Origin of the sequence: Pseudomonas sp. SWRI81, assembly GCF_014268545.1 — a bacterium.
Taxonomy (GTDB): domain Bacteria; phylum Pseudomonadota; class Gammaproteobacteria; order Pseudomonadales; family Pseudomonadaceae; genus Aquipseudomonas; species Aquipseudomonas hamedanensis.
The window spans coordinates 173,015-228,770 of record NZ_JABWQS010000001.1; the positions used below are offsets into that span (position 1 = coordinate 173,015).

General features: G+C 60.8%; 55 protein-coding genes (1 of these 55 only partly in view). 32 read left to right on the forward strand and 23 right to left on the reverse strand.

What is annotated here, in order from left to right; genetic code table 11:
- Nucleotides 1–12 precede the first annotated feature (12 nt).
- From HU765_RS00720 to HU765_RS00735, 4 genes are all read left to right on the forward strand, one after another.
- Nucleotides 13–1,458, forward strand: a complete 1,446-nt coding sequence (locus tag HU765_RS00720) for an aldehyde dehydrogenase family protein (RefSeq protein ID WP_186618670.1) — start codon at nt 13–15, stop codon at nt 1,456–1,458.
- A gap of 147 nt (nt 1,459–1,605) precedes the next feature.
- Complete coding sequence (locus HU765_RS00725; RefSeq protein WP_186618671.1) at nt 1,606–2,967, forward strand: MFS transporter; 1,362 nt, start codon at nt 1,606–1,608, stop codon at nt 2,965–2,967.
- 11 nt (nt 2,968–2,978) lie between these two features.
- Nucleotides 2,979–4,532: a galactarate dehydratase gene (gene garD / locus HU765_RS00730; RefSeq protein ID WP_186618672.1), complete on the forward strand. Its 1,554-nt coding sequence runs from the start codon at nt 2,979–2,981 to the stop codon at nt 4,530–4,532.
- A gap of 185 nt (nt 4,533–4,717) precedes the next feature.
- Nucleotides 4,718–5,659 (forward strand): AEC family transporter, encoded by a 942-nt coding sequence (locus HU765_RS00735; protein ID WP_186547280.1) that lies wholly within the window; start codon nt 4,718–4,720, stop codon nt 5,657–5,659.
- Nucleotides 5,660–5,777: 118 nt separating this feature from the next.
- On the opposite strand, the gene HU765_RS00740 is transcribed toward HU765_RS00735, so the two are convergent.
- The 6 genes from HU765_RS00740 to gatC all read right to left on the reverse strand — a co-directional run bounded on the left by HU765_RS00740 (nt 5,778) and on the right by gatC (nt 11,066).
- The gene (locus tag HU765_RS00740; RefSeq protein ID WP_186547279.1) at nt 5,778–6,158 is read right to left on the reverse strand and encodes a carboxymuconolactone decarboxylase family protein; all 381 of its coding nucleotides are present in this window, start codon (nt 6,156–6,158) and stop codon (nt 5,778–5,780) included.
- A complete protein-coding gene (locus HU765_RS00745; RefSeq protein WP_186618780.1) occupies nt 6,155–7,222 on the reverse strand; it encodes a calcium/sodium antiporter in 1,068 nt (355 codons plus the stop codon). Before HU765_RS00745 ends, HU765_RS00740 begins: the two co-directional genes overlap by 4 nt.
- Nucleotides 7,223–7,262: 40 nt before the next feature.
- Complete coding sequence (locus tag HU765_RS00750; protein WP_186547278.1) at nt 7,263–7,634, reverse strand: septal ring lytic transglycosylase RlpA family protein; 372 nt, start codon at nt 7,632–7,634, stop codon at nt 7,263–7,265.
- Between the two features lie 220 nt (nt 7,635–7,854).
- On the reverse strand, nt 7,855–9,300 hold the full coding sequence (gene gatB, locus HU765_RS00755) for an Asp-tRNA(Asn)/Glu-tRNA(Gln) amidotransferase subunit GatB (protein ID WP_186618673.1): 1,446 nt from the start codon (nt 9,298–9,300) through the stop codon (nt 7,855–7,857).
- Between the two features lie 10 nt (nt 9,301–9,310).
- Entirely contained in the window at nt 9,311–10,762 is a 1,452-nt protein-coding gene (gene gatA / locus HU765_RS00760) for an Asp-tRNA(Asn)/Glu-tRNA(Gln) amidotransferase subunit GatA (RefSeq protein WP_186547276.1), read from the reverse strand.
- A 16-nt stretch (nt 10,763–10,778) separates the two neighbouring features.
- The gene (gene gatC, locus HU765_RS00765) at nt 10,779–11,066 is read right to left on the reverse strand and encodes an Asp-tRNA(Asn)/Glu-tRNA(Gln) amidotransferase subunit GatC (protein WP_007976465.1); all 288 of its coding nucleotides are present in this window, start codon (nt 11,064–11,066) and stop codon (nt 10,779–10,781) included.
- 211 nt (nt 11,067–11,277) lie between these two features.
- On the opposite strand from gatC, the gene mreB reads away from it, so the two are divergent.
- The 8 genes from mreB to tldD all read left to right on the forward strand — a co-directional run bounded on the left by mreB (nt 11,278) and on the right by tldD (nt 22,568).
- The gene (gene mreB, locus HU765_RS00770) at nt 11,278–12,315 is read left to right on the forward strand and encodes a rod shape-determining protein MreB (RefSeq protein WP_002555108.1); all 1,038 of its coding nucleotides are present in this window, start codon (nt 11,278–11,280) and stop codon (nt 12,313–12,315) included.
- Nucleotides 12,316–12,620: 305 nt separating this feature from the next.
- Nucleotides 12,621–13,682, forward strand: coding sequence for a rod shape-determining protein MreC (mreC, locus tag HU765_RS00775; RefSeq protein ID WP_186618781.1), 1,062 nt, complete (start codon nt 12,621–12,623; stop codon nt 13,680–13,682).
- Nucleotides 13,682–14,173 (forward strand): rod shape-determining protein MreD, encoded by a 492-nt coding sequence (gene mreD, locus HU765_RS00780; RefSeq protein ID WP_024011608.1) that lies wholly within the window; start codon nt 13,682–13,684, stop codon nt 14,171–14,173. Before mreC ends, mreD begins: the two co-directional genes overlap by 1 nt.
- 37 nt (nt 14,174–14,210) lie before the next feature.
- Nucleotides 14,211–14,807 (forward strand): Maf family protein, encoded by a 597-nt coding sequence (locus HU765_RS00785; protein ID WP_186618674.1) that lies wholly within the window; start codon nt 14,211–14,213, stop codon nt 14,805–14,807.
- 58 nt (nt 14,808–14,865) lie between these two features.
- Nucleotides 14,866–16,323 (forward strand): ribonuclease G, encoded by a 1,458-nt coding sequence (gene rng / locus HU765_RS00790; RefSeq protein ID WP_186618675.1) that lies wholly within the window; start codon nt 14,866–14,868, stop codon nt 16,321–16,323.
- A gap of 75 nt (nt 16,324–16,398) precedes the next feature.
- A complete protein-coding gene (locus tag HU765_RS00795; RefSeq protein WP_186618676.1) occupies nt 16,399–20,202 on the forward strand; it encodes a YhdP family protein in 3,804 nt (1,267 codons plus the stop codon).
- 58 nt (nt 20,203–20,260) lie between these two features.
- Nucleotides 20,261–21,121 (forward strand): carbon-nitrogen hydrolase family protein, encoded by an 861-nt coding sequence (locus tag HU765_RS00800; protein ID WP_186618677.1) that lies wholly within the window; start codon nt 20,261–20,263, stop codon nt 21,119–21,121.
- Between the two features lie 4 nt (nt 21,122–21,125).
- Nucleotides 21,126–22,568, forward strand: a complete 1,443-nt coding sequence (gene tldD / locus HU765_RS00805; protein WP_007961588.1) for a metalloprotease TldD — start codon at nt 21,126–21,128, stop codon at nt 22,566–22,568.
- A 51-nt stretch (nt 22,569–22,619) separates the two neighbouring features.
- Here tldD and yjgA read toward each other — a convergent pair whose 3' ends face one another.
- A complete protein-coding gene (gene yjgA / locus HU765_RS00810; RefSeq protein WP_186618678.1) occupies nt 22,620–23,144 on the reverse strand; it encodes a ribosome biogenesis factor YjgA in 525 nt (174 codons plus the stop codon).
- A 102-nt stretch (nt 23,145–23,246) separates the two neighbouring features.
- On the opposite strand from yjgA, the gene pmbA reads away from it, so the two are divergent.
- The 6 genes from pmbA (at nt 23,247) to HU765_RS00840 (ending at nt 28,610) form a co-directional block, all read left to right on the forward strand.
- Nucleotides 23,247–24,599: a metalloprotease PmbA gene (pmbA, locus tag HU765_RS00815; protein ID WP_186618679.1), complete on the forward strand. Its 1,353-nt coding sequence runs from the start codon at nt 23,247–23,249 to the stop codon at nt 24,597–24,599.
- Between the two features lie 241 nt (nt 24,600–24,840).
- Entirely contained in the window at nt 24,841–25,248 is a 408-nt protein-coding gene (locus tag HU765_RS00820; protein WP_186618680.1) for a FagA protein, read from the forward strand.
- Nucleotides 25,229–26,605 (forward strand): class II fumarate hydratase, encoded by a 1,377-nt coding sequence (locus tag HU765_RS00825; protein WP_186618681.1) that lies wholly within the window; start codon nt 25,229–25,231, stop codon nt 26,603–26,605. The genes HU765_RS00820 and HU765_RS00825 overlap by 20 nt, the downstream gene beginning before the upstream one ends.
- A 27-nt stretch (nt 26,606–26,632) precedes the next feature.
- On the forward strand, nt 26,633–27,073 hold the full coding sequence (locus HU765_RS00830; RefSeq protein WP_186618682.1) for a hypothetical protein: 441 nt from the start codon (nt 26,633–26,635) through the stop codon (nt 27,071–27,073).
- Between the two features lies 1 nt (nt 27,074).
- A complete protein-coding gene (locus HU765_RS00835; protein ID WP_186618683.1) occupies nt 27,075–27,686 on the forward strand; it encodes a superoxide dismutase in 612 nt (203 codons plus the stop codon).
- 30 nt (nt 27,687–27,716) lie between these two features.
- The gene (locus HU765_RS00840; RefSeq protein ID WP_186618684.1) at nt 27,717–28,610 is read left to right on the forward strand and encodes a ZIP family metal transporter; all 894 of its coding nucleotides are present in this window, start codon (nt 27,717–27,719) and stop codon (nt 28,608–28,610) included.
- Nucleotides 28,611–28,730: 120 nt separating this feature from the next.
- Here HU765_RS00840 and HU765_RS00845 read toward each other — a convergent pair whose 3' ends face one another.
- The 10 genes from HU765_RS00845 to HU765_RS00890 all read right to left on the reverse strand — a co-directional run bounded on the left by HU765_RS00845 (nt 28,731) and on the right by HU765_RS00890 (nt 35,754).
- Nucleotides 28,731–29,006, reverse strand: coding sequence for an HPr family phosphocarrier protein (locus HU765_RS00845; protein ID WP_186618685.1), 276 nt, complete (start codon nt 29,004–29,006; stop codon nt 28,731–28,733).
- A gap of 15 nt (nt 29,007–29,021) precedes the next feature.
- A complete protein-coding gene (gene rapZ, locus HU765_RS00850) occupies nt 29,022–29,879 on the reverse strand; it encodes an RNase adapter RapZ (protein ID WP_186547265.1) in 858 nt (285 codons plus the stop codon).
- Nucleotides 29,880–29,881: 2 nt separating this feature from the next.
- Nucleotides 29,882–30,346 (reverse strand): PTS IIA-like nitrogen regulatory protein PtsN, encoded by a 465-nt coding sequence (gene ptsN / locus HU765_RS00855; protein ID WP_186618686.1) that lies wholly within the window; start codon nt 30,344–30,346, stop codon nt 29,882–29,884.
- Between the two features lie 12 nt (nt 30,347–30,358).
- Nucleotides 30,359–30,667 (reverse strand): ribosome-associated translation inhibitor RaiA, encoded by a 309-nt coding sequence (gene raiA, locus HU765_RS00860; RefSeq protein ID WP_186618687.1) that lies wholly within the window; start codon nt 30,665–30,667, stop codon nt 30,359–30,361.
- A gap of 73 nt (nt 30,668–30,740) precedes the next feature.
- On the reverse strand, nt 30,741–32,231 hold the full coding sequence (locus HU765_RS00865; RefSeq protein ID WP_186547263.1) for an RNA polymerase factor sigma-54: 1,491 nt from the start codon (nt 32,229–32,231) through the stop codon (nt 30,741–30,743).
- Between the two features lie 186 nt (nt 32,232–32,417).
- Nucleotides 32,418–33,143 carry an LPS export ABC transporter ATP-binding protein gene (gene lptB, locus HU765_RS00870; RefSeq protein ID WP_186618688.1) on the reverse strand — a complete coding sequence of 242 codons (726 nt, stop codon included), beginning with the start codon at nt 33,141–33,143 and terminating at the stop codon, nt 32,418–32,420.
- Complete coding sequence (gene lptA / locus HU765_RS00875; RefSeq protein ID WP_186618689.1) at nt 33,143–33,688, reverse strand: lipopolysaccharide transport periplasmic protein LptA; 546 nt, start codon at nt 33,686–33,688, stop codon at nt 33,143–33,145. Before lptA ends, lptB begins: the two co-directional genes overlap by 1 nt.
- Nucleotides 33,675–34,247 (reverse strand): LPS export ABC transporter periplasmic protein LptC, encoded by a 573-nt coding sequence (lptC, locus tag HU765_RS00880; protein ID WP_186618690.1) that lies wholly within the window; start codon nt 34,245–34,247, stop codon nt 33,675–33,677. Before lptC ends, lptA begins: the two co-directional genes overlap by 14 nt.
- Before the next feature lie 8 nt (nt 34,248–34,255).
- Complete coding sequence (locus HU765_RS00885) at nt 34,256–34,780, reverse strand: HAD family hydrolase (protein ID WP_186618691.1); 525 nt, start codon at nt 34,778–34,780, stop codon at nt 34,256–34,258.
- Nucleotides 34,780–35,754: a KpsF/GutQ family sugar-phosphate isomerase gene (locus tag HU765_RS00890; protein WP_186618692.1), complete on the reverse strand. Its 975-nt coding sequence runs from the start codon at nt 35,752–35,754 to the stop codon at nt 34,780–34,782. The genes HU765_RS00885 and HU765_RS00890 overlap by 1 nt, the downstream gene beginning before the upstream one ends.
- Nucleotides 35,755–36,028: 274 nt before the next feature.
- On the opposite strand from HU765_RS00890, the gene HU765_RS00895 reads away from it, so the two are divergent.
- The 10 genes from HU765_RS00895 to hisC all read left to right on the forward strand — a co-directional run bounded on the left by HU765_RS00895 (nt 36,029) and on the right by hisC (nt 44,001).
- A complete protein-coding gene (locus tag HU765_RS00895) occupies nt 36,029–36,838 on the forward strand; it encodes an ATP-binding cassette domain-containing protein (protein ID WP_186547257.1) in 810 nt (269 codons plus the stop codon).
- Entirely contained in the window at nt 36,838–37,635 is a 798-nt protein-coding gene (gene mlaE, locus HU765_RS00900; protein WP_186547256.1) for a lipid asymmetry maintenance ABC transporter permease subunit MlaE, read from the forward strand. The genes HU765_RS00895 and mlaE overlap by 1 nt, the downstream gene beginning before the upstream one ends.
- Nucleotides 37,635–38,102, forward strand: coding sequence for an outer membrane lipid asymmetry maintenance protein MlaD (gene mlaD / locus HU765_RS00905; protein ID WP_186547255.1), 468 nt, complete (start codon nt 37,635–37,637; stop codon nt 38,100–38,102). Before mlaE ends, mlaD begins: the two co-directional genes overlap by 1 nt.
- An 11-nt stretch (nt 38,103–38,113) precedes the next feature.
- Nucleotides 38,114–38,767 (forward strand): ABC transporter substrate-binding protein, encoded by a 654-nt coding sequence (locus HU765_RS00910; protein ID WP_186547254.1) that lies wholly within the window; start codon nt 38,114–38,116, stop codon nt 38,765–38,767.
- Entirely contained in the window at nt 38,764–39,069 is a 306-nt protein-coding gene (locus HU765_RS00915) for an STAS domain-containing protein (protein ID WP_186618693.1), read from the forward strand. The genes HU765_RS00910 and HU765_RS00915 overlap by 4 nt, the downstream gene beginning before the upstream one ends.
- A gap of 114 nt (nt 39,070–39,183) precedes the next feature.
- Nucleotides 39,184–39,435: a BolA family protein gene (locus tag HU765_RS00920; protein ID WP_186618694.1), complete on the forward strand. Its 252-nt coding sequence runs from the start codon at nt 39,184–39,186 to the stop codon at nt 39,433–39,435.
- A 22-nt stretch (nt 39,436–39,457) separates the two neighbouring features.
- A complete protein-coding gene (gene murA / locus HU765_RS00925; protein ID WP_186618695.1) occupies nt 39,458–40,723 on the forward strand; it encodes a UDP-N-acetylglucosamine 1-carboxyvinyltransferase in 1,266 nt (421 codons plus the stop codon).
- Between the two features lie 124 nt (nt 40,724–40,847).
- Complete coding sequence (hisG, locus tag HU765_RS00930; protein WP_095180378.1) at nt 40,848–41,483, forward strand: ATP phosphoribosyltransferase; 636 nt, start codon at nt 40,848–40,850, stop codon at nt 41,481–41,483.
- A gap of 125 nt (nt 41,484–41,608) precedes the next feature.
- Nucleotides 41,609–42,946: a histidinol dehydrogenase gene (gene hisD / locus HU765_RS00935; RefSeq protein ID WP_186618696.1), complete on the forward strand. Its 1,338-nt coding sequence runs from the start codon at nt 41,609–41,611 to the stop codon at nt 42,944–42,946.
- 2 nt (nt 42,947–42,948) lie between these two features.
- Nucleotides 42,949–44,001 (forward strand): histidinol-phosphate transaminase, encoded by a 1,053-nt coding sequence (hisC, locus tag HU765_RS00940; RefSeq protein ID WP_186618697.1) that lies wholly within the window; start codon nt 42,949–42,951, stop codon nt 43,999–44,001.
- Nucleotides 44,002–44,120: 119 nt separating this feature from the next.
- Here the strand turns inward: hisC and HU765_RS00945 are convergent, their stop codons facing one another.
- From HU765_RS00945 to algW, 3 genes are all read right to left on the reverse strand, one after another.
- Nucleotides 44,121–44,840: a DUF4198 domain-containing protein gene (locus HU765_RS00945; protein WP_186618698.1), complete on the reverse strand. Its 720-nt coding sequence runs from the start codon at nt 44,838–44,840 to the stop codon at nt 44,121–44,123.
- A gap of 12 nt (nt 44,841–44,852) precedes the next feature.
- Nucleotides 44,853–46,958: a TonB-dependent siderophore receptor gene (locus HU765_RS00950; protein WP_186618699.1), complete on the reverse strand. Its 2,106-nt coding sequence runs from the start codon at nt 46,956–46,958 to the stop codon at nt 44,853–44,855.
- Between the two features lie 88 nt (nt 46,959–47,046).
- Nucleotides 47,047–48,204, reverse strand: coding sequence for a Do family serine endopeptidase AlgW (gene algW, locus HU765_RS00955; RefSeq protein WP_186547247.1), 1,158 nt, complete (start codon nt 48,202–48,204; stop codon nt 47,047–47,049).
- Between the two features lie 103 nt (nt 48,205–48,307).
- Between algW and HU765_RS00960 the strand changes: the two genes are divergently transcribed.
- The 3 genes from HU765_RS00960 to cysN all read left to right on the forward strand — a co-directional run bounded on the left by HU765_RS00960 (nt 48,308) and on the right by cysN (nt 52,122).
- On the forward strand, nt 48,308–49,066 hold the full coding sequence (locus tag HU765_RS00960; RefSeq protein ID WP_186618700.1) for a Nif3-like dinuclear metal center hexameric protein: 759 nt from the start codon (nt 48,308–48,310) through the stop codon (nt 49,064–49,066).
- A 230-nt stretch (nt 49,067–49,296) separates the two neighbouring features.
- Nucleotides 49,297–50,214 carry a sulfate adenylyltransferase subunit CysD gene (gene cysD / locus HU765_RS00965; RefSeq protein WP_007912374.1) on the forward strand — a complete coding sequence of 306 codons (918 nt, stop codon included), beginning with the start codon at nt 49,297–49,299 and terminating at the stop codon, nt 50,212–50,214.
- Between the two features lie 9 nt (nt 50,215–50,223).
- Nucleotides 50,224–52,122, forward strand: coding sequence for a sulfate adenylyltransferase subunit CysN (gene cysN, locus HU765_RS00970; RefSeq protein WP_186618701.1), 1,899 nt, complete (start codon nt 50,224–50,226; stop codon nt 52,120–52,122).
- Between the two features lie 195 nt (nt 52,123–52,317).
- On the opposite strand, the gene HU765_RS00975 is transcribed toward cysN, so the two are convergent.
- From HU765_RS00975 to HU765_RS00985, 3 genes are read right to left on the reverse strand one after another with little or no spacing between them, the layout of a single operon-like run.
- Complete coding sequence (locus HU765_RS00975) at nt 52,318–53,223, reverse strand: acyltransferase (RefSeq protein WP_186618702.1); 906 nt, start codon at nt 53,221–53,223, stop codon at nt 52,318–52,320.
- Nucleotides 53,224–55,323, reverse strand: coding sequence for a phosphate acetyltransferase (gene pta, locus HU765_RS00980; protein ID WP_186547243.1), 2,100 nt, complete (start codon nt 55,321–55,323; stop codon nt 53,224–53,226). It abuts the gene before it with no gap.
- A 51-nt stretch (nt 55,324–55,374) separates the two neighbouring features.
- Nucleotides 55,375–55,701, reverse strand: coding sequence for a DUF3565 domain-containing protein (locus HU765_RS00985; protein ID WP_186547242.1), 327 nt, complete (start codon nt 55,699–55,701; stop codon nt 55,375–55,377).
- Between HU765_RS00985 and HU765_RS00990 the strand changes: the two genes are divergently transcribed.
- On the forward strand, nt 55,670–55,756 hold the 5' end (the start) of the coding sequence (locus HU765_RS00990; protein ID WP_186547241.1) for a peptidylprolyl isomerase. Its footprint extends 399 nt past the window's final position; the window shows 87 of its 486 coding nt (coding positions 1–87); it begins with the start codon at nt 55,670–55,672; its stop codon lies beyond the right edge, outside the window. The two genes, HU765_RS00985 and HU765_RS00990, sit on opposite strands and share 32 nt — an antisense overlap.

Here is a 55,756-nt window from a genome sequence, read left to right on the forward strand (position 1 = left end):
GAGGGCTGCCCTGTGACAACTGCAAAACGCTACGACAACTTCATTAATGGCGAATGGGTCGCTGGTGCCGATTATTCGGCCAACATCAACCCTTCCGAACTGAGCGACAACATCGGCGACTACGCCAAGGCTGACCTGACTCAGGTCAACGCCGCCATCGACGCCGCCCGCGCGGCGTTCCCGGCCTGGTCGACCTCGGGTATTCAGGCCCGTCACGATTCGCTGGACAAAGTCGGCACCGAGATCCTCGCCCGTCGCGAAGAGCTCGGCACGCTGCTGGCCCGCGAAGAAGGCAAGACCCTGCCGGAAGCGATCGGCGAAGTGACCCGCGCCGGCAATATTTTCAAGTTCTTCGCCGGTGAATGCCTGCGTCTGTCCGGTGATTACGTGCCGTCGGTGCGCCCGGGCGTCAACGTTGAAGTCACCCGCGAAGCACTGGGCGTGGTCGGTCTGATCACCCCGTGGAACTTCCCGATTGCCATCCCGGCGTGGAAGATCGCCCCGGCCCTGGCTTACGGCAACTGCGTCGTGCTGAAACCTGCCGACCTGGTCCCGGGCTGCGCCTGGGCACTGGCTGAAATCATCTCCCGCGCAGGCTTCCCGGCCGGTGTGTTCAACCTGGTGATGGGCAGCGGTCGTGTGGTTGGCGATGCCTTGGTGCAGAGCCCGAAAGTCGACGGCGTCAGCTTCACCGGTTCCGTCGGCGTTGGTCGGCAGATCGCGGTCAACTGCGTTTCGCGCCAGGCCAAAGTACAGCTGGAAATGGGCGGCAAGAACCCGCAGATCATTCTCGACGACGCCGACCTCAAGCAAGCGGTCGAGCTGTCGGTGCAGAGCGCGTTCTACTCCACCGGCCAGCGTTGCACGGCGTCGAGCCGACTGATCGTCACTGCTGGCATTCACGACAAGTTCGTCGAAGCCATGGCCGAGCGCATGAAGTCGATCAAAGTCGGCCACGCGCTGAAAGCCGGCACCGACATCGGTCCGGTGGTGTCTCAGGCGCAGCTTGAGCAGGACATGAAGTACATCGATATCGGCCAGTCCGAAGGTGCGCGTCTGGTTAGCGGCGGCGGTGTGGTGACGTGCGATACCGAAGGCTACTTCCTCGCGCCAACCCTGTTCGCCGACAGTGAAGCGTCGATGCGCATCAGCCGCGAAGAGATTTTCGGCCCGGTGGCCAACGTTGTTCGCGTGGCCGATTACGAAGCCGCATTGGCGATGGCCAACGACACCGAATTCGGCCTGTCGGCCGGCATCGCGACCACCTCGCTGAAGTACGCCAACCACTTCAAGCGCCACTCCCAGGCCGGGATGGTGATGGTCAACCTGCCGACCGCCGGTGTGGATTACCACGTACCGTTCGGTGGCCGTAAGGGCTCATCCTATGGCTCCCGCGAGCAGGGCCGCTATGCGCAAGAGTTCTACACGGTCGTGAAGACCAGTTACATCGGTTCCTGATCTGTGGGAGCTTGCCTGCAAGCGATGGCATCACTGCGGTGTGACTGACAAACCGAAGTGATGCCATCGCCGGCAGGCCAGCTCCCACAAAAGCAAGACCAAAGAAGCTTCACCCCGCATAAAAATAATCAGTGGGAGTACATCTGCATGCAATCCTCCAAGCCGACTCACGTCCGCTATTTGATCCTGCTCATGCTGTTTCTGGTGACCACGATCAACTACGCCGACCGTGCCACGATCGCCATTGCCGGCTCCAGCCTGCAAAAAGATCTGGGCATTGACGCCGTCACCCTCGGCTACATCTTTTCCGCATTCGGTTGGGCCTACGTCGCCGGGCAAATTCCCGGTGGCTGGCTGCTCGATCGTTTCGGCTCGAAAAAAGTCTATGCCCTGAGCATTTTCACCTGGTCGCTGTTCACCGTGCTGCAAGGCTTCGTCGGTGAATTCGGCATGTCCACAGCGGTGGTTGCGCTGTTCATGCTGCGCTTCCTCGTGGGCCTGGCCGAAGCGCCATCGTTTCCCGGCAACGCGCGCATTGTTGCCGCGTGGTTCCCGACCGCAGAACGCGGCACCGCTTCGGCGATATTCAACTCGGCGCAATACTTTGCCACCGTGTTGTTCGCGCCGCTGATGGGCTGGATCGTCTACAGCTTCGGCTGGGAGCACGTGTTCATCGTCATGGGTATCCTCGGCATCATCTTCTCGCTGGTCTGGCTGAAAGTCATCTACAGCCCGCGCGAACACCCACGCATCAACGACGCCGAGTTCAAGCACATCGCTGATAACGGCGGCATGGTCGACATGGATCAGAAGGGCAAGAAGTCCGACGGTCCGAAATGGGATTACATCCGCCAGTTGCTGACCAACCGCATGATGCTCGGCGTGTATCTGGGCCAGTACTGCATCAACGGCATCACCTATTTCTTCCTGACCTGGTTCCCGGTGTATCTGGTGCAAGAGCGTGGCATGACCATTCTCAAGGCCGGTTTCATTGCATCGTTGCCGGCGATCTGCGGCTTTATCGGCGGCGTGCTCGGCGGGGTGATTTCTGACTATCTGTTGCGCAAGGGCCACTCGCTGACCTTCGCCCGCAAGGCGCCGATCATTGCCGGTCTGCTGGTGTCGAGCAGCATCGTCGCGTGCAACTATGTTGACGTGGAATGGATGGTCGTCGGCTTCATGGCCCTGGCCTTCTTCGGCAAAGGCGTTGGGGCACTGGGCTGGGCGGTGGTCTCCGACACTTCACCGAAACAGATCGCCGGTCTGAGCGGCGGGCTGTTCAATACCTTCGGCAACATCGCTTCGATCACCACGCCGATCGTGATTGGCTACATCATCAGCTCCACCGGTTCGTTCAAATGGGCGCTGGTGTTTGTCGGTGCCAACGCACTGGTCGCGGTGTTCAGCTATCTGGTCATCGTCGGCCCGATCAAACGTGTGGTGCTCAAAGAGCCGCCAGCCAAGGGCGGTAATGAAGTCACCGGCAATTTGTCTCAAGCGCATTCGTGAGGAGCGGCGTCATGCAGTTGATTGAACATTCCGACTCGCCGCGCTACATCCGCCTGCACGAGCGGGACAACGTTGTGGTGGTGGTCAACGATCAGGGCGTACCGGCCGGTACTGAGTTTGCCGATGGCCTGGTGACGCTGGATTTTGTCCCGCAGAGCCACAAGGTCAATCTCGAGGATATCGCCGAAGGTGGCCCGGTGATTCGCTACGGGCAGATCATTGGCTACGCGTTGCAGCCGATCGCTCGCGGCAGTTGGGTCAAGGAAGATCAACTGCGCATGCCGACCGCGCCGCCGCTGGACAGCTTGCCGCTGTGCACCGATGTGCCGCAGGCGCAGGCTCCGCTGGAAGGTTTTACGTTCCAGGGTTATCGCAACGCCGACGGCACGGTCGGCACGCGCAACATTCTCGGTATCACCACGACCGTGCAGTGCGTCACCGGCGTGCTCGATCACGCGGTCAAGCGCATCAAGGAAGAGCTGCTGCCGAAGTATCCGCACGTCGACGACGTGGTCGCGCTGACCCACAGTTACGGCTGTGGCGTGGCGATCACCGCCACCGACGCCTACATCCCGATTCGTACCGTGCGCAATTTGGCGCGCAACCCGAACCTGGGCGGCGAAGCGCTGGTAATCAGTCTGGGCTGCGAGAAATTACAGGCCGGGCAGGTGATGCACGAGGACGACGCGTCGGTGGATCTCAGCGATCCGTGGCTGTACCGCTTGCAGGATTCCAGTCACGGCTTCACCGAAATGATTGAGCAGATCATGCAACTGGCCGAAGTGCGCCTGAAGAAGCTCGACCAGCGCCGCCGCGAAACCGTGCCGGCATCAGAGCTGATTTTGGGCATGCAGTGCGGCGGCAGTGATGCGTTCTCTGGCATCACCGCCAACCCGGCGCTGGGTTATGCCTCGGATTTGCTCTTGCGCGCGGGGGCGACGGTGATGTTTTCCGAAGTCACCGAAGTGCGCGATGCGATCTATTTGCTGACCTCACGGGCACAGACGCAAACCGTCGCCGAGGAACTGGTGCGCGAAATGGACTGGTACGACCGTTACCTAGCCAAGGGCGAAGCGGATCGCAGCGCCAACACCACGCCGGGCAACAAAAAGGGCGGCTTGTCGAATATTGTCGAGAAGTCGCTGGGCTCGATCGTCAAGTCCGGCAGCAGCGCGATCAATGGCGTGCTCGGCCCGGGCGAGCGTTTCAAGCAGAAGGGGCTGATTTTCTGTGCGACGCCGGCGAGTGATTTTGTCTGCGGCACCCTGCAACTGGCGGCGGGAATGAACCTGCACGTGTTCACCACCGGGCGTGGCACGCCTTATGGGCTGGCCATGGCGCCGGTGGTGAAGGTTTCGACCCGCACCGAACTGGCGCAGCGCTGGCCGGATCTGATCGATATCGACGCCGGGCGCATCGCCACTGGGCGCGCGACCATCGAGGAACTGGGCTGGGAGTTGTTTCACTATTACCTGGACGTTGCCAGTGGCAAGCAACAGACCTGGGCGGAGAAGCACAAGCTGCACAACGACATCACCTTGTTCAACCCGGCGCCGATTACCTGAAACTGTGGCGAGGGAGCTTGCTCCCGCTGGACTGCGTGGCAGTCCCGTCTTTTGGGGCCGCTTCGCGACCCAGCGGGAGCAAGCTCCCTCGCCACAGGTGTTCATCCCGCACTCGGGTGGGAACGATCAGGGTGAAAGTGGCTTATCATTAGCCTACTAATGACGCTCACCCAAGGCTCCCCGGCATGCTGGCAATCTTCCTCGAAACCCTGAACATCACCGCGCCGGTATTTGCCATGCTGTTTCTCGGTGTGCTGCTCAAGCGCATCGACTGGATCAACGACAACTTCATTCACACGGCCTCGTCGCTGGTGTTCAACGTCACCATGCCGGCGCTGTTGTTTCTGGGCATCCTGCATGCCGATCTGCACGCCGCGCTGCAACCGTCCCTGCTGATTTACTTTTCCCTCGCCACGCTGGTGAGCTTTGCCGTGGCTTGGGGCTGGGCGATTTTCAAGTGTCCGCGTGAAGATCGCGGCATTTATACCCAGGGGGCGTTTCGTGGCAATAACGGCGTGATTGGTCTGGCGCTGGCCGCGAGCATGTACGGCGATTACGGGATCTCCCTCGGGGCGATTCTCGCGGCGCTGGTGATCCTGTTTTACAACACGCTGTCGACCATTGTGCTGGCGGTGTACAGCCCGGTGATCAAGTCCGATCCGTGGAGCATCTGCAAAAGCGTGTTCAGCAACCCGCTGATCATCAGCGTGATTGCGGCAGCGCCGTTTGCTTATTTCAAGATCGGCTTGCCGGGTTGGCTGGAAACCTCCGGCCAGTATCTGGCACAGACCACCTTGCCGCTGGCGCTGATCTGCATCGGCGGCACGCTGTCGCTGGCGGCGTTGCGCAAGAGCGGCAAAATGGCGCTCAGTTCCAGTCTGGTGAAAATGGTCGGCCTGCCGTTGCTGGCGACGCTCGGTGCATGGTTGTGGGGCTTTCGCGGCGCGGAGCTGGGGATTCTGTTTCTCTACTTTGGCAGCCCGACGGCAGCGGCGAGCTTCGTCATGGCCCGGGCGGCGCAGGGCAATCATGAGCTGGCAGCGGCGATTATCGTGATGACCACATTGATGGCGGCGATTACCACCAATGTCGGGATCTTTGTGTTGCAGTGGGGTGGGTGGATCTGACTGTGGGATTTGTAGGGAATGGACCGGCCCCATCGCGAGCAGGCTCACTCCTACATTTGGAATGTGTTCCCCTTGTAGGAGTGAGCCTGCTCGCGATAGCTATTTCAGCCGCGCCGAATCACTCCGGTTTCTGGTAGCTGTCGATCACTTCCTGCGCCGCGCGAAACGCATCGATCGCCGCCGGCACCCCGGCATACACCGCGCAATGCAGCAGCGCCTCGCGAATTTCTTCCACCGTGCAGCCATTGTTCAGTGCGCCGCGCACGTGGCCCTTCAATTCCTGCGGACACTTCAACGCGGTCAGCGCCGCGAGGGTGATCAGGCTGCGGGTTTTCAGCGGCAGGCCGTCGCGGTTCCACACCCCGCCCCAGGCATGCTCATTGACGAAATCCTGCAACGGCTGGGTGAACTCGGTGGCGTTGCCCAAGGCTCGGTCAACAAACGCATCGCCCATTACCTGACGGCGGATTTCAACCCCGGACTGCTTCGCTTCGGTCATGGCATATCCCTCTTGTGGTGCTGGCGGCGCCAGGCGCGTATCGACGTGAACAGCAGAAACATCAACAGCGGCGGCAAGACATAAAACAGCATCAGCCGCTCAAGCTTGCCAGCCAGCGGCATGCCGGTGGTGAACGACACCACGTGCAGTCCGTAGACCAGATACAAACCGAGCAGCAACAAGCCTTCGGCGCGGGTCACGCGATAACCGGAATAGAACACTGGCAGGCACAGCGCGGCCACGCCCAGCATCACCGGCAAATCGAAATCCAGCGCATTGGGTGACACCGAGAGCGGCATGGGCGCGATCAATGCGGTGAGGCCGAGCACACCCAGCAAGTTGAACAGGTTGGCGCCGATCACGTTGCCCACGGCGATATCCCGTTGCCCGCGCAACGCCGCGATCAGCGAAGTGGCCAGTTCCGGCAGGGACGTGCCGACCGCCACCACCGTCAGGCCGATCACCCGTTCCGAAAGCCCCAGGTCGGTTGCCACGGCCACGGCAGCGCCGAGCAACAAATGTCCGGCAAACACCAGCATGGCGAGGCCGCCAAGGATCATCAGCGCGCTGATCAACCAGGATTGCTGCGCATTCTGCGGTCGTTCGGTGTGGGGGCGGGCCGAGTGCCGCGACTGGCGAAACAGCAAACCGAGGTACAGCGTCAAGGCGCCGAGCAACAGAAGGCCGTCGAAGCGTCCGATGTCTTTGTTCCACGCCAGGACGAACACCAGCAGGCTGGCGCCGATCATCAGCGGAATATCGAGGCGTACCAATTGCCGGGACACGCGCAGCGGAATGACCAGCGCCGAGAGGCCGAGGGTCACGAGGATATTGAAGATGCTGCTGCCAACCACACTGCCGACCGCAATGTCAGGGTTATTCGCCATCGCTGCTTGCAGGCTGACCGCCATTTGCGGCGCACTGCTGCCGAGGGCAACGATGGTCAGGCCGATGATCAGCGGGCGCACATGCAGACGTTCGGCCAGACGCACGGCAGCACGCACCATCAACTCGGCGCCAATGATCAACAGACACAGGCCGCTGAGCAATTCGATGACGTTGATCAGCGGTAAATCGGCTAATCCGAAAATGGTCGGCGCTCCATCAGTCGAGGGCCTGCACGCGAACCCGCGCGGTGCCGCTGCGCAGCATGCCGATCTGGTCGGCGGCTTCGCGGGACAGGTCGATGATGCGCCCGCGCGTGTGGGGGCCGCGATCGTTGATGCGGACCACGACGGACTCATCGTTTTTCAGGTTGGTGACCTTCACCCGTGTGCCGAACGGCAGTTGGCGGTGGGCGGCGGTCAGGGAATGCTGGTTGAACGCTTCGCCGCTGGCGGTGCGTTTCCCGTGGTGCCTGGCTCCGTAATAGGAGGCGACGCCGGTCTGGTCGTAACCGTGCGGGTCGATGGTGTCGGTGCTGGCGCAACCGGCCAGCAAGGCGAGCAGGGCGCTGCTCAGAAACAGACGCTTCATTCAAAGGTATCCCGGATCAAATGTAGGAGTGACCTGTGGCGAGGGGATTTATCCCCGTTGGACTGCGCAGCAGTCCCAAAAACTGAGAACTCGGTCTATCTGGTGCAAATCAAGCTCAGCAATTGGGGCCGCTTCGCGGCCCAACGGGGATAAATCCCCTCGCCACAGGTCGCTCCCACAGGGGATGGAGCCAGGCTTTGGATCTGGCTCCATTTTGTGGTCAGCCTTCGAGCTTGCTTTTCAGCAGTTCGTTCACCTGCTGCGGGTTGGCCTTGCCTTTGGAGGCTTTCATGGCCTGGCCGACAAAGAAGCCGAACATCTTGCCGCGTTTGGCTTCGTCAGCCGCGCGGTACTGTTCGACCTGCTCGGCGTTGGCCGCGAGCATTTCGTCGAGCACGGCGGAGATCGCGCCGGTGTCGGTGACCTGCTTGAGGCCGCGCTTTTCGATGATCTCGTCAGCGCTGCCTTCGCCGCTGGCCATCGCTTCGAACACAACCTTGGCGATCTTGCCGGAGATGGTGTTGTCCTTGATGCGCTGCAGCATGCCGCCCAGTTGCTCGGCGGACACTGGCGATTCCTCGATGTCCAGGCCTTGCTTGTTGAGCAGGCTGCCCAACTCGACCATCACCCAGTTCGCCGCCAGTTTCGCGTCGCCACCAATGGCCGCGACTTTCTCGAAGTAGTCCGCCTGCTCACGGCTGGTCGCCAGCACGTTGGCGTCGTAGGCCGACAGACCGAACTGGCTCTGGAAACGCTCGCGCTTTTGCGGTGGCAGTTCCGGCAGAGTTGCACGCACCTCGCCGAGGAACGACTCTTCAATGACCACCGGCAGCAAGTCCGGATCGGGGAAGTAACGGTAGTCGTTGGCTTCCTCTTTCGAACGCATCGGACGGGTCTCGTCCTTGTTCGGATCGTACAGACGGGTTTGCTGAATGACTTTGCCGCCGTCTTCGATCAGCTCGATCTGCCGCTGGATTTCGGAGTTGATCGCCTTCTCGATGAAGCGGAACGAGTTGACGTTCTTGATCTCGCAGCGCGTACCGAACTCGGCCTGGCCCTTCGGACGGATCGACACGTTGCAGTCGCAACGCAGCGAGCCTTCGGCCATGTTGCCGTCGCAGATGCCCAGGTAGCGCACTAGCGCGTGGATTGCCTTGACGTACGCCACGGCTTCCTTGGCGCTGCGCATGTCCGGTTCGGAAACGATCTCCAGCAGCGGCGTGCCGGCACGGTTCAGGTCGATGCCAGTGGCGCCGTTGAATTCCTCGTGCAGGCTCTTGCCGGCGTCTTCTTCCAGGTGCGCGCGGGTGATGCCGACGCGTTTGACCGTGCCGTCTTCCAGCGCGATGTCCAGGTGGCCCTTGCCGACGATCGGCAGTTCCATCTGGCTGATCTGGTAGCCCTTCGGCAGGTCTGGATAGAAATAGTTTTTCCGGGCAAACACGTTGTGCTGGCCGATCTCGGCGTCAATCGCCAGACCGAACATCACCGCCATCCGCACGGCTTCCTGGTTGAGCACCGGCAGCACGCCGGGCATGCCCAGGTCGATCAGGCTGGCCTGGGTGTTCGGCTCGGAACCGAACGTGGTGGAACTACCGGAAAAGATTTTCGACCGGGTGGTGAGCTGAGTGTGAATCTCCAGCCCGATCACGACTTCCCATTGCATGTGTATCTCCTCAGAAGCCGGTTGGGGTGCGAGTGTGCCAGTCGGTATTGAGCTGGTACTGGTGCGCCACATTGAGCAGGCGACCTTCCTGGAAGTACGGCGCGAGCAATTGCACGCCCACCGGCAGACCGTCGACAAAACCGGCCGGCATCGACAGGCCCGGCAGGCCGGCGAGGTTGGCGGTGATGGTGTAGACGTCTTCCAGATAGGCAGCGACCGGGTCGCTGTTCTTCGCGCCGAGCTTCCAGGCCGGGTTCGGCGTGGTCGGGCCGAGGATGACGTCGACCTCATTGAAGGCCGCCATGAAGTCGTTTTTCACCAGACGACGGATCTTCTGCGCTTTCAGGTAGTAGGCGTCGTAGTAACCGGCGGACAGCGCATAGGCACCGACCATGATCCGGCGCTGCACTTCGGCACCGAAGCCTTCGCCTCGGGAGCGCTTGTACAGGTCGATCAGGTTTGCCGGGTTCTCGCAGCGATGGCCAAAACGCACGCCGTCGAAACGCGACAGGTTGGAAGACGCTTCTGCCGGGGCGATCACGTAGTACGCCGGAATCGCGTGCTGCATGTTCGGCAGGCTGATTTCCTTGATCACCGCACCGAGCTTCTGCAACTGCTGGATGCTGTTCTGGATTAGCTCGGCGATGCGCGGGTCGAGACCGGCGCTGAAGTATTCCTTCGGCACGCCGATGCGCAGGCCCTGCAGCGAATCGCCGAGGCTGGCGGAGTAATCCGGCACCGGCTCATCGATGCTAGTCGAATCGTTCTGGTCGAAACCGGCCATGCCTTGCAGCAGGATCGCGCAGTCTTCGGCAGTGCGCGCCAACGGGCCGCCCTGATCGAGGCTGGACGCGTAGGCAATCATGCCCCAGCGCGAAACGCGACCGTAGGTAGGCTTCAGACCGGTGAGGTTGGTGAAGGCGGCTGGCTGGCGGATCGAGCCGCCGGTGTCGGTGGCGGTCGCGGCAGGCAACAGGCGCGCGGCCACAGCAGCGGCCGAACCACCGGACGAACCGCCCGGTACGTGTTCCAGGTTCCACGGGTTTTTCACCGCGCCGTACCAGCTCGACTCGTTGGCCGAACCCATGGCGAATTCGTCCATGTTGGTCTTGCCCAGGGTCACGGCGCCGGCGGCGGCGAGTTTCGCCACCACGGTGGCGTCGTACGGTGCCTTGAAGTTGTCGAGCATCTTCGAGCCGCAGCTGGTGCGAATGCCCTGGGTGCAGAACAGGTCCTTGTGGGCGATCGGCGCGCCGAGCAGGGCGCCGCTCTCACCGTTGGCCCGGCGCGCATCGGCGGCTTTCGCCTGCTCGAGGGCCAGCTCTTCGGTGAGGCTGATGAAACTGTTGAGCTGCGGATCGAGCTGGGTAATACGCGCCAGCAGGACTTTGGTCAGCTCTTCGGAGGAAAACTTTTTATCGGCGAGACCGCGGGCGATCTCGGCCAGAGTCATTTGATGCATTGCAGGCTCTTTCCCTTTAGTCGATGACTTTCGGAACCAGGTACAGGCCGTTTTCGACCGCTGGTGCGATGGACTGGTAGGCCTCGCGGTTATTCGTCTCGGTCACGACGTCGGCACGCAGGCGCTGACTGGCTTCCAGAGGGTGGGCCAAAGGCTCGATACCGTCGGTATTGACGGCCTGCATCTCGTCGACCAGCCCGAGAATGCTGTTGAGGGCGGAAGTAATGTGTGGAAGATCGGCATCGTTGAGGCCAAGGCAGGCCAGATGCGCGATTTTTTCCACGTCGGAGCGTTCTAGCGCCATCGGGATTCTCCAGTGGAAAACAGAACGGACGGCGTCCGTGTGTTAGATTGTCGGAACACTACCGCACTTCTACGGTCATAAGGCCGCGATTGTGGGGCTTGGTGCACAGAAAAGCGGCCAATTTAACATATTGGCGCCTTGCCCAAAATCCCTGTCGTTGTTAGAGTTTGCCGCACTTTTTTACCCACGCGTTGCCTAGGGTCCCTTTCCCATGTTCAAGAAACTGCGTGGCATGTTTTCCAGCGATCTTTCCATTGACCTGGGCACTGCCAACACCCTTATTTACGTGCGCGAGCGCGGTATCGTCCTGAATGAGCCATCGGTTGTGGCCATTCGGACACACGGTAACCAGAAAAGTGTCGTCGCTGTCGGCACCGAGGCCAAGCGCATGCTCGGCCGTACGCCGGGCAACATTGCTGCCATTCGTCCGATGAAGGACGGCGTGATCGCCGACTTCAGCGTCTGCGAAAAGATGCTGCAGTACTTTATCAACAAGGTTCATGAAAACAGCTTTCTGCAGCCCAGCCCTCGTGTGCTGATCTGCGTTCCCTGCAAGTCCACCCAGGTTGAGCGTCGTGCCATCCGTGAATCGGCCCTTGGCGCCGGTGCCCGTGAAGTGTTCCTGATCGAAGAGCCAATGGCCGCTGCGATCGGTGCCGGTCTGCCGGTTGAAGAAGCCCGCGGTTCGATGGTCGTGGACATCGGTGGTGGTACCACCGAAATCGCCCTGATCTCCCTCAACGGTGTGGTCTACGCCGAATCCGTACGAGTGGGCGGCGACCGTTTCGACGAAGCGATCATCACTTACGTGCGTCGCAACTACGGCAGCCTGATCGGTGAATCCACCGCTGAGCGCATCAAGCAGGAAATCGGTACGGCCTACCCGGGCGGCGAAGTGCGCGAAGTCGATGTTCGCGGTCGCAACCTGGCCGAAGGCGTTCCACGTGCATTCACCCTGAACTCCAACGAAGTGCTGGAAGCTCTGCAAGAGTCGCTGGCCACCATCGTTCAGGCCGTGAAGAGCGCGCTGGAGCAGTCGCCGCCGGAACTGGCTTCCGACATCGCCGAGCGCGGCCTGGTGCTGACCGGTGGTGGCGCGCTGCTGCGTGACCTGGACAAGTTGCTGGCTCAGGAAACCGGTCTGCCGGTGATCGTTGCCGAAGATCCGCTGACCTGTGTGGCTCGCGGCGGTGGCCGTGCGCTGGAAATGATGGATAAGCACACCATGGATTTGCTCTCCAGCGAATAATCAAACGGCGTGAAAGCTACTCAGGGCTGGGAGCCTTCGGCTTTACGCGCGCAATACTGCGTTAAAAACAGGCTCGGAATGCTCATTTACAACCCGTAAACTCCGCTTCCTCGCCTGTTTTTGCCTTGTCTTGCCGTCGCTCGCTACGCTTTCACACCATTTGATGCGTTGGTTGCAATACGTGGGTGAACGCACAGGCAGCACTTTGCAGTGCTGCCTGTTGGCGTTTATCTTCTGTCAGTCTTCATCCAGGCCGGTTTGATGCCGTATGAATAAACAGAACATTTGCCTGGGAGGAGCGGCTTATTAAACCGCTTTTCGCCAAGGGCCCTTCGTTGGGCGTGCGCCTGTTGGTGCTGGCCGTGCTGTCGGTCGCGCTGATGGTCGTCGATGCGCGTTTCGACCTGCTCAAGCCCGCGCGCAAGCAAGCGTCGCTGGTGCTCATGGATGCCTACTGGATCACTGACCTGCCCGGCCGGTTGTGGGAAGGGGTCGCCAGTCAGTTCGGCAGTCGCACCGAGCTCGTCGCCGAAAACGAAAAACTCAAGACCGAGAACCTGCTGTTGCAGGGGCGCATGCAAAAGCTCGCGGCCCTGACCGAGCAGAACGTTCGGTTGCGCGAGTTGCTCAATTCCTCCGCACTGGTCAACGAAAAGGTCGAAGTGGCCGAGTTGATCGGCATGGACCCCAACCCTTTCACCCATCGCATCATCATCAACAAAGGTGAGCGCGACGGCGTCGTGCTGGGCCAACCGGTGCTCGATGCACGGGGGCTGATGGGCCAGGTGGTTGAGTTGATGCCATACACCTCACGTGTGCTGCTGTTGACCGACACCACCCACAGCATTCCGGTGCAGGTCAACCGCAACGGTCTGCGCGCGATTGCCAGCGGCACCGGCAACCCGGAGCGTCTGGAATTGCGCCATGTCGCTGACACGGCGGACATCAAGGAAGGCGATCTGCTGGTCAGCTCCGGCCTCGGCCAGCGCTTTCCGGCCGGTTATCCGGTGGCCACGGTCAAGGAAGTCATCCACGATTCCGGCCAGCCGTTCGCCATCGTCCGCGCCGTGCCAACCGCCGCCCTGAACCGCAGCCGCTATCTGCTGCTGGTGTTCAGCGACAGCCGCACCGCCGAAGAGCGCGCCAATGACGCCGCCCAGGCGCAGGAAGCGCTCGACGCGCATGGTGGCGGTCCGACGTTGCCGGCCGGTGTGCCGAAACCGCTGATCATGCCCGCGACGCCGTCGACAGCACCAGCTCCTGCCGCCGAAGCCGCAGCGCCCGCAGTCACACCCGCCGCTGCCAAACCACCGGCAGCCAGCAAACCACCGGCGAAACCGCCAGCGACTACCGGGGGACGAGAATAATGGTCGGCGCGAAAAAATCCGGAAACGGCTGGATGATCTGGCTGACGTTCTTCGTCGGCATCCTGCTCAGCGTTTCACCGCTGCCAATCTTCATGGAAATCCTCCGCCCGCTGTGGCTGGCCTTGCTCGTGACCTTCTGGGCGCTGTACATGCCGCACACGGTTGGCATGGTCACCGCATTCTGTCTGGGGCTGGCCGAAGACGTTCTGCAGGGCGACCTGCTCGGGCAGAACGCGCTGATCCTGACCCTGATCACCTTCCTCGTCCTGTCACTGCAGCAGCGTCTGCGCATGTTTCCGATGTGGCAGCAGTGTCTGGTGATCCTGGTGATCTTCGGCCTCGCGCAACTGGCGCAACTGTGGCTGAGCGCCTTGACCGGTAATCGTCAGCCGACCCTGGCGCTGGTCCTGCCGGCACTGGTCAGCGCCTTGCTCTGGCCGTGGGTCAGCTTCGCTCTACGCGGAATGTGCCGACGCTACAGAATCTATTGAACCGGTGAAGCAGGGCACTGAACAGGGAGATGGTTTGATGAAACTGCTTTACCTCGCCTCCGGATCGCCACGTCGCCGTGAACTGCTCGCGCAGATCGGCGTGCGGTTCACCGCCATCAGCGCGGACATCGACGAAACCCCGCTTCCTGACGAATCGCCCTCGGCCTATGTCGAACGCCTCGCGCGTGGCAAGGCTGAGGCCGGACGCCGCGCGGTCGTCGCCGACCAGCCGTTTTGTGTACTGGGGGCCGATACCGCTGTGGTGCTCGACGGCAAAATTCTTGGCAAACCGGTGGACGAAGCCGACGCATGCGCCATGCTGATGATGTTGTCTGGCAACGAGCATGATGTGCTGACCGCCATCGCCGTGCTCGAAGGCGAGCGCTGCGAGTCGCGGGTGGTGCGCAGTCGTGTGCGCTTTCGCCCGATCAGCCGCGATGAGGCCGCCGCCTACTGGGCCAGCGGCGAACCGTGCGACAAGGCCGGCGGCTATGGCATTCAGGGCCTCGGCGCGGTGTTTGTCGCCGGACTCGATGGCAGCTATTCGGCCGTGGTCGGCCTGCCGCTGTGCGAAACCTCTGAGGTGCTGGGCCATTTCGGCATACCCTGTTGGCAAAACCTGAACACGCCCTGAGCGTCGTACGAATCCAGATGCGGCCACAATCGTGAACATGCCTGAACGAGATCCTGCCATGAGTGAAGAGATTCTGATCAACATCACGCCGATGGAGTCGCGCGTGGCAGTGGTCGAAAACGGTGTGCTGCAAGAAGTCCACGTTGAGCGCACGCAAAAACGCGGAATCGTCGGCAACATTTATAAAGGCAAGATCGTTCGGGTACTGCCAGGCATGCAGGCAGCGTTCGTCGACATCGGCCTGGACCGCGCCGCGTTTATTCACGCCGCTGAAATTTCCTTGCGTGAAGGGCCGGCGGTGGAAAGCATCAGCTCGCTGGTGCACGAGGGCCAGAGCCTGATAGTGCAAGTCACCAAGGACCCGATCGGCTCCAAAGGTGCGCGCCTGACCACGCAACTGTCGATTCCTTCGCGTTATCTGGTGTACATGCCGCGCACCGCGCACGTCGGCATTTCGCTGAAGATCGAAGACGAAGCCGAACGCGAACGCCTCAAGCAAGTGGTCAGCGATTGCGTGGCCAAAGAAGGCATCAAAGAGGCCGGCGGCTTCATTCTGCGCACGGCTGCTGAAGGCGCGGGCGCAGATGAAATTCTCATGGACATCCGCTACCTGCGCCGCCTGTGGGATCAGATCAATGAACAGATCAAGACCATTGCCGCGCCGAGCGTGATTTACGAAGACCTCGGCCTGGCCTTGCGTACCCTGCGCGACCTGGTCAATCCGAAAATCGAGAAAATCCGCATCGATTCCCGGGAAACCTTCCAGAAAACCACGCAGTTCGTCGCCGAACTGATGCCGGAAATCGCCGATCGTCTGGAACACTACCCGGGCGAACGGCCGATCTTCGACCTGTATGGCGTCGAAGACGAAATCCAGCGCGCACTGGAACGCAAGGTACCGCTGAAATCCGGCGGCTATCTGGTGATCGACCCGGCGGAAGCCATGACCACCATCGATGTGAACACGGGCGCCTTCGTCGGCCATCGCAATCTCGAAGAAACCATTTTCAAGACCAACCTCGAAGCAGCCACGGCGATTGCCCGGCAGATGCGCCTGCGCAATCTGGGCGGGATCATCATCATCGACTTCATCGACATGGAAGACGAAGAGCACCAGCGGCAAGTGTTGCGCACCCTGGAAAAACAGCTTGAGCGCGATCACGCCAAGACCAACATCATCGGCATCACCGAGTTGGGTTTGGTGCAGATGACGCGCAAGCGCACCCGCGAAAGCCTCGAACAAGTGCTGTGCGAACCGTGCAGCAGTTGCCAGGGACGGGGCAAATTGAAGACCGCCGAAACCATCTGTTACGAGATCTTCCGCGAGATCCTGCGCGAGGCGCGGGCCTATCAGGCCGAGGGTTATCGGGTGCTGGCCAACCAGAAAGTGGTCGATCGCCTGCTCGACGAAGAGTCCGGTAACGTCGCCGAGCTTGAAGGCTTCATCGGTCGCACCATACGCTTCCAGGTAGAAACCATGTATTCCCAGGAACAATATGACGTGGTGCTGCTCTGAAGCCCTGCGTCACCTTTCATTCAACGCGGCTGGCCTCAGCTTTTCGCAGTAATTTTGCCATGGGAGCCAACTGACATGGAACGTCTGACACGCATTTTGGCCGCACTCACCCGTTGGGGGCTGGGCCTGTGCGCGTTGGTTCTGGTGTTGATGGCCTTGTACGTCAGTCTGGGCCGCGAGCTGACCCCACTGGTGGCCGAATACCGCGCCGATCTTGAAGACAAGGCCAGCGCCGCCCTCGGTATGCCGTTGCAGATTGGCGAGCTGGAAGGCAACTGGAGCGGTTTCGCGCCGATCCTGCTGGCCCATGACGTGATGGTCGGCGACGGCACCAACGCGTTGCGGCTGGATCGCGTGCGGGTGGTGCCGGACCTTTGGGCCAGTGTGCTGGCCCGCGAAGTACGCCTCGCGCACATCGAACTCAACGGCTTGAAGATCAGCCTCAAGGAAGCCGAAGACGGTAGCTGGGCGCTGGAAGGCTTGCCGATGCAGAAGGATCAACCGTTCGATCCGGCCCGGTTGTTCCAGCGTTCGCAGATGATCAGACAATTGTCGGTGCTCGACAGCCAGGTGACTCTGCAACCGCTCGATCACCCGCCGATGACGCTCACTTATGTCGGGCTGAATCTGCACACCGGCGCCAGCCGCCAACGTCTCGATGCCCGTTTGACCCTGCCTGACGGCCAGCCTGTCGCGCTGAACCTGCGCACGCGGATTCGTCCGGATCAATGGCAGAACAGCGCCATCGAGGCATACGCCAGCCTGCCGCAGAGCGACTGGTCGAAGTGGTTGCCCGAGCGTCTGACACAGCAGTGGAATTTTTCCCGGATCAAGGCCGGCGGTGAGTTGTGGGTCGATTGGGCCGAAGGAGCCCTGCAAAGCGCCGCGCTACGCCTGAATGCACCGCAAGTCACCGGTGCCTATGCCGAGCGCAAACCGATCCAGATCGACAATCTGGCGCTGAATGCGTATTACCAGAATAGCGCCAAGGGCGCGACGATCACCCTCGATTCGCTGGCGATGAGCTTCGGTGAAACCCGCTGGGAGTCCCGCGTTCAGGTACAACAGACCCGGGCGAGCGACACGGTTGAAGAACTTTGGCATTTGCAGGCCGACCGCCTCGACCTGACGCCGATCACGCCGCTGCTCAATGCGCTGGGGCCGTTGCCACAGGGTGTCGCCACGGCTGTTGAACGCTTGAAGGTGACCGGCGGCTTGCGCAATGTCCTGCTCGATTTTCGCCCGAACGCCACCGACGGCAACAAATTCGGCTTTGCCGCCAACCTGGATAACGTCGGTTTCGACGCCTACCACGGTGCGCCCGCGGCGCGAAATGTCAGCGGCAGCCTCGCCGGCAATCTCGACGGCGGCGAGCTGCGCCTGGACAGCAAGGATTTTGTCCTGCACCTCGACCCGATTTTCGCCAAGCCGTGGCAATACCTGCAGGCCAATGCGCGGCTGACCTGGAAGCTCGACAAGGACGGTTTCACCCTGATCGCGCCCTACCTGAAAGTGCTGGGCGAGGAGGGCAAGATTGCCGGCGACTTCCTGATTCGCCTGCACTTCGACCATAGCCAGGAAGACTACATGGACCTGCGCGTCGGCCTGGTCGAGGGCGACGGTCGCTACACGGCCAAATACCTGCCCGCCGTGTTGAGCCCGGCGCTGGATGAATGGCTGCGCACGGCGATTCTCAAGGGCGCGGTGGATCAGGGTTTCTTCCAGTATCAGGGATCACTGAGCAAGAATGCCGGTGAGGCCGACCGCAGCATCAGCTTGTTCTTCAAGGTGCATGACGCCGAGCTGGCGTTCCAGCCGGGCTGGCCGCACGTGAGCAAGGTCAGCGGTGACGTGTTCATTGAAGACAGCGGCGTACGCATCTGGGCCAGCAAGGGCCAGTTGCTCGATACGCAAGTCAGCGATGTCTTCGTCAATATTCCCCACGTGCCCGCCGGGCAGAACACGCACCTGCTGCTCGATGGCGCATTCGCCGGTGGTCTGGGCGACGGTTTGAAAATTCTTCAGGAAGCGCCGATCGGTACGGCCGAAACCTTTGCCGGCTGGGAAGGCGCCGGGGACCTGAGCGGCAAGCTCAAACTGGACGTTCCGCTGGCCAAGGGCGATCAGCCGAAAATTCTCGTCGACTTCAAGACCGCCAACGCACGACTGAAGCTGGCCGAGCCGACGCTGGAGCTGACCCAGCTCAAGGGCGATTTTCGCTTCGACAGCGCCAAAGGCTTGAGCGGGCAGAACATCACTGCGCGGGCTTTCGACAAACCGGTGAGCGCGCAGATTTTTGCCGACGGCAGCCCCAACAAGCTCAGGACCCGCGTCGCAGCGTCGGGGCAGGTTGAAGTCAAGAAACTCACCGACTGGCTTGGCGTGACGCAGCCGTTGCCGGTGTCGGGGACGATTCCGTATCAGTTGCAATTGACCCTCGACGGCGCCGACAGCCAGTTGATGGTCAGTTCCAGCCTCAAGGGCGTGGCAGTGGATCTGCCTGCGCCGTTCGGCATGGCCGCCGATGTCGGGCGCGACACCGTGTTCCGCATGACCTTGCAGGGCCAGGAGCGGCGTTATTGGGTCAGCTACGATCAACTCGCCAGTTTCACCTTCGCCTCGCCGCCGGCCAGTTTTGCCGACGGTCGGGGCGAGTTGTTCCTCGGTGCCGGCGAGGCGCTGCTGCCGGGATCCAGAGGCCTGCGCATACGTGGCGTGCTGTCGGAACTCGACGTCGCGCCGTGGCAGGACGTGCTGAGTAAATACGCCGGACAGGATGTCGGTGGCAGCGCCAACAAGCTACTCAGCAGTGCGGACTTCAAGGTTGGCAAGCTGACCGCGTTCGGCACCACGCTGGATCAGGCTTCGGTGCAGCTCAACCGCAAGCCGGCAGCCTGGAACCTGGCGCTCGAGAGCCAGCAAGCCAAAGGCACGGCCAGCCTGCCGGACGCCAAAGGCGTGCCGATTGCAGTGAACCTGCAATACGTCAAGCTGCCCGCTCCCGACCCGGCGGTGCAGGCCGACGAAAACGCGCCTGACCCGCTGGCCTCGGTCGATCCGACGAAAATTCCGGCATTGGATATCACCCTCAACCAACTGTTCCTCGGCCCGGATCTGGTCGGTGGCTGGTCACTGAAAGTGCGGCCGACCGCCAAAGGCATCGCCCTGAACAACCTCGACATGGGGCTCAAAGGCATCCTGTTGCAAGGCAATGGCGGCTGGGAAGGCGCGCCGGGATCGACCAGCAGTTGGTACAAGGGCCGCATCGGCGGCAAGAACCTCGCCGATGTGCTCAAGGGCTGGGGCTTCGCACCGAGCGTGACCAGCGAAGAATTCCACATGGACGTCGATGGCCGCTGGCCGGGCTCGCCGGCGTGGCTGGCGACCAAACGCTTCTCCGGCACTCTGGATGCCTCGCTGAACAAGGGCCAGTTCGTTGAAGTGGAGGGCGGCGCTCAGGCGCTGCGGGTGTTCGGCCTGCTCAACTTCAATTCGATCGGCCGGCGTCTGCGCCTGGACTTCTCCGACCTGTTCGGCAAGGGCTTGAGCTATGACCGGGTCAAAGGTCTGCTGGTGGCGAACAACGGCGTCTATGTGACGCGAGAACCGATTCGCCTGACCGGCCCTTCGAGCAATCTTGAGCTGGACGGCACACTGGATCTGGTGGGTGACAAGGTGGATGCGAAATTGCTGGTGACCTTGCCGGTGACCAATAACCTGCCGATCGCCGCGCTGATCGTCGGCGCACCGGCGGTCGGCGGTGCGTTGTTCCTTATCGACAAGCTGATCGGTGACCGCGTGGCACGCTTCGCCAGTGTGAAGTACACCGTCAAAGGCCCATGGAAAGAGCCGAAAATCACCTTCGACAAGCCTTTTTGAACGGCCCGGCCTTGAAGCGATGGAGTAGCATGGCCACCTACCTCTTTGGGAGTTCGCCATGTCTTTAGCGGTGATTCAAATGGTCAGCCAGAGTGACGTGCTGGCCAATCTGGCTCAGGCCCGGCGCCTGCTTGAACAGGCGGCCGCTGGCGGGGCGAAGCTCGCGGTACTGCCGGAAAACTTCGCCGCCATGGGTCGTCGCGACGTCGCCGATATCGGCCGCGCCGAAGCCTTGGGCGAAGGGTCGATCCTGCCATGGTTGAAACAGACCGCCCGCGACCTCACCTTATGGATAGTCGCCGGCACATTGCCGTTGCCGCCGCTGGGGCAACCCATGGCCAAGGCCAACGCCTGCTCGCTGTTGATCAACGAACACGGCGAGATCGTCGCGCGCTATGACAAGCTGCATCTGTTCGATGTCGACGTGGCGGACAATCGCGGTCGTTACCGCGAGTCCGATGACTATGCTTATGGCAGCAATGTAGTGGTGGCGGACACGCCGGTTGGACGCGTCGGACTGACGGTGTGTTATGACTTGCGCTTCCCGGAGCTGTACAGCGAATTGCGTGCTGCCGGTGCCGAATTGATTACCGCACCGTCGGCGTTTACTGCCGTGACCGGCGCCGCGCATTGGGATGTGCTGATTCGCGCGCGTGCCATCGAGACTCAATGTTATGTGCTGGCGGCCGCACAGGGCGGAACCCACCCGGGACCGCGCGAAACCTTCGGCCATGCGGCAATTGTCGACCCGTGGGGGCGCGTACTGGCCCAACAGGATCAAGGCGAAGCGGTGTTGTTGGCCGCTCGCGACAGCGATGAACAGGCGTCCATTCGGGCGCGCATGCCGGTGACGCGTCATCGGCGGTTTTTCTCGCAGGGCGCCCAGCGACCTGCTTCAGAACACGAATTTAAGGCGTAAACCTATGAGCGAGTTGTTGTCCTCAGTCAGTGATCATCTATTGGCGCCCGGTGGCGTGACGATCGAGAGCCTGCAAGGTGTGCTCGGCGATCTTGCCGGCCCTGGCATCGATGCCGCCGATCTGTATTTCCAGGGGCAGATTTCCGAGTCGTGGTCGCTGGAAGACGGCATCGTCAAGGAAGGCAGCTTCAACCTCGACCAGGGCGTTGGCGTGCGCGCGCAGTCCGGTGAAAAAACCGGTTTTGCCTACAGCAACGCGATCACCCTCGAAGCCCTCGGCGCTGCGGCCCGTGCGGCGCGCTCGATCTCCCGCGCCGGGCAGAACGGCACCGTGCAGGCGTTCAGCACCCAGGATGTCGCGCAACTGTATGCGCCGGACAACCCGCTGGAAGTGCTGAGCCGGGCCGAAAAAGTCGAATTGCTCAAGCGCATCGACGTCGCCACGCGCGCGCTCGACCCGCGCATTCAACAGGTCAGCGTGAGCATGGCCGGTGTCTGGGAGCGCATCCTGGTGGCATCTACCGACGGTGGCCTGGCCGCCGATGTGCGACCGCTGGTGCGTTTCAACGTCAGTGTCATCGTCGAGCAGAACGGCCGTCGCGAGCGTGGCGGACATGGCGGCGGCGGACGTACCGATTACCGTTATTTCCTCGCCGAGGACCGCGCGATGGGCTATGCCCGGGAAGCGTTGCGTCAGGCGCTGGTCAATCTGGAAGCGATCCCGGCGCCGGCCGGTACGCTGCCGGTGGTACTGGGTTCAGGATGGTCCGGCGTGCTGCTGCACGAGGCGGTCGGTCACGGTCTGGAAGGCGATTTCAACCGCAAGGGCAGCTCCGCCTACAGCGGGCGCATGGGCGAAATGGTTGCCTCGAAACTCTGCACCATCGTCGATGACGGCACGTTGAGCGGGCGTCGCGGTTCGCTGAGTGTCGATGACGAAGGCACCCCGACCGAGTGCACCACGCTGATCGAAAACGGTGTGCTCAAGGGCTACATGCAGGACAAGCTCAATGCCCGTCTGATGGGGGTGGCGCGCACTGGTAACGGTCGCCGCGAATCCTACGCGCACCTGCCGATGCCACGGATGACAAACACTTACATGCTCGGCGGCGAAAGCGATCCGGCGGAAATCATTGCTTCGGTGAAGAAAGGCATCTACTGCGCCAACCTTGGCGGCGGTCAGGTCGACATCACCAGCGGCAAGTTCGTGTTCTCCACCAGCGAGGCCTACCTGATCGAGGACGGCAAAATCACCGCGCCGGTCAAAGGCGCGACGTTGATCGGCAACGGCCCCGAGGCGATGAGCCGGGTGTCGATGGTCGGTAACGATCTGGCGCTGGACAGCGGTGTGGGCACGTGCGGCAAGGATGGGCAGTCGGTGCCGGTGGGTGTCGGTCAGCCAACGCTGAAAATCGATGCGATCACCGTGGGTGGCACGGGCGCATAAGAGGACGTGGAGCTTCGGGTGGCGCGCAGGGCGGCCACCCGGTGGCGAATATCAACGCAGGCCGCGTTGTCTATCGTCCAGCTCGCGGATGTATTTGAAGATCTTGCGGCTGGAAGCAGGAGGTTTGTTTTGCGCAACCTCGTGCTGGGCCTGGCGGATCAGGGAGCGTAGCTGTTGACGGTCGGCGTCCGGGTACTCGACGACGAATTTCTCCAGCACGGCGTCATCGCCCGCGATCAGGCGGTCACGCCAGCGTTCCAGATTATGGAAACGCTCGTTGTACTGGCGAGTGGAGGCATCGAGTTGATCGAGCAACGTCAGAATCGCGTCCGTGTCCTGGTCGCGCATCAGTTTGCCGATGAACTGCAAATGCCGTTTACGCGCGATGTTCGCGGTGTGCTTGGGCGCATCGGCCAATGCCCGACGCAAAGCGTCGGTCAACGGCAGTTTTGCCTGCAAGTCGGGCTTGAGTGTGGTCAGGCGCTCGCCAAGGTCAACCAGAGCATGCAGCTCGCGTTTGACCTGAGATTTGCTTTTTTCTCCCGTATCGAGGGAGTCGTCGTAAGAATCAACCATGGTGGCAGTCCGCAAAGAAACGCCGCCATGATAACCAGTCGGGGGCCGCTTGTCCGGCCCGGTCGCTCGTTGACCCCAGCCGAAAGCAGAATTTGAGTGGAGATGAGCATGAGTGCAGTTCAAAGCGTCGGCCCGCAGGCATTGCCGGCACTGCAGGAACAGGTTGAGCAGATCGTCGCTGAAGCCAGGCGCCAGGGCGCCAGCGCCTGTGAGGTTGCGGTGTCGCTGGAGCAGGGGCTGTCGACTTCGGTGCGTCAGCGCGAGGTCGAAACGGTCGAATTCAACCGCGATCAGGGCTTTGGCATCACCTTGTACGTCGGCCAGCGCAAGGGCTCGGCCAGCACCTCGGCCACCGGGCCAGAGGCGATTCGTGAAACGGTCGCGGCGGCACTGGCGATCGCCAAGCACACCTCCGAGGACGAAGCGTCAGGTCTTGCCGATGCGGCATTGATGGCCAAAGACATCAAGGATTTCGACCTGTTCCACGAATGGGATATCACCCCGGAGCAAGCCATCGAGAAGGCCTTGCTCTGCGAGGCGGCGGCTTTTGATGCCGATGCGCGGATCAAGAACGCCGACGGCACCACGCTCAGCACCCATCAGGGTTGCCGTGTTTATGGCAACAGCCACGGTTTCATCGGGGGTTACGCATCGACGCGGCACAGCCTCAGTTGCGTGATGATCGCCGAAGCGGACGGCCAGATGCAGCGCGATTACTGGTACGACGTCAACCGTCAGGGCAGCTTGCTCGCCGATCCGGTGAGCATCGGCCAGCGTGCCGCGCAGCGAGCGGCGAGCCGTCTGGGCGCGCGCCCGGTGCCGACTTGCGAAGTGCCAGTGCTGTTTTCCGCTGAGCTGGCGGGCGGTTTGTTCGGCAGCTTCCTGTCGGCGGTATCGGGCGGCAGCCTGTATCGCAAGTCTTCATTCCTGGAAGGCACGCTGGGGCAGAAGCTGTTCCCGGAATGGTTGACCATCGACGAGCGTCCGCACCTGATGCGCGCCATGGGCAGCGCTTCCTATGACGGCGACGGCCTGGCGACCTATGCCAAACCGTTCGTCGAAAAAGGCGAGTTGGTGTCCTACATCCTGGGTACGTACTCCGGACGCAAACTGGGCATGCCGAGCACCGCCAACGCGGGCGGGGTGCACAACCTGTTCGTCACCCATGGCGATGAGGATCAGGCAGCGCTGCTGAAACGCATGGGCCGCGGATTGCTGGTCACCGAGTTGATGGGGCATGGCCTGAACATGGTCACCGGCGACTATTCGCGCGGGGCGGCGGGTTTCTGGGTCGAAAACGGCGAAATCCAGTTCGCGGTGCAGGAAGTGACCATCGCCGGCAACATGCGCGACATGTTCAAGCAGATTGTCGCGGTAGGGAATGACCTGGAACTGCGCAGCAACATCCGCACCGGTTCGGTGTTGATCGAGCGGATGACTGTCGCGGGCAGTTAAGCCCGGCCGTTACACAAAAAAGGCGCGCCACCTCAACGGGTGGTGTGCCTTTTTTTATGCTTGCACAAATCTCCTGTGGGAGCGGGCTTGCTCGCGAATGCGGTCTTTCAGTCACAACATCTCTGGCTGATACACCGCATTCGCGAGCAAGCCCGCTCCCACAAGGTTGCGTGCATGCAGGCTTGTTTTGGTTCTCATTATCATCTAATAATGAATCTCATCTCCGCACGAGTCCCGGATCATGAGTTCTGCCTTGCACGAGCAGCCCTACCTCGAAAGCTGGCGCTGGATGAGTCGCCAGATCCGTTGCGCACTGAATCCTGACGAGCCGCGCCTGATCGAACACTACCTTGCCGAAGGACGCTATCTGTCCTGTTGCACGGCAACCTCGCCCTGGACCGTCGCCGAAACTTCTTTCCGTCTGTTGCTCGATACCGCCACTGATGTGGCCTTGCCGTGGCACTGGCGCAGCCTCTGCCTCGATCAGGCCTGGCGGCCGTTGCGCGACATGGAGCGCCTGGCGCTTTGCCAATGCCGCCTCCAGCGCTGGCAGCGCTACACCTGGCAACTCGCAACATGCGAGTTGCAACCCTCGATCCCTCTTACTGAATTGCTGCAAGGACACTCGCATGACCAAGACACGTATTGAGCGCGACAGCATGGGCGAACTGCAGGTGCCGGTCGACGCGCTCTACGGCGCGCAAACCCAGCGCGCGGTGAATAACTTCCCGATCAGCGGCAAGCCGATGCCGCGCCAGTTCGTCCGCGCACTGATTCTGGCCAAGGCTGCCGCCGCTCGCGCCAACGTCGAGTTGAACCAGATCAGCGCGGCGCAAGGCAAAGCCATCAGCGATGCCGCGCAAGGGCTGCTCGAAGGAGATTTCATGCAGCATTTCCCGGTGGATATTTTCCAGACCGGTTCCGGCACCAGCTCGAACATGAACGCCAATGAAGTGATCGCTACGCTGGCCAGCCGTCTGCTTGGCGAGTCGATCAATGCCAACGACCACGTCAACTGCGGCCAGAGCAGCAACGACATCATCCCGACCACCATCCATGTCAGCGCCGCGCTGGCCTTGCATGAACAATTACTGCCGGCGCTGCTGCATCTTGTGCAAGTCATTGAGCACAAGGCCGGACAAGTGCATCACCACGTCAAGACCGGCCGCACGCATCTGATGGACGCGATGCCCGTGCGCATGAGTCAGGTGCTTAATGGCTGGGCGCAGCAGCTCAAGGCCAACATCGGTCATTTGCAGGATGTGCTGCCCAGTCTGCAATCGCTGGCGCAGGGCGGCACGGCGGTCGGCACCGGGGTCAATGCGCACCCTGAATTCGCGGCGCGTTTCAGCCGGCATTTGAGCCAACTGACCGACGTGCAATTCACCCCGGGCAAGGATCTGTTCGCGCTGATCGGCTCGCAGGACACCGCCGTCGCCGTTTCCGGTCAGCTCAAGGCCTGCGCCGTGACGCTGATGAAAATCGCCAACGACCTGCGCTGGATGAACTCCGGCCCGCTCGCCGGTCTCGGCGAAATCGAGCTCGAAGCCCTGCAACCCGGCTCGTCGATCATGCCGGGCAAGGTCAATCCGGTGATACCGGAAGCCGCGGCCATGGTCGCTGCGCAGGTGATCGGCAACGATTCGGTGATCACCGTCGCCGGTCAGTCGGGCAACTTCGAACTCAATGTGATGCTGCCGATCATCGCCGACAACCTGCTGAGCAGCATCGAGCTGCTGGCCAATGCCAGCCGCCTGCTCGGTGACAAGGCCATCGCCAGCTTCAAAGTCAACGAGGCGCGCCTCAAGGAAGCGTTGTCGCGTAACCCGATTCTGGTGACTGCGCTCAATCCGATCATCGGCTACCAGAAGGCCGCCGAAATCGCCAAGCAGGCCTACAGGGAAGGTCGCGCGGTGATCGACGTCGCGCTGGAACACACCGACCTGTCACGCCGGGAGCTGGAAGAGTTGCTCAACCCCGAGAAACTCACCGCCGGCGGCGTGTAAATCCCGCAACCGCTTTGGAGGTTCATCATGGAGCACTGGAAACGCACGATCGAACGGGCCAATCGCTGCTTCATGCTGGGCGAGTTGATCGATGCCCGCGAGGCTTACCTGCAAGCCCTGGCCCTGGCGCAAGTGTTGTTCGAACGCTGGACGGACGCCGACGAAGCGGTGGCGGCCTGCGTCGTCTCTCATCACAACCTCGCCGATTTGCACCTGCGCCTGAATCAACCGGAGGAGAGCGCCGAGTATCTGTGCGCCATCCACCAACGGTTATTGCAGACCATGCAGGACGAACGCTTGCGCCCGGCCCTGCGTGAAGCGGCGTTGCGCCAGAGCAGCAAGACCTACGTCGAACTGCTGAATTTCATCAGCGAGCACGGCGAATACCCGCGCACCCAGCGTCTGCTGCACCCGGACACCGGCAATGCACGTCGCGCCTCAGCCCCTCACCACCATGGAGTCCATTGAAATGGCTTTTACCTTGCCTGCCTTGCCTTACGCCTACGATGCCCTCGAACCGCACATCGATGCGCAAACCATGGAAATCCACTACACCAAGCATCACCAGACCTACATCAACAACCTTAACGCCGCCGTGGAAGGCACCGAGTTTGCCGAGTGGCCAGTGGAAAAACTTGTCGCCAGTGTGCAGCAGTTGCCGGAAAAGCTTCGCGCAGCGGTGATCAATCAGGGCGGCGGCCATGCCAACCATTCGCTGTTCTGGGAAGTGATGGTGCCCAACGGCGGCGGCGAGCCCGACGGTGCTTTGGCCAAAGCCATTGATGAACAACTGGGCGGACTCGACCGTTTCAAGGAAGCGTTCACCAAAGCCGCGCTGACCCGTTTCGGCAGCGGCTGGGCCTGGCTCAGCGTGACCCCGGAGAAAAAGCTGATCGTGGAAAGCAGCGGCAATCAGGACAGTCCATTGATGAACGGCAACACGCCGATTCTGGGTCTCGATGTCTGGGAACACGCTTATTACCTGCGGTACCAGAATCGTCGTCCGGAATACATCAATGCGTTTTACAACGTGATCAATTGGCCTGAAGTCGCTGCGCGCTACCAGGCCGCACTGGTCTGAGTTTCCGATAACAACAATTCAAGGCTGACTATGGGCACTGAGACACTGGCGATCACAAGTGGGCGTATGTTTCGTTACGCCGTGGGATCGCTGTTGCTGTTGGCGGGCATGACCCTGCTGGTCGCGCACGGGCTGCAATGGCTGGATCTTGCGCCGAGACTGTCCAGAGCCTTGCAGGGTGGTGCGATCTGCGCCCTCGGCACGGCGCTTGGCGCGGTTCCGGTGCTGGTGATCCGGCGCATGCCGCAAGCGCTCAGCGACACCTTGCTGGGGTTCGGTGCCGGGGTCATGCTGGCGGCGACAGCATTCTCGCTGATCGTGCCGGGCATCGCCGCTGCTGAAAGTCTGGGCCTGACTCCGTGGGCGGCCAGCGGACTGATCTGTTTCGGCATCCTGCTGGGCGCGCTCGGTCTGTACCTGGTTGATCGCAGACTGTCGGGGGCTTCGCCGCAAATGCTCATCGGCACGCTGGAGCATCCGGTGATTCCACCGCGGATCTGGCTGTTCGTGTTCGCCATCATCGCGCACAACATTCCGGAAGGCATGGCGGTCGGTGTGTCTGCGGGCGGCGGTATGCCGGAAGCGGACAGCCTGGCGATGGGTATCGCCTTGCAGGATGTGCCGGAGGGGTTGGTGATTGCGTTGGTGCTGGCCGGGGCGGGGATGTCGCGTGTCAGGGCATTCCTGATCGGCGCAGCGTCAGGTCTGGTCGAACCGGTGTTCGCAGTGTTGTGTGCCTGGCTGGTGAGTCTGGCGCAAGTGCTGTTGCCTCTGGGATTGGCACTGGCGGCGGGGGCGATGTTGCTGGTGGTCACTCACGAAGTCATCCCGGAGTCGCGCCGTCATGGTCATGACAAGCTGGCGAGTCTCGGTTTGTTGATCGGGTTTTGTCTGATGATGGTCATGGATACGGCGTTGGGTTGAGCTGTGGTGTGGGAGCTTGCTCCCGCCGGGCTGCGAAGCGGCCCCGCTGGATTTTTTCCAGCTGCACCGCACTGACGACTGCTGCGCAGCCGAGCGGGAGCAAGCTCCCTCGCCACAGGGTCACTCGCCTTCATCGAAGTAGTTGTTGATCAGTTCTACCAGGGCGTCCATGGCTTCCTGGGCTTGCTCGCCCTCGGTGGTCAAATGGATTTTGGTGCCCTTGCCCGCCGCCAGCATCATCATTGCCATAATGCTTTTACCGTCCACTGTGCTCTCGGGCGTGCGGCCCACTCTTATCGTCGTGTTCGGAAATTTGCCGGCAACGCCGACGAACTTGGCCGACGCTCGGGCGTGCAGCCCCAATTTGTTGATGATTTCGATTTCACGAGCAGGCATCGCGGTGTGAATCCTTTAGGTGAGGTCGCGGTGGCGAACCTGGACGTTCTTCAAGGTTTTTTGCAGGGCCTGACCCAGGCGTTCGGTCAGGTAGACAGAGCGGTGGTGCCCGCCGGTGCAGCCAATGGCGACGGTGACGTAGGCGCGATTGCTCGCGGCGAAGCGCGGCAGCCACTTGTGCAGGTAGGCGAAGATGTCCTGATACATTTCTTCGACATCCGGCTGTTCCGCCAGGTACTCGGCCACCGGCGCGTCGAGACCGGACTGCTCGCGCAGCTCCGGTTTCCAGTACGGGTTGGGCAGGCAGCGCACATCAAAGACCAGGTCGGCGTCGACCGGCATGCCGCGCTTGAAGCCAAACGACTCGACCAGAAACGCCGTACCCGGCTCCGGCTGGTTCAGCAGACGCAACTTGATGGTGTCGCGCAACTGATAGAGGTTCAGATGCGTGGTGTTGATCTTCAGGTCAGCCAGATCGGCAATCGGGCCGAGCAGGGCGCTTTCATCCTTGATCGCCTCGGCCAGCGAACGGTCGGCGTTGCTCAGCGGGTGACGACGGCGCGTTTCGGAGAAACGCTTGAGCAGGGTTTCCTCGTCGGCATCCAGATACAGCACATCGCACTGAATGTGCTTGCTCCGGGCATCTTCGAGCAGTTCGGGGAAGCGCGACAGGTGGCTCGGCAGGTTGCGCGCATCGATCGATACGGCCACCAGCGGCTGTGCCAGTTCGGTGTGGATCAGCGCGCGTTCGGCCAGTTCCGGCAGCAGGCCAGCCGGCAGGTTATCGATGCAGTAATAGCCGTTGTCCTCGAGGACATTCAGGGCGGTACTTTTACCCGAGCCCGAACGGCCGCTGACGATGATCAAACGCATGATTAGTGCCCGTTCTGCTCGTCCAGGACGACCTGGTACAGCGCTTCGTTGCTTGGCGCGCTGCGCAGTCTGTCGCGCACTTCCTTGCGATCGAGCATGCTGGCGATCTGGCGCAGCAATTCCAGGTGTGCATCGGTCGCGGCTTCCGGTACCAGCAATACGAACAGCAGGTCCACCGGGGCGCCGTCGATGGCGTCGAAATCAATCGGGGCTTCAAGGTGCATCAGCGCGCTGATCGGCGACTGGCAACCCTTGAGGCGGCAGTGGGGAATGGCGATGCCGTTGCCAAAACCGGTGGAACCGAGTTTTTCACGGGCAACCAGGGCCTCGAAGACATCCTGCATCGCCAGATCCGGCACTTCGCGGTGGATCAGGTTGGCAATCTGTTCGAGGGCTTTTTTCTTGCTGCCGCCCGGCGCGTTCACTTGGGAACGGCCGGGGGTCAGGATGGTTTCAAGTCGGATCATGGGATAGGGGGGTTAACGACCGGTCGCGCCCTGGAGGAGGCTCTGGGTCTTTTCCTTATGCTTTTTGAGTTGGCGATCCAGCTTGTCGGTCAGCAGGTCAATCGCGGCATACATGTCTGTGTGCTCTGCGTTGGCAACTACTTCTCCGCCGGGTATATGCAGTGTGGCTTCGATCTTCTGCAGCAGTTTTTCGACGCACATCGTGACTTGCACGTTAGTGATTTTGTCGAAATGCCTCTCCAGTCGGTCAAGTTTTTCACCGATGTAGGTGCGCAGGGGGTCGGTCACTTCCAGTTGGTGTCCACTGATGTTGACTTGCATACAGCTTCTCCTTCGTTGCCAGTGCATAAAGCGGCAGGCCGAAAAGCCTGCCACTGGAACGCTGTAACGTGGCTTACATCAACCGTTTGCGCTCGCTCGAAGGCGCGATCCCGAGGGATTCGCGGTACTTGGCGACCGTGCGGCGAGCCACCTGAATGCCTTGTGCCTCCAGTAAACCAGCGATCTTGCTGTCGCTCAACGGCTTTTTCTGATTTTCCGCGGCAACCAGTTTTTTAATGATCGCGCGGATCGCCGTGGACGAGCATTCGCCGCCTTCGGAGGTGCTGACGTGGCTGGAGAAAAAGTATTTCAGTTCATAAATACCGCGTGGGGTATGCATGAATTTCTGCGTGGTCACCCGGGAAATCGTCGATTCATGCATGCCTACGGCTTCGGCGATGTCATGCAGGACCAGCGGCTTCATCGCTTCGTCGCCGTATTCCAGGAAGCCGCGTTGATGCTCGACAATCTGCGTGGCCACTTTCATCAGGGTTTCGTTGCGGCTCTGCAGGCTCTTGATGAACCAGCGCGCTTCCTGCAACTGATTGCGCATGAATGTGTTGTCGGCGCTGGTGTCGGCGCGCTTGACGAAGCCAGCGTACTGGGCGTTGACGCGCAGACGCGGTACGGATTCCTGATTAAGCTCGACCAGCCAGCGTTCGTTGTCCTTGCGCACGATGACGTCGGGGATGACGTACTCGGCTTCGGTGGACTCGATCTGTGAGCCCGGACGCGGATTAAGGCTCTGCACCAGTTCGATGACCTGGCGCAGCTCATCTTCCTTGAGCTTCATGCGGCGCATCAACTGGCTGTAATCGCGGCTGCCCAGCAGGTCGATGTAATCGGCGACCAGACGTTTGGCCTCGGCCAGCCACGGCGTCCGGGCCGGCAACTGACGCAGTTGCAGCAGCAGGCACTCGCTGAGGTTGCGGGCGCCGATGCCGGCGGGTTCGAACTGCTGGATGCGGTGCAGGACGGCTTCGATTTCGTCCAGCTCGATGTCCAGTTCCGGATCGAATGCTTCAAGGATCTCGTCGAGGGTTTCGTCGAGATAGCCCTGATTGTTGATGCAATCGATCAGTGTCACGGCGATCAGCCGGTCGGTGTCGGACATCGGCGCGAGATTCAGTTGCCACAGCAGATGGCTTTGCAGGCTTTCGCCAACCGATGTGCGGGTGGTGAAATCCCACTCGTCGTCATCGCTGCTGGGCAGGCTGCTGGCGCTGGTCTGGTAGACGTCTTCCCAGGCGGTATCGACCGGAAGTTCGTTAGGGATGCGCTCGTTCCATTCGCCTTCCTCGAGGTTATCCACCGTCGGGGCGGCTTCCTGGTAGGACGGTTCCTGAATTTCGGCGGGCTTTTGTTCGGTGCTGTCGGCCAGCGGGTCGGAATTGTCGAAGTCGTCGCCTTCTTCCTGGCGTTCGAGCATCGGATTGGATTCCAGGGCCTCCTGGATTTCCTGTTGCAGATCCAGGGTGGACAATTGGAGCAGGCGGATGGCCTGTTGCAGCTGCGGTGTCATCGTCAGCTGCTGGCCCATTCTCAAGACTAGCGATGGTTTCATGGCAGGGGCTTAACACCTTATTCGCCGGCGCTATGCGCCATCCACTACAGGGCGCCGAAGCGCCAAACTTAAGCAAATTATATGCCTGAAACTGAAGTGTTTGCCTAGAGCGCTGTAACAATTAAAGCGTATTAAATTCCGGCTCGAATCGATACGGCGCCCGGGCGGCTCACCGGGCACTGTCGCTTACAGGCGGAATTCGTGACCCAGATACACTTCCTTGACCAGATCGTTGGCCAGAATGGTTTGCGCATCGCCTTCAGCGATCAGTTGGCCATCGTTGACGATATAGGCGGTTTCGCAGATATCCAGGGTCTCACGGACGTTGTGGTCGGTGATCAGCACACCGATGCCCTTGGCCTTGAGATGGTGAATGATCTGCTTGATGTCGCCGACCGAGATCGGGTCGACACCGGCGAACGGTTCGTCGAGCAGGATGAATTTCGGCGCGGTGGCCAGGGCGCGAGCGATTTCCACACGGCGACGCTCCCCGCCGGACAGGCTCATGCCGAGGCTGTCGCGAATGTGGCTGATGTGGAATTCCTGCAGCAGGCTTTCCAGCTCCTTGCGGCGGCCGGCCTTGTCGAGTTCCTGACGGGTCTCGAGGATGGCCATGATGTTGTCGGCCACCGACAGTTTGCGGAAGATCGACGCTTCTTGCGGCAGATAGCCGATACCGGCCTTGGCGCGACCGTGCATTGGCTGGTGACTGACGTCCAGATCATCGATCAGCACGCGCCCCTGATCGGCCTGCACCAGGCCGACGATCATGTAGAAGCAGGTCGTCTTGCCGGCGCCGTTCGGACCGAGCAGGCCGACGATCTGACCGCTGTCGATCGACAGGCTGACGTCACGCACGACCTGGCGGCTTTTATAGGCCTTGGCCAGGTGCTGAGCTTTCAGAGTTGCCATTACTGGGTTTTCTCGTCGGTTTTCTTCTTCGGCTGGATCACCATGTCGATGCGCGGACGCGCTTCGGTGACTTTGCTGCCCGTGGCGCGACCGGCGCTGGCGAGTTTCTTCACGGTGTCGTAGACGATTTTCTCGCCCTGAGTAACGTTGCCGTCCTTGTCGACGACCTTGGCCTTGTCGATCAGCACGACGCGGTTTTGCTGGGCGTGGTACTGAATCGTCACGCCGTAGCCTTGTACCGGTTTGGTGTCGCCCTGGGTTTGCAACTGTTCGAAGTAAGCCAGGTTGCCCACGGAGGTCACAACGTCGATGTCGCCATTCGGCGCGCGAGTCATGGTCACCGTGTTGCCTTTAACGATCATCGAACCCTGAGTAATGATCACGTCACCTTTATAGGTGGCAATGCCATTCTTGTCGTCCAGTTGGGCGTCGTCGGCCTGAATGCGGATCGGTTGCTGCTGATCGTTCGGCAGGGACCAGGCGCTCACGCTTCCCAGTGCTGCGCCCAGACTGAGCAAAATAGGGAGGGTTTTAACGAGCCTCATACTGTCCTCTTACGTTCGATTGCAGGTGTATCCTGCTTTCCTTCAGGTACGCTTTCATTCCGACGCCAGTCGATACACCGCCAGCGCCCTCGATTCTAACGGGTTGCGCGGTCTGCGCATATTCTTGCTGCGGGAACACGGTCATGCGGGTGCTGGTGATCAGGGTGCCGCGATTTTTCTCATCGGTACGCTGTACGCGCACCGAGTCGATCAATTCCACTTCGGTACCGCCCGAATTCACTTCGCCGCGCTCACTGGTCACGTGCCATGGGAAGTCGGTGCCGCGATACATGTTCAAGTCCGGTCTGGTGACCAGCGTGACGTCGGTGGCCTTGACGTGCTCGGCCTTGTCGGAGGTCATCTCATACTGCACTTTGCCGTCCGGCAGATACTGAATGGTGCGCGTGTTGGTCGCGTACCAGTCGATCGGGTTTTCGGCGGTCGACACCGGCGGCTTGTCGAGAAAGCGCTCCGGGCTGATATTCCAATAGCCGACCGCTGCGAAGATCGCAGCGATGCAGCCGAACAGCAGGAAGTTGCGAAACTTTTTGCTAAACATGGTCAGGCTCACAGGTACGCGGCGTTGGCCGCATCGAGGCGGCCCTGGGCGTGCAGGATCAATTCGCAGAACTCGCGGGCGGCACCTTCGCCGCCGCGGGCGCGGGTCACGCCGTGGGCATGTTCGCGGACGAAATCGGCAGCGTTGGCAACGGCCATGCCCAGGCCCACGCGGCGGATCACCGGCAGGTCAGGCAGATCGTCACCCAGGTAGGCGACCTGTTCATAGCTTAGGCCCAGTTGCGCCAGCAGGCCGTCGAGAACGACCAGTTTGTCCTCGCGCCCCTGAAACAGATGAGGAATGCCGAGGTTTTTCGCACGGCGTTCGACCACCGGGGTTTTGCGGCCACTGATGATAGCCGTCTGCACGCCGGCATTCATCAGCATTTTGATGCCCTGGCCGTCGAGGGTGTTGAACGTCTTGAACTCGCTGCCGTCTTCGAGGAAATACAGACGTCCGTCGGTAAGGACGCCATCGACGTCGAAGACTGCCAGTTTGATCGCTTTGCCGCGTTGCAGCAGATCGTTGCTCATTACATGACTCCTGCGCGCAGCAGATCGGAGAGGTTGAAGGCGCCGATCGGGCGGTCCTCCTCGTCGACGACTACCAGGGCGTTGATTCGGTGGTCTTCCATGATTTTCAGGGCTTCGGCGGCGAGCATCTCGGGCCGGGCGGTCTTGCCGTGCGCGGTCATCACCTGATCAATGGTGGCGCTGCGGATATCGATGGCGCGATCCAGGGTGCGACGCAAGTCGCCGTCGGTGAAGATCCCCGCGAGCTTGCCGTCGGCTTCAAGGATGACGGTCATGCCGAGGCCCTTGCGGGTCATCTCCATCAGCGCGTCCTTGAGCAAAGTGCCGCGTTGCACTTGCGGCAGCTCCTGTCCGGCGTGCATGACGTTTTCCACTTTCAGCAGCAGACGACGCCCAAGCGCTCCGCCCGGATGAGAGAAGGCGAAGTCTTCAGCGGTAAAGCCGCGCGCCTCCAGCAGCGCAACCGCCAGGGCATCGCCCATGACCAGCGCAGCCGTCGTCGACGAGGTCGGCGCCAGGTTCAGCGGGCAGGCCTCGTGCTCGACGTGAACGTTGAGATTGACCTCGGCGGCCTTCGCCAGCGGCGACTGCGGGTTGCCGGTGAGGCTGATCAACTGGATGCCCAGGCGTTTGATCAGGGGCAGCAAGGTCACGATTTCATTGGTCGAGCCAGAGTTCGACAGGGCCAGGATCACGTCGTCGCGAGTGATCATGCCCATGTCGCCGTGGCTGGCTTCGGCCGGGTGCACGAAAAACGCCGGGGTGCCGGTGCTGGCCAGGGTGGCGGCAATCTTGTTGCCGATGTGCCCCGATTTGCCCATGCCGACCACGACCACACGCCCCTTGCTGGCCAGAATCATCTCGCAGGCGCGCACGAAATCGGCGTCGATATGGGGCATCAAGCCTTGAACGGCTTCCACTTCGAGGCGGATGGTGCGTTGTGCCGATTGAATCAGGTCGCGGGTTTTGCTCATGTCAGGAATCGTTTAGCCCGATGAAAAGGCGGCGATTATAGCGGTTTAGTTGCAAAGCCTCACGCAAGTTCGTCGTGCTTTGTCATTACTCGTTACCAAAACCCTCTAAAAGAAGCGGCGACCCTCTCATGTCGCTGATCTGCGAGGGGTTCAGGCTTGGGCGCTTGGCCTTTGCAGTGATATAGTTCGCCGCCAGTTCGGCCTGCCCGGGATGTAGGTGCTTTCCACTGAAAGCCTGGCATCCAAGTGAGAGGCTGCATCGCAAGGAGTTTAGATGAGTGCCGATAACGCCTACGCGGTCGAGCTGAAGGGAGTTTCCTTCAAGCGCGGTGCGCGCAGCATTTTCAATAACGTCGATATTCGCATCCCGCGCGGCAAAGTCACCGGCATCATGGGGCCTTCCGGGTGTGGCAAGACCACGCTGTTGCGCATGATGGGCGCGCAGTTGCGCCCGTCCAGCGGCGAAGTCTGGGTCAACGGCCAGAACCTGCCGACGCTGTCGCGCAGTGATCTGTTCGATGCGCGCAAGCACATGGGCGTGCTGTTTCAGAGCGGCGCGCTGTTTACCGATCTTGATGTCTTCGAGAACGTGGCGTTCCCCCTGCGTGTGCATACCCAACTGCCGGAAGACATGATTCGCGACATCGTTCTGCTCAAGTTGCAGGCGGTGGGTTTGCGTGGCGCCATCGATTTGATGCCCGATGAATTGTCCGGCGGTATGAAGCGCCGTGTGGCACTGGCGCGTGCCATCGCGCTGGACCCGCAGATTCTCATGTACGACGAGCCCTTTGTCGGCCAGGACCCCATCGCCATGGGCGTGCTGGTGCGCCTGATCCGTCTGCTCAACGATGCGCTGGGGATCACCAGCATCGTGGTCTCCCACGACCTGGCAGAAACCGCGAGCATCGCCGACTACATCTATGTCGTGGGCGACGGCCAGGTGCTGGGGCAGGGCACGCCGGACGAGTTGATGAACTCGCAAGAGCCGCGCATTCGTCAGTTCATGACCGGCGACCCCGATGGCCCGGTGCCGTATCACTTTCCAGCGACGGATTACCGCGCAGATCTTCTGGGGAAGCGCTGATGCGCAGAATTTCATTGATAGAACGCGTGCGCCGGTTTGGCGAAGCGGCGATCGACGCCGTTGCGGTGTTTGGTCGTGCGACCTTGTTCCTGTTTCATGCCTTGCTGGGTCGCGGCGGCATCAGCGGCGGTTTTGGCCTGCTGGTCAAGCAGCTGCATTCGGTAGGCGTCATGTCGCTGGTGATCATCGTGGTCTCCGGCATCTTTATCGGCATGGTCCTCGCCCTGCAGGGCTTCAGTATTTTGTCGAGCTATGGTTCCGAGCAGGCGGTGGGGCAGATGGTTGCCCTGACGCTGTTGCGCGAGCTGGGTCCGGTGGTCACAGCGTTGCTGTTTGCCGGGCGCGCCGGTTCGGCGCTGACAGCCGAAATTGGCAACATGAAGTCCACCGAGCAGTTGTCCAGCCTGGAAATGATCGGTGTCGATCCGCTCAAGTACATCATCGCCCCGCGGCTGTGGGCCGGTTTCATTTCCCTGCCAGTGCTGGCGATGATCTTCAGTGTGGTGGGCATCTGGGGCGGTTCGTGGGTGGCCGTCGACTGGCTGGGCGTGTATGAAGGCTCCTACTGGGCGAACATGCAGAACAGCGTGAACTTCGTCGACGACGTGCTCAACGGCGTGATCAAAAGCATCGTTTTCGCCTTTGTCGTGACCTGGATCGCCGTATTTCAAGGCTATGACTGTGAGCCCACTTCCGAGGGGATCAGTCGTGCCACTACCAAGACCGTGGTGTTTGCCTCGCTGGCAGTGCTCGGCCTGGACTTTATTCTGACCGCTTTGATGTTTGGAGATTTCTGATGCAAAACCGCACCCTGGAAATCGGTGTCGGCCTGTTCCTGCTGGCAGGGATCCTGGCTTTGCTGCTGCTCGCCTTGCGGGTCAGTGGCCTGTCTGCGACTTCGTCCACCGACACTTATAAACTGTATGCCTATTTCGACAATATCGCCGGTTTGACGGTCAGAGCCAAAGTGACCATGGCCGGTGTGACCATCGGCAAGGTCACGGCGATCGATCTGGATCGCGACAGCTTTACCGGTCGGGTCACCCTGCAAGTGGATAAAAAGGTCGACAACCTGCCGGTTGATTCCACAGCGTCTATCCTGACCGCGGGTCTGCTGGGCGAGAAGTACATCGGTATCAGTGTCGGCGGCGAAGACACCCAGTTGAAGGATGGCGGAACCATCCACGACACGCAGTCGTCACTGGTACTGGAAGACCTGATCGGTAAATTCCTGCTCAATACCGTTAGCAAAGACGCCAAATGAGGAGCTTTTGAATGATCTCTATCTTGCGACGTGGCCTGTTGGTGTTGCTCGCGGCACTGCCGTTGATGGCTAACGCTGCGCCGGGACAATCGGCACATGATCTGATTCAGGACACGACGAACCGGATGCTTGCCGATCTGCAGGCCAACAAAGAGAAATACAAGCAGGACCCACAGGACTTCTACACCGCGCTGAACAACATTGTCGGCCCTGTGGTAGATGCCGAAGGCATTTCCAAGAGCATCATGACCGTGAAGTATTCGCGTAAGGCGACGCCCGAGCAGATGCAGCGCTTTCAGGAAAACTTCAAGCGTGGCCTGTTCCAGTTCTACGGCAACGCGCTGCTTGAGTACAACAACCAGGGCATCACCGTCGATCCTGCCAAGGACGAGTCGGGCGATCGCACCAGCGTCAACATGACCGTCAAGGGCAGCAATGGCGCGATCTATCCAGTGCAATACACGCTGGAGAAGATCGGCGGCGAGTGGAAACTGCGCAACGTGATCATCAATGGCATCAACATTGGCAAGCTGTTCCGTGATCAGTTTGCCGACGCGATGCAGCGCAATGGCAACGACCTCGACAAGACGATCAACGGTTGGGCCGGTGAAGTGGCCAAGGCCAAGCAGGAAACCGACAAAGCTGCTGCGAAGCCAGCGCAATGAGTGAGGCGGCAGTGCGTATGAGTGATGTCGACGAGCTTGTGCTCAGTGGCGTGCTGGACTATCGCACCGGGCCGGACCTGAGAAGGGAAGGCCAGGCGCTGATCAAGTCGAGCAAGGCAAGCTCGTTGGTGATCGATTGCTCGGCAGTGAAGAAGTCCAGCAGCGTCGGCCTGTCGTTGCTGCTGTGCTTCATGCGCGATGCACAGGCGGCCGGCAAAGCTGTCAGCATCCGCGCAATGCCGGAAGACATGCGCGAAATCGCTCAGGTCAGTGAGCTGACTGAACTGTTGGCGCACCCCTGAACCCACATCTATTAAAAGCCCCCCGTCAGAGTCCTGCGTTGCGGGGTTCGCAGGCGCGGGGCTTTTTTGTATGATGTCCGACCCGTGCGCACAGGGCGCCGATTGAGGTTGAGCATGCAGGCCAACGAAGTAAAGAGCTTCCTTGAAGAAAAGCTGGCAGACGGTTTTCCACAAGTGCAGGTTGAAGTTGAAGGCGAAGGCTGCAACTTTCAGCTGAACGTGATTAGCGATGAACTGGCGGCGTTAAGCCCGGTCAAGCGTCAGCAGAGCATCTATGCCCATTTGAACCCATGGATCGCTGATGGCAGCATCCATGCGGTCACTATGAAATTTTTCAGCCGCGCGGCCTGGGCCGAGCGCACCTGAGCCCTAGGGCGTCGAGATACTAATGGATAAATTGATTATTACCGGTGGCGCTCGCCTTGATGGCGAGATCCGCATTTCCGGCGCGAAAAACTCCGCCCTGCCGATCCTGGCCGCCACCCTGCTGTGCGATGGCCCGGTGACTGTTGCCAACCTGCCGCACCTGCACGACATCACCACCATGATCGAGCTGTTCGGTCGCATGGGCATTGAGCCGGTGATCGACGAGAAGCTCAGCGTCGAAATCGACCCGCGCACCATCAAGACCCTGATCGCACCGTACGAACTGGTAAAAACCATGCGTGCGTCGATCCTCGTACTGGGGCCGATGGTCGCGCGTTTCGGTGAAGCCGAAGTGGCACTGCCTGGCGGTTGCGCTATCGGCTCGCGTCCGGTCGACCTGCACATCCGTGGTCTGGAAGCGATGGGTGCGATCATCGACGTCGAAGGCGGCTACATCAAGGCCAAGGCGCCTGAAGGCGGCCTGCGCGGTGCGCACTTCTTCTTCGATACCGTCAGTGTGACCGGTACCGAGAACATCATGATGGCCGCCGCCCTGGCCAAAGGCCGCAGCGTGCTGCAGAACGCCGCCCGTGAGCCTGAAGTGGTCGACCTTGCGAACTTCCTCAACGCCATGGGCGCCAAGGTTTCCGGTGCCGGCACCGACACCATCACCATCGATGGCGTCGAGCGTCTGGGTTCGGCTTTCTATAAAGTCATGCCTGACCGTATCGAAACCGGTACCTACCTGGTCGCCGCCGCCGTGACCGGTGGCCGCGTCAAGGTCAAGGACACCGATCCGACCATCCTCGAAGCCGTTCTGGAAAAACTCCGTGAAGCCGGCGCAGAAATCACCTGCGGTGAAGACTGGATCGAGCTGAACATGCACGGCAAGCGTCCGAAAGCCGTAAACGTGCGCACCGCGCCGTACCCGGCGTTCCCGACTGACATGCAGGCGCAGTTCATCTCGCTCAACGCCATTGCCGAAGGCACCGGTGCAGTGATCGAGACGATCTTCGAAAACCGTTTCATGCACGTGTACGAGCTGCACCGCATGGGCGCCAAGATCCAGGTCGAAGGCAACACCGCGATCGTCACCGGCACCGAGATCCTCAAGGGCGCGCCAGTGATGGCCACCGACCTGCGGGCTTCGGCCAGTCTGGTGATCTCGGCACTGATGGCCGAAGGCGACACGCTGATCGACCGCATCTACCACATCGACCGTGGTTACGAGTGCATCGAAGAAAAACTGCAGATGCTGGGCGCCAAGATCCGTCGCGTTCCGGGCTGATTGCTGCATTGGGACACAGGGACGTGTCCGCTGAGTTTTCGAGTCGAGCCGGTTACCGGCTCGATGTGTGTCCGGCGCCGATTGCGACCGGGCATGAGTACCTTGATAAGGACTGACGTTTCCCATGTTGACCATCGCACTGTCCAAGGGCCGCATCCTTGACGACACCCTGCCGCTTCTCGCCGAAGCGGGCATCGTGCCGACCGAGAATCCGGACAAGAGCCGCAAGCTGATCATCCCCACGACCCAGGACGACGTGCGTCTGCTGATCGTGCGCGCCACCGATGTGCCGACCTACGTCGAGCATGGCGCGGCCGACCTTGGCGTTGCCGGCAAGGACGTGTTGATGGAATACAGCGGCCAGGGCCTGTACGAGCCGCTGGACCTGCAGATCGCCCAGTGCAAGCTGATGACGGCCGGCAAGATCGGCGCAGTCGAGCCCAAGGGCCGTCTGCGCGTGGCGACCAAGTTCGTCAATGTCGCCAAGCGTTACTACGCCGAGCAGGGCCGTCAGGTCGACATCATCAAGCTGTATGGCTCGATGGAGCTGGCGCCGCTGATCGGGCTGGCCGACAAGATCATCGACGTGGTCGACACCGGCAATACCCTGCGCGCCAATGGCCTGGAACCTCAGGAACTGATCGCCACGATCAGCTCGCGCCTGGTGGTCAACAAGGCTTCGATGAAGATGCAGCACGCCCGAATCCAGGCGTTGATCGACACCCTGCGCAACGCAGTGGAGTCTCGACACCGCGGCTGATTCACCTGCGCGGCCCGAGGCCGCGCCGTCTATCCGCCTCATAGCCAGAATTCTCAGGTGCCCAAGCGGATCGAATGCCAGTATCGGGCGCCTGAGTTATTTGCCATTCCTATGAGGCTCTCGCTATGACCGCACCGACTGCAATTCGCCGACTCAACGCTGCTGACCCGGATTTCGCGCATCATCTGGATCATCTGCTGAGCTGGGAAAGTGTGTCTGACGACTCGGTCAATCAGCGCGTGCTGGACATCATCAAGGCGGTGCGCGAGCGCGGTGACGCGGCGCTGGTCGAATTCACTCAGAAGTTCGACGGTCTGGAAGTGGCGTCGATGGCTGATTTGATCCTGCCGCGCGAGCGCCTCGAACTGGCGCTGACCCGGATCACGGTCGAACAGCGCGAGGCTTTGGAAAAAGCCGCAGCACGGGTGCGCAGCTACCACGAAAAACAGAAGCAGGATTCCTGGAGCTACACCGAAGCCGATGGCACGGTGCTGGGCCAGAAGGTCACGCCGCTGGATCGCGCCGGCCTGTATGTACCGGGCGGCAAGGCCTCGTATCCGTCGTCGGTGTTGATGAACGCGATTCCGGCCAAGGTCGCCGGCGTGACCGAAGTGGTCATGGTCGTGCCAACGCCGCGCGGTGAAATCAACGAACTGGTGCTGGCCGCTGCCTGCATCGCCGGGGTTGACCGGGTGTTCACCATCGGTGGCGCGCAAGCGGTTGCCGCACTGGCTTACGGCACCGAAAGCGTGCCGAAAGTGGACAAGGTTGTTGGTCCGGGCAATATCTATGTCGCCACGGCCAAGCGCCACGTGTTCGGTCAGGTCGGCATCGACATGATCGCCGGCCCTTCGGAAATTCTCGTGGTGTGTGACGGCCAGACCGATCCGGACTGGATCGCCATGGACTTGTTTTCCCAGGCTGAGCACGACGAAGACGCCCAGGCGATTCTGGTCAGTCCGGACGCCGAGTTCCTCGACAAGGTCGCCGCCAGCATCGACAAACTGCTGCCGACCCTGGATCGCGCGACCATCATCGAAACCTCGATCAATGGCCGTGGTGCGCTGATCCAGGTGAATGACATGGCCCAGGCCATCGAAGTCGCCAACCGCATTGCGCCGGAACACCTGGAATTGTCGGTCGCCGATCCGCAGGCTTGGCTGCCGCAAATCCGCCACGCCGGTGCGATCTTCATGGGCCGCCACACCTCTGAGGCACTGGGCGACTACTGCGCCGGACCGAACCACGTGCTGCCGACCTCCGGCACCGCGCGCTTCTCCTCGCCGCTGGGCGTGTATGACTTCCAGAAGCGCTCGTCGATCATTTTCTGCTCCGAGGCCGGGGCTTCGGAGCTGGGCAAAACCGCCTCCGTGCTGGCCCGTGGTGAATCGCTCAGCGCCCACGCGCGCAGCGCCGAATACCGCATCAAAGACCAGGATTTTTTGAAAGGGCAGGGGGAATGAGCATGAGTAAATTCTGGAGCCCGTTCGTCAATGATCTGGTGCCGTATGTGCCGGGCGAACAGCCGAAGCTGACCCGACTGGTCAAGCTCAACACCAACGAAAACCCCTACGGTCCGTCGCCAAAAGCACTGGCGGCGATGCAGGCCGAGCTCAACGACAACTTGCGTCTGTACCCGGACCCGAACAGTGATCTGTTGAAAAACGCCGTGGCCAACTATTACGGCGTACAGACCAATCAGGTGTTCCTCGGCAACGGTTCGGACGAAGTGCTCGCGCACATCTTCCACGGATTGCTGCAACACGATCAGCCGCTGTTGTTCCCCGACATCAGCTACAGCTTTTATCCCGTCTATTGCGGTCTGTACGGGATCGAATTCGACGCGGTGCCGCTGGATGCGCAATTCCAGATCAACCCGGCCGACTACGCCAAACCGAATGGAGGGATCATCTTCCCCAACCCGAACGCCCCGACCGGTTGCCTGCTGGCGCTGGAGGCGGTCGAGCAAATCCTCAAGGCCAGCCCGGATTCGGTGGTGGTCGTTGACGAGGCGTATATCGACTTCGGCGGTGAGACGGCCATCAGTCTGGTGGATCGTTACCCGAACCTGCTGGTGACCCAGACCCTGTCCAAGTCCCGTTCACTGGCGGGCCTGCGTGTTGGTCTGGCAGTGGGGCATCCGGATCTGATCGAAGCGCTGGAGCGGATCAAGAACAGCTTCAACTCCTATCCGCTGGATCGTCTGGCGAATGTCGGGGCGGCGGCAGCGTTTGAAGATCGCGCCTACTTCGACAAGACCTGCCGTCTGGTCATCGAGCACCGTGAATGGGTGGTCGGGCAGTTGCAGGCCAAGGGTTTTGAAGTGTTGCCTTCAGCGGCAAACTTTATTTTCGCCCGCCACCCGCAGCATGACGCGGCAGGGCTGGCGGCCAAGCTGCGCGAGCAGGGCGTGATCGTGCGGCATTTCAAGCAAGAGCGGATTGCGCAGTTCTTGCGAATCTCGATGGGTACGCCGGAGCAGAATCAGGCGCTGATCGACGGCCTCGGCGATCTCTGACCAGCTCTGCTTTCTGTAGGAGTGAGCCTGCTCGCGATAGCGGAGGGACATTCAACATTGATGTTGGCTGACCCGGCGCAATCGCGAGCAGGCTCACTCCTACAGGGGATTTGTAGCGTTTATTCGTGATGCGGCTCGCCCAAGAAAGTCAGCGAACTGAACAACCCACGACTGTCCACATCCACATTGTCCTTCACCGGCACCTCAACCTGCGCCGCAATCACATTCAACCCTTCATTCCTCACTAGCACTTGCGCACGCCCATCCTTGTCCGTCTCGGTGCTCAGCGTATTCGGCGCGCTGCGATAGTCGCCAATCAACTTCACCCCGGCCGCCGGTTTGCCATCGAGCAATACTCGCACCGGCAACGATTTGCCTGGCCCTACAGTCAGCGGATCGACCTCCGGCAGGATCAGCAGTTTGATTTGATCAAGCTTCGGCAACTTCGCCCCCGGCTGATAGATCGCCAGGCTGTATTTGAAGGTTTGCGTAGCCTCGGTGGCGCCGGGCACTTTGCTGCGTCCTTCGTTGACCCATTTCTTGTCCGCCGTCTGCGACCACATGCCATTGTCCAGTGCCACGGCCACCACCGCCGGCGGCTTCAACGGTTTCAGCCGTGCGTGATCGGCCAGACGCTCGACGCTGACCGGGATCATCTTGCCGCCCGCGTCATACGCCCAGGCGCCACTGATTTTCTGCGCCTTGAACGCGTTGTCTTCGGCGCCGTGACCGTAGACCACTTCGATATTGCCGCGGCGTTGTTCGGTCCACAGGCCATGGGCCGAGGCGTGGCCGGCGAACAAAGCGGCGAGGATCATGAGGGTTTTGCCGTAGTGCATGGGGACGTCCTTTTACAGGTTGAGTGTCAGGCTGACGGTGAAGTTGCGCGGCTCGCCGGGGTTGACCCAGTAGTTGCTGTAGGCGCGCTCGTAGTATTTCTCGTCGAAGATATTGTTCAGGTTCAGGCCGACCGTGACGTTGTCGCTGGCCTTGTAATGGGCGAGCAAGTCCACGGTTTGATAGGCAGGCAATTCGAAGTCGCTACCGGACTCGCCCGAGCGATCGCCTACATAGGTGAACGCTGCGCCGATGTCGGAACCGCGCAGATGGCCATCCTGAAATTCATAAACACCGAGCAGACTGCCGCTGCGTTTGGCCACGCCGAGGATGCGGCTGCCAGTGGGAATGCTCGCATCGCCCTTGGTGACTTCGGCGTCGATGTAAGCGAAGGCGCCGATCACCCGCACGGCGTCGGTCACCTGGCCGGTGATTTGCCAATCGAACCCCTGACTGCGGGCCTTGCCCATGGCGCGGCTGGTGTCGGTTCCCGGATCGAGGGCGAGGACGTTTTCCTTGTCGATGTGGAAGAAGGCGAGGGTGCTGCTTACACGCTCGTCGAACAGCTCGTTCTTGATGCCGATTTCGTAACCGACGCCTTCTTCCGGGTCGAAGGATTTGCCGGAAGCATCCAGGCCGTTGTTCGGTTTGAATGAGGTCGAGGCGTTGGCGAAGAGGCCGGTGTTCGGCGTCAGTTGATAGAGCAGGCCGGCGCGTTGAGTCAGAGCATCGTGACGCTGCTGGCTTTTGGCGTTACGGCTGTGATCGTCGATGCGCTGATCGAAATGCTCGAAGCGCGCGCCGACCATGCCGCGCAGTTTGTCGGTAAAGATGATCTGGTCCTGCAGGTTCAGCGCATGACTTTCGACGTGCTCGAAGAAGTCGGTGCCTGAACGAGCGCCGTTGGGTTTCGGCTGGCCGTAAATCGGCTTATAGATGTCGATGGCGTAGGGACCGCCGGCAATAGTGGTGACGCGCTCGTCCTTGCGGTAATTCTCGTACTCGGTGCCGACCAGCAACTCATGCTGCCAAGGCCCAAGGTCGAACAGCCCGCGCAGTTCCAGTTGGGTGATGCTGTCGTGCCAACTCGTATCGCGTTCACGCAAGCGGCGGTTGACCGTGTGGCCGTCGGCGTTCAGCGCCCGTTGTTCCGACGCATCGCCCCAGAGTTTGCCTTCCTTGTAATGGCTGGCCAGGCGCAATTTCCAGCTGTCGTTCAGATGGTGTTCAAGGGTGGCCTGGAGCAGGTTGTTGTGGTTGTCGATGTCGCCGTCGTTGGGCTCGCCGAGGAAGGTCGAACGCGAGACACCGCTCCATTTATTGTTCGGCGCGACGATGCCGCGATCGAATGTCGAGCTGTGACGGACAATTTCACTTTCCACCAACAGCGACGTGTCCGGGTTCAGCTGCCAACTGATCGACGGCGCAACGAATACGCGCTTGGCGTCGACGTGATCGCGGAAGCTGTTGTTGTCCTCGACGGCGAGGTTGATGCGCGAGAGCACATCCCCCTGTCCATCGAGAGGCGTATTGACGTCCAGCGCGGTGCGATAGCGATCCCAACTGCCAGCGCTGGTTTGCAGGGTGGTGAAGGCTTCGGGCTGGGGTTTCTTGGTCACGATGTTTACCGTGCCGCCCGGATCACCGCGGCCATACAGGCTGGCGGCCGGGCCTTTGAGTACCTCGATGCGCTCGATGTTGGCCGCGTCTGGGGTACTGGGATAACCGCGATTGGCGCTGAAGCCGTCCTTGTAGAACTCCGAAGTGGTAAAGCCGCGCACGCTGTATTCGTACAGCGTCAGGCCGCCGAAATTGTTTTGTTTCGATACGCCGCCAGCAAAATCCAGCGCGCGCTCCACGCTGGTGCTGCCCAGGTCGTTGAGGACGCTGGCCGGCACCACGCTGATGGCTTGTGGGATGTCGCGAATCGCCGTGTCGGTTTTGGTCGCACTGGCGGAGCGCGTCGCACGATAGCCTTTGACTGGACCTGTGGGCGATTCGTAGTCGGAGGTGACGCTGATGGCGTCGAGCTCCAGCGGCTGCGGCTCTTCGGCGAAGCCGGGATCACAGAGCAAACCCAGGGTCAGGCCCAGCAGTGAGGCCTTTTTGCGAGACGACATGTTATGTTGTTCCAATTGCTAGAATTGAAACAATATAACATGCCTGTTGAGAATGTCTGTTATTCACGCCACTGGCGCGAATACATTTTTATTCTTCTTTTTCTTTCACCGGAGCGGGCGGGGGACGCAAGCCGATTTCAGCCGTAAGCTTGATTTCCTTGCCGTTGCGCATCACCTGAATCGTTACCTTGTCGGTAGGCTTGATCCGCGCGACCTGGTTCATCGAACGGCGGCCATCGCCGGCCGGTTCGCCATCGATACTCAGGATCACATCGCCCAGCTGCAACCCGGCTTTCTGCGCCGGGCCATCGCGGAATATCCCCGCGACGACAATGCCCGGACGTCCGGACAAGCCAAACGACTCGGCCAGTTCCTGGGTCAGCGGTTGCACTTCGATGCCCAGCCAGCCACGAATCACCTGGCCGTGCTCAATGATCGACTTCATCACCTCCATCGCCAGTTTCACCGGAATGGCAAAACCGATGCCTTGCGAGCCGCCGGACTTGGAAAAGATCGCCGTGTTGATGCCGGTGAGGTTGCCGTTGGCATCGACCAGTGCACCGCCGGAATTGCCCGGGTTGATCGCTGCATCGGTCTGGATGAAGTCTTCGTAGTTGTTCAGGCCTAACTGGTTACGCCCGGTGGCGCTGATAATGCCCATCGTCACGGTCTGGCCGACGCCGAACGGGTTGCCGATGGCCAGAGCGACGTCGCCGATGCGGATGCTGTCGGAGCGGCCGACGGTGATTGCCGGCAGGTTTTTCAAGTCGATTTTCAGGACGGCAAGGTCGGTCTCGGGGTCGCTGCCGATGACCCGGGCCAGGGTTTCCCGGCCATCCTTCAATGCCACGACGATCTGGTCGGCGCCGCTGGTGACGTGGTTGTTGGTCAGGATGTAGCCTTCCGGGCTCATGATCACACCGGAGCCGAGGCTGGATTCCATGCGCTTCTGCTTGGGCGAGTTGTCGCCGAAGAAGCGCCGGAATTGCGGATCTTCAAACAAAGGATGCGCCGGTTTGTTGATGACCTTGGTGGTGTACAGGTTGACCACCGACGGTGCAGCGATGCTCACCGCGTCGGCATAGGACACCGGGCCCTGCTGCACGATAGTGGTTTGCGGGGCCTGCTGCAGGTTGACGTCAAGGCTCGGCAGCCCGACCCATTCGGGGTAACGCTGAATAATCAACAGAGCGATAAGCACACCGGCCAACAGTGGCCAGCCGAAAAAACGCAGCGCCTTGAGCATTAAGCACGTCCTGGAAAGGTTGCAGGCGGGGTCAGACCGCCCATAATGTCGCGCATTATACGAGGCCGCGCGCGCCTCTGAACGGGATATTTAGGAGTCTTTCATGGCCGTCGCCCTCAGCACCCTCGTCGCAGAAGCCGACCGTTACCTTGGCAGCGCCAAAATCGCCGATTATTGCCCCAATGGCCTGCAGGTCGAGGGCCGCCCGCAGGTGATGCGCATCGTCAGCGGTGTCACCGCCAGCCAGGCATTGCTCGACGCGGCGGTCGAGGCGGGAGCCGATCTGGTGCTGGTGCATCACGGCTATTTCTGGAAGGGCGAGAACCCGTGCGTCACCGGCATGAAACAGCGCCGGCTGAAAACCCTGCTCAAGCACGACATCAGTCTGCTCGCCTACCATTTGCCGCTGGATCTGCACCCGGACGTCGGCAATAACGTGCAGCTGGCACGCCAACTGGACATCACGGTTGAAGGGCCGCTGGACCCGGACAATCTGAAAATCGTCGGTCTGGTCGGCTCCTTGATCGAGCCGATGACCGCGCGTGATTTTGCCCGCAAGGTGCAAGACGTCATGGGCCGTGAGCCGCTGCTGATCGAAGGCAGCGGCATGATTCGCCGGGTCGGCTGGTGCACAGGCGGTGGCCAGGGGTATATCGATCAAGGCGTGGCGGCAGGCGTCGATCTGTTCATCAGTGGCGAGGCCTCCGAGCAGACCTTTCACAGCGCGCGGGAAAACGACATCAGCTTCATCGCCGCCGGCCATCACGCCACCGAACGTTATGGCGTACAGGCGCTGGGCGATTACCTGGCAAAACGCTTCGCCCTTGAACACATCTTCATCGACATCTCGAACCCTATCTGACACACCGCGTTTCCCCTGTAGGAGTGAGCCTGATCCAACATAGCTGTGACTGATTCACCGCTATCGCGAGCAGGCTCACTCCTACAGGGGGCTTTCCGCCCAAACGAGTGGGCATATTCATATGCCCTTTCGTTCTAGTTGGCGCCCTGATTAGAAGAGGTCGCTGTGCTAGGATTCCCCGCTCGAACACGGCCCGCTGGCCGTTCATAAGAAAGCTTTCGTGAGTAGCCATGGTCGACAAACTGACGCATCTGAAACAGCTGGAGGCGGAAAGCATCCACATCATCCGCGAGGTGGCCGCCGAGTTCGACAACCCGGTGATGCTGTACTCCATCGGTAAAGACTCCGCCGTGATGCTGCACCTGGCACGCAAGGCGTTCTTCCCGGGCAAACTGCCGTTTCCGGTGATGCACGTCGACACCCGCTGGAAATTCCAGGAAATGTACAAGTTCCGCGACAAGATGGTCGAAGAACTGGGCCTGGACCTGATCACCCACATCAACCCCGATGGCGTGGCGCAGAACATCAACCCGTTCACCCACGGCAGCGCCAAGCACACCGACATCATGAAAACCGAGGGCCTGAAACAGGCACTCGACAAACATGGTTTTGACGCAGCTTTCGGCGGCGCCCGTCGCGATGAAGAGAAATCCCGCGCCAAAGAGCGTGTGTACTCGTTCCGCGACAGCAAGCACCGCTGGGACCCGAAAAACCAGCGTCCCGAGCTGTGGAACGTCTACAACGGCAAGGTCAACAAGGGCGAATCCATCCGTGTGTTCCCGTTGTCGAACTGGACCGAACTGGACATCTGGCAGTACATCTACCTCGAAGGTATTCCGATCGTGCCGCTGTACTTCGCCGCCGAACGCGAAGTGATCGAGAAGAACGGCACGCTGATCATGATTGACGACGAGCGCATCCTCGAGCACCTGTCTGATGAAGACAAAGCGCGCATCGTCAAAAAGAAAGTGCGGTTCCGCACCCTTGGCTGCTACCCGTTGACGGGCGCGGTGGAGTCCGAGGCCGAAAGCCTGACGGACATCATTCAGGAAATGCTCCTGACGCGAACTTCCGAGCGCCAGGGCCGGGTCATCGACCACGATGGCGCAGGCTCGATGGAAGATAAAAAACGTCAGGGTTATTTCTAAGGGGCTGTCATGTCGCACGTATCTGATTTGATCAGCGAGGACATCCTCGCCTACCTGGGCCAGCACGAACGTAAAGAGCTGCTGCGCTTTTTGACCTGCGGTAACGTTGATGACGGCAAGAGCACCCTGATCGGGCGCTTGCTGCACGATTCGAAGATGATCTACGAGGATCACCTCGAAGCGATTACCCGCGACTCGAAGAAAGTCGGCACCACCGGTGACGACATCGACCTGGCCTTGTTGGTCGATGGCCTGCAGGCCGAGCGTGAGCAGGGCATCACCATTGATGTTGCCTACCGCTATTTCTCCACCGCCAAACGCAAATTCATCATCGCCGACACCCCCGGCCATGAGCAGTACACCCGCAACATGGCCACGGGTGCGTCCACCTGTGACCTGGCGATCATTCTGGTCGACGCCCGTTACGGCGTGCAGACCCAGACCCGTCGTCACAGCTTCATCGCTTCGTTGCTGGGGATCAAACACATCGTCGTCGCCATCAACAAGATGGACCTGAAAGACTTCGACGAAGGCGTGTTCGAGTCCATCAAGGCCGACTACCTGAAGTTCGCCGAAGGCTTGAAAATGAAGCCGACCAGCATGCACTTCGTGCCGATGTCTGCCCTCAAGGGCGACAACGTGGTGAACAAGTCCGAGCGCTCGCCGTGGTACACCGGCCAGTCGCTGATGGAAATTCTCGAGACTGTGGAAGTCGCCGGCGACCGCAACTTCACCGACCTGCGTTTCCCGGTGCAGTACGTCAATCGTCCGAACCTGAACTTCCGTGGTTTCGCCGGCACCCTGGCCAGCGGCATCGTGCACAAGGGCGACGAAGTCGTCGTGCTGCCGTCGGGCAAAAGCAGCCGGGTCAAATCCATCGTCACCTTCGAAGGTGAGCTGGAGCACGCCGGTCCCGGTCAAGCGGTGACGCTGACCATGGAAGACGAAATCGACATCTCCCGCGGCGATCTGTTGGTGCATGCCGATAACGTGCCGCCGGTCACCGACAGCTTCGAAGCGATGCTGGTGTGGATGGCTGAAGAGCCAATGCTGCCGGGCAAAAAATACGACATCAAACGCGCCACCAGTTACGTGCCAGGCTCGATCGCCAGCATCGTCAACAAGGTCGACGTCAACACCTTGGAAGAAGGTCCGGCGAGCGCATTGCAGCTCAACGAAATCGGCAAGGTGAAGATCGCGCTCGACGCGCCGATTGCTCTCGACGGTTACGAAAGCAACCGCACCACCGGCGCGTTCATCGTCATCGATCGTTTGACCAACGGCACCGTTGGCGCCGGTATGATCGTCGCCCAACCTGTGACGCATGGCACCGCCACGCACCACGGCAAACTGGCCCACGTTGCGACTGAAGAACGTGCCCAGCGCTTCGGCCAGCAACCGGCGACCGTGCTGTTCAGCGGTCTCTCGGGCGCGGGTAAAAGCACGCTGGCTTATGCGGTCGAGCGCAAGCTGTTCGACATGGGCCGCGCGGTGTTTGTACTGGATGGGCAGAACCTGCGTCACGACCTCAACAAAGGTCTGCCGCAGGATCGTGCCGGGCGCACCGAGAACTGGCGTCGTGCCGCGCACGTGGCGCGTCAGTTCAACGAAGCGGGCCTGCTGACCTTGGCTGCGTTCGTTGCGCCAAGTGCAGAAGGTCGCGAGCAGGCCAAGGACCTGATTGGCAAGGATCGTCTGGTGACGGTTTACGTGCAGGCTTCGCCAACAGTCTGCGCCGAGCGTGATCCGCAAGGTCTGTACGCCGCTGGCGGCGACAACATCCCGGGCGAGTCCTTTCCGTACGACGTGCCGCTGAATGCCGATCTGGTGATCGACACGCAGTCGCTGAGTGTTGAAGAAAGCGTCAAGCAAGTGCTGGAGCTGCTGCGTCAGCGTGGCGCCATTTAAGCGATAAAGCAGCGACAAGCTTCTAGCTGCAAGCGGCAAGAAAAAGCCCGCCGATGAGCAATCATCGGCGGGCTTTTTATTTCAGGCCAACGCGGTCAATCGTAGGAGTGAGCCTGCTCGCGATAGCGGTGTGTCAATCAACATCGATGGTGGCTGATCCACCGCTATCGCGAGCAGGCTCACTCCTACAGGGGATTAGTGGCGGTCGGGATATTCGCGGTGCATTTGTTCGAGCAACGCATCCTTGTCCAGCCACAGTTGATTGATCCAGCCCTGAAACTGCAGGCGGTACTCGCCGTCCTGGTCGTAGTTCTTGCCGATGAAGGCCGGCGGGATTTTGATTTCTTCAAAATGCACCACCACATCGCGCACGTTGCCGCACAGCAAATCCCAGAACCCCGGACGCCCGGCCGGGTAATGAATCGTCACATTGACGATCGACTCCAACTGCTCGCCCATCGCATCCAGCACAAAGGCGATCCCGCCGGCCTTGGGCTTGAGCAGGTATTTGAACGGCGACTGCTGCTGCGCATGCTTGCCTTCGGTGAAACGGGTGCCTTCGACGAAGTTGAAAATCCCCACCGGGTTATGGCGAAACTTCGCGCAAGTCTTGCGTGTGGTCTCCAGATCCTTGCCTTTCTTTTCCGGGTGCTTTTCCAGATACGCCTTGGAATAGCGCTTCATGAACGGAAAGCCCAACGCCCACCACGCCAGACCGATCACCGGCACCCATATCAGCTCTTGTTTGAGAAAGAACTTCAACGGCTGGATGCGCCGGTTGAGCACGTATTGCAGGACCAGAATATCCACCCAGCTCTGGTGGTTGCTGGTGATGAGGTACGAGTGCTGATAGTCGAGCCCTTGCAGGCCGCTGACGTGCCAGCGCGTGCGCCGCACCAGATTCATCCAGCCCTTGTTATTGCTGATCCACGCTTCGTGGGTGTGGCTCATCAGCCAACCGGCAATGCGCTGAGTCAAAGCAAATGGCAGCGCTTTGACCAGCGCCACGCAGAACAGAAATGAACACAGCGCAATGGTGTTCAGCGCCAACAGCAGCGAGGCGATCACGCCGCGCAGCGGTGCAGGGAGAAAGTCCAGCATTTACACATCCATAGGTCGGTTGGCGGCTTGGATCGCCGTAAGGGCGATGGTGTAGACGATGTCATCGACTTGCGCACCGCGCGGCAAATCGTTCACCGGTTTGCGCAGGCCTTGCAGCATCGGCCCGAGGCTGACGCAATCGGCGCTGCGCTGCACAGCTTTGTGCGTGGTGTTGCCGGTGTTCAGATCAGGGAACACGAACACCGTAGCGCGTCCGGCGACCTGACTGTTCGGCGCCAGTTGTCGGGCGACATCGGCGTTGGCGGCGGCGTCGTACTGCAACGGCCCGTCGATCAGCAACGAGTGCTGTTGCTCGTGGGCGAGGAGGGTGGCTTCGCGAACCTTCTCGACTTCTTCGCCGCTGGCCGATTCGCCGCTGGAGTAGCTGATCATCGCCACCCGTGGGGTGATACCGAAGGCTGCCGCCGAGTCAGCGCTTTGCAGGGCGATTTCCGCCAGTTCCGCAGCGCTCGGGTGCGGATTCATCACACAGTCGCCGTAGACCAGCACTTCTTCCGGGAACAACATGAAAAACACCGACGACACCAGCGTGCAGCCCGGTGCGGTCTTGATCAGTTGCAGGGCCGGGCGGATGGTGTTGGCGGTGGTGTTGATCACCCCGGACACCAGGCCATCGACCTCATCCAGTGCGAGCATCATGGTGCCGATTACCACAGTGTCTTCCAGTTGCTGCTCGGCCATCGGCGCATTCAGGCTCTTGGTCTTGCGCAGGGCGACCATCGGCTCGACGTAACGCTCGCGGATGTGATCCGGATCGAGAATTTCCAGCCCCGGCGGCAACACGATGCCTTGCGCGCGCGCTACCGCTTCGACGTCTGCAGGTTTTGCCAGCAACACGCAACGGGCGATCCCGCGTTCCTGACAGATGGCTGCCGCTTGCACGGTAAACGGTTCGCTGCCTTCGGGTAGAACGATGCGTTTGTTCGCCGCCTGCGCGCGCTGGATCAATTGATAGCGGAACACCGCTGGCGACAGGCGCATTTCCCGCGGTGTGCCGCAGCGCTGGTGCAGCCAGTTGGCGTCGAGGTGGCTGGCGACGAAATCGGTGATGATTTCTGCGCGCTCGCGGTCGTCGATCGGAATTTCCTTGTTCAGACCGTTGAGCAGGTTGGCGGTGTCGTAAGAACCGGTGCTCACCGACAGCACCGGCAAACCGGCCTGCAAGGCGCCACGGCACAGGTCCATGATGCGTGGATCGGGCAGGGTGTCGCTGGTCAGCAGCAGGCCGGCCAGCGGCACGCCGTTGATCGCCGCGAGACTGACAGCAAGGATGATGTCGTCGCGATCACCCGGGGTCACCACCAGCACGCCCGGCTTGAGCAGCTCGACGGTGTTGCGCATGGTGCGTGCACAAATGATGATTTTGCTCATGCGCCGGGTTTCGTAATCGCCGGCATTGAGCACCTGCGCGCCCATCAGGTCGGCGACATCACGGGTGCGCGGCGCATTGAGTTCCGGCTGGAACGGAATGCAGCCGAGTAGACGGAAATCGCCACTGCGCAGCAGCGGCGAATGCTCCTTCAGCCGCGCGGCGAACTCGTCCATGCTCTCCTCGGTCTTGACCTTGTTGAGGATTACGCCGAGGACTTTCGGATCTTTCGGGCCACCGAACAATTGCGCCTGCAGTTCGACGCGTCCGGAGAGTTCGGCGAGCACTTCGTTTTCCGGTGCCGAGACCAGAATCACTTCGGCATCGAGGCTCTTGGCCAGGTGCAGATTGACCCGCGCGGCGTAGCTGGCGCTGCGGGTTGGCACCATGCCTTCGACCACCAGCACATCCTTGCCGACGGCGGCCTGTTGATACAGCGCGATGATTTCCTCGAGCAGTTCGTCGAGCTGACCGTCGCCGAGCATTCGCTCGACATGCGCCAGACCCAACGGTTGCGGCGGTTTCAGGCCGTGGGTGCGCGCCACCAGTTCGGTGGAGCGCTCAGGGCCGGTGTCGCCCGGGTGCGGCTGGGCGATCGGTTTGAAGAAGCCGACTTTAAGCCCGGCTCGCTCCAGTGTGCGCACCAGCCCGAGGCTGATGGAGGTCAGGCCCACACCAAAATCGGTGGGTGCGATAAAAAAAGTTTGCATGGGAATTCTCTATGCAAGGGCGTCAGCCTATGTCTGGCGGACTACCGAAATTCAGTCGCCAAGGTTATCGCTAACCGAGCCTTGTGCGCACCAACCGCAGGCAAAGGGTTGGCCTATTTTTTCAATACGTTGCGCCGGGTCCAGGACCCAGGCGCGCGATTGCCAGGGCGGCTGGTGACGCAGGTGCTGGGTGTGGCCGCAGGAAAGCTCGGCGACCCAGTGACCTTCCTCGTCCTGGTGAAAGCCGGTGATGGTCGAAACCCGTTTGTCCGGGTTGTGGTCGCTTTCACGCGATTGCTTCGCTAAACTTGGCCTTTCTATATTCTTATGCAAAAGGTCTCGCCCCATGCTGATCGCCGCCAATAAGGCTGTCTCCATCGACTATACCCTGACCAACGACGCTGGTGAGGTCATCGACAGCTCCGCCGGCGGC

What these genes read in the sequence shown, in the direction of transcription:
- HU765_RS00725 (WP_186618671.1), top strand. Translation starts at nt 1,606, where the DNA reads ATGCAATCCTCCAAGCCGACTCACGTCCGCTATTTGATCCTGCTCATG.
- garD (WP_186618672.1), top strand. Translation starts at nt 2,979, where the DNA reads ATGCAGTTGATTGAACATTCCGACTCGCCGCGCTACATCCGCCTGCAC.
- HU765_RS00735 (WP_186547280.1), top strand. Translation starts at nt 4,718, where the DNA reads ATGCTGGCAATCTTCCTCGAAACCCTGAACATCACCGCGCCGGTATTT.
- HU765_RS00740 (WP_186547279.1), bottom strand. Translation starts at nt 6,158, where the DNA reads ATGACCGAAGCGAAGCAGTCCGGGGTTGAAATCCGCCGTCAGGTAATG.
- HU765_RS00750 (WP_186547278.1), bottom strand. Translation starts at nt 7,634, where the DNA reads ATGAAGCGTCTGTTTCTGAGCAGCGCCCTGCTCGCCTTGCTGGCCGGT.
- gatB (WP_186618673.1), bottom strand. Translation starts at nt 9,300, where the DNA reads ATGCAATGGGAAGTCGTGATCGGGCTGGAGATTCACACTCAGCTCACC.
- gatA (WP_186547276.1), bottom strand. Translation starts at nt 10,762, where the DNA reads ATGCATCAAATGACTCTGGCCGAGATCGCCCGCGGTCTCGCCGATAAA.
- gatC (WP_007976465.1), bottom strand. Translation starts at nt 11,066, where the DNA reads ATGGCGCTAGAACGCTCCGACGTGGAAAAAATCGCGCATCTGGCCTGC.
- mreB (WP_002555108.1), top strand. Translation starts at nt 11,278, where the DNA reads ATGTTCAAGAAACTGCGTGGCATGTTTTCCAGCGATCTTTCCATTGAC.
- mreD (WP_024011608.1), top strand. Translation starts at nt 13,682, where the DNA reads ATGGTCGGCGCGAAAAAATCCGGAAACGGCTGGATGATCTGGCTGACG.
- HU765_RS00785 (WP_186618674.1), top strand. Translation starts at nt 14,211, where the DNA reads ATGAAACTGCTTTACCTCGCCTCCGGATCGCCACGTCGCCGTGAACTG.
- rng (WP_186618675.1), top strand. Translation starts at nt 14,866, where the DNA reads ATGAGTGAAGAGATTCTGATCAACATCACGCCGATGGAGTCGCGCGTG.
- HU765_RS00795 (WP_186618676.1), top strand. Translation starts at nt 16,399, where the DNA reads ATGGAACGTCTGACACGCATTTTGGCCGCACTCACCCGTTGGGGGCTG.
- HU765_RS00800 (WP_186618677.1), top strand. Translation starts at nt 20,261, where the DNA reads ATGTCTTTAGCGGTGATTCAAATGGTCAGCCAGAGTGACGTGCTGGCC.
- tldD (WP_007961588.1), top strand. Translation starts at nt 21,126, where the DNA reads ATGAGCGAGTTGTTGTCCTCAGTCAGTGATCATCTATTGGCGCCCGGT.
- yjgA (WP_186618678.1), bottom strand. Translation starts at nt 23,144, where the DNA reads ATGGTTGATTCTTACGACGACTCCCTCGATACGGGAGAAAAAAGCAAA.
- pmbA (WP_186618679.1), top strand. Translation starts at nt 23,247, where the DNA reads ATGAGCATGAGTGCAGTTCAAAGCGTCGGCCCGCAGGCATTGCCGGCA.
- HU765_RS00820 (WP_186618680.1), top strand. Translation starts at nt 24,841, where the DNA reads ATGAGTTCTGCCTTGCACGAGCAGCCCTACCTCGAAAGCTGGCGCTGG.
- HU765_RS00825 (WP_186618681.1), top strand. Translation starts at nt 25,229, where the DNA reads ATGACCAAGACACGTATTGAGCGCGACAGCATGGGCGAACTGCAGGTG.
- HU765_RS00830 (WP_186618682.1), top strand. Translation starts at nt 26,633, where the DNA reads ATGGAGCACTGGAAACGCACGATCGAACGGGCCAATCGCTGCTTCATG.
- HU765_RS00835 (WP_186618683.1), top strand. Translation starts at nt 27,075, where the DNA reads ATGGCTTTTACCTTGCCTGCCTTGCCTTACGCCTACGATGCCCTCGAA.
- HU765_RS00840 (WP_186618684.1), top strand. Translation starts at nt 27,717, where the DNA reads ATGGGCACTGAGACACTGGCGATCACAAGTGGGCGTATGTTTCGTTAC.
- HU765_RS00845 (WP_186618685.1), bottom strand. Translation starts at nt 29,006, where the DNA reads ATGCCTGCTCGTGAAATCGAAATCATCAACAAATTGGGGCTGCACGCC.
- rapZ (WP_186547265.1), bottom strand. Translation starts at nt 29,879, where the DNA reads ATGCGTTTGATCATCGTCAGCGGCCGTTCGGGCTCGGGTAAAAGTACC.
- ptsN (WP_186618686.1), bottom strand. Translation starts at nt 30,346, where the DNA reads ATGATCCGACTTGAAACCATCCTGACCCCCGGCCGTTCCCAAGTGAAC.
- raiA (WP_186618687.1), bottom strand. Translation starts at nt 30,667, where the DNA reads ATGCAAGTCAACATCAGTGGACACCAACTGGAAGTGACCGACCCCCTG.
- HU765_RS00865 (WP_186547263.1), bottom strand. Translation starts at nt 32,231, where the DNA reads ATGAAACCATCGCTAGTCTTGAGAATGGGCCAGCAGCTGACGATGACA.
- lptB (WP_186618688.1), bottom strand. Translation starts at nt 33,143, where the DNA reads ATGGCAACTCTGAAAGCTCAGCACCTGGCCAAGGCCTATAAAAGCCGC.
- lptA (WP_186618689.1), bottom strand. Translation starts at nt 33,688, where the DNA reads ATGAGGCTCGTTAAAACCCTCCCTATTTTGCTCAGTCTGGGCGCAGCA.
- lptC (WP_186618690.1), bottom strand. Translation starts at nt 34,247, where the DNA reads ATGTTTAGCAAAAAGTTTCGCAACTTCCTGCTGTTCGGCTGCATCGCT.
- HU765_RS00885 (WP_186618691.1), bottom strand. Translation starts at nt 34,780, where the DNA reads ATGAGCAACGATCTGCTGCAACGCGGCAAAGCGATCAAACTGGCAGTC.
- HU765_RS00890 (WP_186618692.1), bottom strand. Translation starts at nt 35,754, where the DNA reads ATGAGCAAAACCCGCGACCTGATTCAATCGGCACAACGCACCATCCGC.
- HU765_RS00895 (WP_186547257.1), top strand. Translation starts at nt 36,029, where the DNA reads ATGAGTGCCGATAACGCCTACGCGGTCGAGCTGAAGGGAGTTTCCTTC.
- mlaE (WP_186547256.1), top strand. Translation starts at nt 36,838, where the DNA reads ATGCGCAGAATTTCATTGATAGAACGCGTGCGCCGGTTTGGCGAAGCG.
- mlaD (WP_186547255.1), top strand. Translation starts at nt 37,635, where the DNA reads ATGCAAAACCGCACCCTGGAAATCGGTGTCGGCCTGTTCCTGCTGGCA.
- HU765_RS00910 (WP_186547254.1), top strand. Translation starts at nt 38,114, where the DNA reads ATGATCTCTATCTTGCGACGTGGCCTGTTGGTGTTGCTCGCGGCACTG.
- HU765_RS00915 (WP_186618693.1), top strand. Translation starts at nt 38,764, where the DNA reads ATGAGTGAGGCGGCAGTGCGTATGAGTGATGTCGACGAGCTTGTGCTC.
- HU765_RS00920 (WP_186618694.1), top strand. Translation starts at nt 39,184, where the DNA reads ATGCAGGCCAACGAAGTAAAGAGCTTCCTTGAAGAAAAGCTGGCAGAC.
- murA (WP_186618695.1), top strand. Translation starts at nt 39,458, where the DNA reads ATGGATAAATTGATTATTACCGGTGGCGCTCGCCTTGATGGCGAGATC.
- hisG (WP_095180378.1), top strand. Translation starts at nt 40,848, where the DNA reads ATGTTGACCATCGCACTGTCCAAGGGCCGCATCCTTGACGACACCCTG.
- hisD (WP_186618696.1), top strand. Translation starts at nt 41,609, where the DNA reads ATGACCGCACCGACTGCAATTCGCCGACTCAACGCTGCTGACCCGGAT.
- hisC (WP_186618697.1), top strand. Translation starts at nt 42,949, where the DNA reads ATGAGTAAATTCTGGAGCCCGTTCGTCAATGATCTGGTGCCGTATGTG.
- HU765_RS00945 (WP_186618698.1), bottom strand. Translation starts at nt 44,840, where the DNA reads ATGCACTACGGCAAAACCCTCATGATCCTCGCCGCTTTGTTCGCCGGC.
- HU765_RS00950 (WP_186618699.1), bottom strand. Translation starts at nt 46,958, where the DNA reads ATGTCGTCTCGCAAAAAGGCCTCACTGCTGGGCCTGACCCTGGGTTTG.
- algW (WP_186547247.1), bottom strand. Translation starts at nt 48,204, where the DNA reads ATGCTCAAGGCGCTGCGTTTTTTCGGCTGGCCACTGTTGGCCGGTGTG.
- HU765_RS00960 (WP_186618700.1), top strand. Translation starts at nt 48,308, where the DNA reads ATGGCCGTCGCCCTCAGCACCCTCGTCGCAGAAGCCGACCGTTACCTT.
- cysD (WP_007912374.1), top strand. Translation starts at nt 49,297, where the DNA reads ATGGTCGACAAACTGACGCATCTGAAACAGCTGGAGGCGGAAAGCATC.
- cysN (WP_186618701.1), top strand. Translation starts at nt 50,224, where the DNA reads ATGTCGCACGTATCTGATTTGATCAGCGAGGACATCCTCGCCTACCTG.
- HU765_RS00975 (WP_186618702.1), bottom strand. Translation starts at nt 53,223, where the DNA reads ATGCTGGACTTTCTCCCTGCACCGCTGCGCGGCGTGATCGCCTCGCTG.
- pta (WP_186547243.1), bottom strand. Translation starts at nt 55,323, where the DNA reads ATGCAAACTTTTTTTATCGCACCCACCGATTTTGGTGTGGGCCTGACC.
- HU765_RS00985 (WP_186547242.1), bottom strand. Translation starts at nt 55,701, where the DNA reads ATGGAGACAGCCTTATTGGCGGCGATCAGCATGGGGCGAGACCTTTTG.